Source organism: Clostridioides sp. ZZV15-6388, from assembly GCF_020657755.1.
Lineage (GTDB): Bacteria > Bacillota > Clostridia > Peptostreptococcales > Peptostreptococcaceae > Clostridioides.
Window position 1 is genome coordinate 57,672 of record NZ_JAGWCU010000004.1, and the last position, 57,671, is coordinate 115,342.

The 57,671-nt window shown below is 28.3% G+C and carries 43 protein-coding genes, 1 pseudogene and 1 other annotated feature; of the genes and pseudogenes, 33 read left to right on the forward strand and 11 right to left on the reverse strand.

Annotation, left to right across the window (positions count from 1 at the left end; all coding sequences use genetic code 11):
* Positions 1-274: 274 nt before the first annotated feature.
* The 15 genes from KGF48_RS03975 (at position 275) to KGF48_RS04045 (ending at position 18,577) form a co-directional block, all read left to right on the forward strand.
* A complete protein-coding gene (locus KGF48_RS03975; protein ID WP_227432491.1) occupies positions 275-625 on the forward strand; it encodes an Asp23/Gls24 family envelope stress response protein in 351 nt (116 codons plus the stop codon).
* Positions 626-643: 18 nt separating this feature from the next.
* Positions 644-2,287 (forward strand): DAK2 domain-containing protein, encoded by a 1,644-nt coding sequence (locus KGF48_RS03980; RefSeq protein ID WP_227839423.1) that lies wholly within the window; start codon positions 644-646, stop codon positions 2,285-2,287.
* Positions 2,288-2,367: 80 nt separating this feature from the next.
* Complete coding sequence (recG, locus tag KGF48_RS03985) at positions 2,368-4,425, forward strand: ATP-dependent DNA helicase RecG (RefSeq protein WP_227839422.1); 2,058 nt, start codon at positions 2,368-2,370, stop codon at positions 4,423-4,425.
* Between the two features lie 58 nt (positions 4,426-4,483).
* Positions 4,484-5,038: a 16S rRNA (guanine(966)-N(2))-methyltransferase RsmD gene (rsmD, locus tag KGF48_RS03990; RefSeq protein ID WP_227839421.1), complete on the forward strand. Its 555-nt coding sequence runs from the start codon at positions 4,484-4,486 to the stop codon at positions 5,036-5,038.
* A gap of 1 nt (position 5,039) precedes the next feature.
* The gene (gene coaD / locus KGF48_RS03995) at positions 5,040-5,537 is read left to right on the forward strand and encodes a pantetheine-phosphate adenylyltransferase (RefSeq protein ID WP_227432495.1); all 498 of its coding nucleotides are present in this window, start codon (positions 5,040-5,042) and stop codon (positions 5,535-5,537) included.
* A gap of 3 nt (positions 5,538-5,540) precedes the next feature.
* Positions 5,541-6,065, forward strand: a complete 525-nt coding sequence (locus KGF48_RS04000) for a hypothetical protein (RefSeq protein WP_227828134.1) — start codon at positions 5,541-5,543, stop codon at positions 6,063-6,065.
* A 264-nt stretch (positions 6,066-6,329) separates the two neighbouring features.
* On the forward strand, positions 6,330-7,646 hold the full coding sequence (locus KGF48_RS04005; protein WP_413894782.1) for an ABC transporter substrate-binding protein: 1,317 nt from the start codon (positions 6,330-6,332) through the stop codon (positions 7,644-7,646).
* 98 nt (positions 7,647-7,744) lie between these two features.
* Positions 7,745-8,662 (forward strand): carbohydrate ABC transporter permease, encoded by a 918-nt coding sequence (locus tag KGF48_RS04010; protein WP_227839420.1) that lies wholly within the window; start codon positions 7,745-7,747, stop codon positions 8,660-8,662.
* Between the two features lie 15 nt (positions 8,663-8,677).
* Positions 8,678-9,487: a carbohydrate ABC transporter permease gene (locus tag KGF48_RS04015; protein WP_227828137.1), complete on the forward strand. Its 810-nt coding sequence runs from the start codon at positions 8,678-8,680 to the stop codon at positions 9,485-9,487.
* Positions 9,488-9,542: 55 nt separating this feature from the next.
* Positions 9,543-11,291, forward strand: coding sequence for a DUF4091 domain-containing protein (locus tag KGF48_RS04020; protein WP_227839419.1), 1,749 nt, complete (start codon positions 9,543-9,545; stop codon positions 11,289-11,291).
* A 260-nt stretch (positions 11,292-11,551) separates the two neighbouring features.
* Positions 11,552-12,523 carry a glycoside hydrolase family 5 protein gene (locus tag KGF48_RS04025; protein ID WP_227839418.1) on the forward strand — a complete coding sequence of 324 codons (972 nt, stop codon included), beginning with the start codon at positions 11,552-11,554 and terminating at the stop codon, positions 12,521-12,523.
* Between the two features lie 4 nt (positions 12,524-12,527).
* A complete protein-coding gene (locus KGF48_RS04030; protein WP_227839417.1) occupies positions 12,528-14,831 on the forward strand; it encodes a glycosyltransferase in 2,304 nt (767 codons plus the stop codon).
* Between the two features lie 10 nt (positions 14,832-14,841).
* Positions 14,842-15,918 carry a hypothetical protein gene (locus tag KGF48_RS04035; protein ID WP_227839416.1) on the forward strand — a complete coding sequence of 359 codons (1,077 nt, stop codon included), beginning with the start codon at positions 14,842-14,844 and terminating at the stop codon, positions 15,916-15,918.
* Between the two features lie 16 nt (positions 15,919-15,934).
* Positions 15,935-17,353, forward strand: coding sequence for an MBOAT family O-acyltransferase (locus KGF48_RS04040; RefSeq protein WP_227864711.1), 1,419 nt, complete (start codon positions 15,935-15,937; stop codon positions 17,351-17,353).
* Between the two features lie 15 nt (positions 17,354-17,368).
* On the forward strand, positions 17,369-18,577 hold the full coding sequence (locus KGF48_RS04045; RefSeq protein ID WP_227839414.1) for an alginate O-acetyltransferase AlgX-related protein: 1,209 nt from the start codon (positions 17,369-17,371) through the stop codon (positions 18,575-18,577).
* A 59-nt stretch (positions 18,578-18,636) separates the two neighbouring features.
* Here KGF48_RS04045 and KGF48_RS04050 read toward each other — a convergent pair whose 3' ends face one another.
* Entirely contained in the window at positions 18,637-20,025 is a 1,389-nt protein-coding gene (locus KGF48_RS04050; protein ID WP_227839413.1) for a cation:dicarboxylate symporter family transporter, read from the reverse strand.
* A 339-nt stretch (positions 20,026-20,364) separates the two neighbouring features.
* Here KGF48_RS04050 and KGF48_RS04055 point away from each other — a divergent pair, with 339 nt between their 5' ends.
* Entirely contained in the window at positions 20,365-21,699 is a 1,335-nt protein-coding gene (locus tag KGF48_RS04055) for a CoA-disulfide reductase (protein WP_227839412.1), read from the forward strand.
* Between the two features lie 159 nt (positions 21,700-21,858).
* Here the strand turns inward: KGF48_RS04055 and KGF48_RS04060 are convergent, their stop codons facing one another.
* The gene (locus KGF48_RS04060; RefSeq protein ID WP_227839411.1) at positions 21,859-22,776 is read right to left on the reverse strand and encodes a ribonuclease Z; all 918 of its coding nucleotides are present in this window, start codon (positions 22,774-22,776) and stop codon (positions 21,859-21,861) included.
* 206 nt (positions 22,777-22,982) lie between these two features.
* On the opposite strand from KGF48_RS04060, the gene KGF48_RS04065 reads away from it, so the two are divergent.
* From KGF48_RS04065 to KGF48_RS04100, 8 genes are all read left to right on the forward strand, one after another.
* Complete coding sequence (locus tag KGF48_RS04065; protein WP_227867759.1) at positions 22,983-23,867, forward strand: DUF4846 domain-containing protein; 885 nt, start codon at positions 22,983-22,985, stop codon at positions 23,865-23,867.
* Between the two features lie 209 nt (positions 23,868-24,076).
* A complete protein-coding gene (locus KGF48_RS04070) occupies positions 24,077-25,921 on the forward strand; it encodes a 5'-nucleotidase C-terminal domain-containing protein (RefSeq protein ID WP_227867760.1) in 1,845 nt (614 codons plus the stop codon).
* A gap of 327 nt (positions 25,922-26,248) precedes the next feature.
* On the forward strand, positions 26,249-26,956 hold the full coding sequence (locus KGF48_RS04075; protein WP_227828149.1) for a response regulator transcription factor: 708 nt from the start codon (positions 26,249-26,251) through the stop codon (positions 26,954-26,956).
* Positions 26,950-28,260 carry a sensor histidine kinase gene (locus KGF48_RS04080; protein WP_227867761.1) on the forward strand — a complete coding sequence of 437 codons (1,311 nt, stop codon included), beginning with the start codon at positions 26,950-26,952 and terminating at the stop codon, positions 28,258-28,260. The genes KGF48_RS04075 and KGF48_RS04080 overlap by 7 nt, the downstream gene beginning before the upstream one ends.
* 115 nt (positions 28,261-28,375) lie before the next feature.
* Positions 28,376-29,059, forward strand: a complete 684-nt coding sequence (locus tag KGF48_RS04085) for an ABC transporter ATP-binding protein (protein WP_227828151.1) — start codon at positions 28,376-28,378, stop codon at positions 29,057-29,059.
* Positions 29,052-31,436, forward strand: coding sequence for an FtsX-like permease family protein (locus KGF48_RS04090; protein ID WP_227867762.1), 2,385 nt, complete (start codon positions 29,052-29,054; stop codon positions 31,434-31,436). The genes KGF48_RS04085 and KGF48_RS04090 overlap by 8 nt, the downstream gene beginning before the upstream one ends.
* Before the next feature lie 386 nt (positions 31,437-31,822).
* Entirely contained in the window at positions 31,823-32,965 is a 1,143-nt protein-coding gene (locus KGF48_RS04095) for a pyridoxal-phosphate-dependent aminotransferase family protein (protein WP_227839405.1), read from the forward strand.
* 25 nt (positions 32,966-32,990) lie between these two features.
* Positions 32,991-33,515, forward strand: a complete 525-nt coding sequence (locus KGF48_RS04100; protein ID WP_227839404.1) for an ECF transporter S component — start codon at positions 32,991-32,993, stop codon at positions 33,513-33,515.
* A 299-nt stretch (positions 33,516-33,814) separates the two neighbouring features.
* Here the strand turns inward: KGF48_RS04100 and KGF48_RS04105 are convergent, their stop codons facing one another.
* The 4 genes and pseudogenes from KGF48_RS04105 to KGF48_RS04120 all read right to left on the reverse strand — a co-directional run bounded on the left by KGF48_RS04105 (position 33,815) and on the right by KGF48_RS04120 (position 38,565).
* Positions 33,815-35,818 (reverse strand): alpha-amylase family glycosyl hydrolase, encoded by a 2,004-nt coding sequence (locus KGF48_RS04105; RefSeq protein ID WP_227839403.1) that lies wholly within the window; start codon positions 35,816-35,818, stop codon positions 33,815-33,817.
* Between the two features lie 162 nt (positions 35,819-35,980).
* Positions 35,981-36,619, reverse strand: a complete 639-nt coding sequence (gene recX / locus KGF48_RS04110; protein WP_227432519.1) for a recombination regulator RecX — start codon at positions 36,617-36,619, stop codon at positions 35,981-35,983.
* Positions 36,620-36,801: 182 nt separating this feature from the next.
* Positions 36,802-37,965, reverse strand: a complete 1,164-nt coding sequence (locus tag KGF48_RS04115) for a transposase (RefSeq protein WP_227867775.1) — start codon at positions 37,963-37,965, stop codon at positions 36,802-36,804.
* Positions 37,937-38,565: pseudogene (locus KGF48_RS04120) on the reverse strand (IS607 family transposase). Before KGF48_RS04120 ends, KGF48_RS04115 begins: the two are co-directional and overlap by 29 nt.
* Positions 38,566-38,906: 341 nt before the next feature.
* Between KGF48_RS04120 and nadD the strand changes: the two are divergent.
* The 4 genes from nadD (at position 38,907) to leuS (ending at position 43,407) form a co-directional block, all read left to right on the forward strand.
* On the forward strand, positions 38,907-39,596 hold the full coding sequence (gene nadD / locus KGF48_RS04125; protein ID WP_227841083.1) for a nicotinate-nucleotide adenylyltransferase: 690 nt from the start codon (positions 38,907-38,909) through the stop codon (positions 39,594-39,596).
* Complete coding sequence (gene yqeK / locus KGF48_RS04130) at positions 39,597-40,169, forward strand: bis(5'-nucleosyl)-tetraphosphatase (symmetrical) YqeK (RefSeq protein ID WP_227841082.1); 573 nt, start codon at positions 39,597-39,599, stop codon at positions 40,167-40,169.
* 116 nt (positions 40,170-40,285) lie between these two features.
* Positions 40,286-40,636 (forward strand): ribosome silencing factor, encoded by a 351-nt coding sequence (rsfS, locus tag KGF48_RS04135; protein WP_227432522.1) that lies wholly within the window; start codon positions 40,286-40,288, stop codon positions 40,634-40,636.
* A gap of 350 nt (positions 40,637-40,986) precedes the next feature.
* Positions 40,987-43,407, forward strand: coding sequence for a leucine--tRNA ligase (gene leuS / locus KGF48_RS04140; RefSeq protein WP_227828160.1), 2,421 nt, complete (start codon positions 40,987-40,989; stop codon positions 43,405-43,407).
* 146 nt (positions 43,408-43,553) lie between these two features.
* On the opposite strand, the gene KGF48_RS04145 is transcribed toward leuS, so the two are convergent.
* Positions 43,554-44,549 (reverse strand): asparaginase, encoded by a 996-nt coding sequence (locus KGF48_RS04145; RefSeq protein ID WP_227828161.1) that lies wholly within the window; start codon positions 44,547-44,549, stop codon positions 43,554-43,556.
* 120 nt (positions 44,550-44,669) lie between these two features.
* Complete coding sequence (gene aspD / locus KGF48_RS04150) at positions 44,670-46,298, reverse strand: aspartate 4-decarboxylase (RefSeq protein WP_227841080.1); 1,629 nt, start codon at positions 46,296-46,298, stop codon at positions 44,670-44,672.
* 656 nt (positions 46,299-46,954) lie between these two features.
* Here aspD and ilvA point away from each other — a divergent pair.
* Both ilvA and KGF48_RS04160 read left to right on the forward strand, forming a co-directional pair.
* A complete protein-coding gene (gene ilvA / locus KGF48_RS04155; RefSeq protein ID WP_227867763.1) occupies positions 46,955-48,172 on the forward strand; it encodes a threonine ammonia-lyase in 1,218 nt (405 codons plus the stop codon).
* 94 nt (positions 48,173-48,266) lie between these two features.
* The gene (locus KGF48_RS04160) at positions 48,267-48,647 is read left to right on the forward strand and encodes a RidA family protein (RefSeq protein ID WP_227432527.1); all 381 of its coding nucleotides are present in this window, start codon (positions 48,267-48,269) and stop codon (positions 48,645-48,647) included.
* Positions 48,648-48,804: 157 nt separating this feature from the next.
* Here the strand turns inward: KGF48_RS04160 and KGF48_RS04165 are convergent, their stop codons facing one another.
* Both KGF48_RS04165 and KGF48_RS04170 read right to left on the reverse strand, forming a co-directional pair.
* The gene (locus tag KGF48_RS04165; protein WP_227828164.1) at positions 48,805-50,214 is read right to left on the reverse strand and encodes an MDR family MFS transporter; all 1,410 of its coding nucleotides are present in this window, start codon (positions 50,212-50,214) and stop codon (positions 48,805-48,807) included.
* Between the two features lie 3 nt (positions 50,215-50,217).
* Positions 50,218-51,108: a TetR/AcrR family transcriptional regulator gene (locus KGF48_RS04170; RefSeq protein WP_227841078.1), complete on the reverse strand. Its 891-nt coding sequence runs from the start codon at positions 51,106-51,108 to the stop codon at positions 50,218-50,220.
* A gap of 279 nt (positions 51,109-51,387) precedes the next feature.
* On the opposite strand from KGF48_RS04170, the gene KGF48_RS04175 reads away from it, so the two are divergent.
* Positions 51,388-52,035: a M15 family metallopeptidase gene (locus KGF48_RS04175; protein ID WP_227856284.1), complete on the forward strand. Its 648-nt coding sequence runs from the start codon at positions 51,388-51,390 to the stop codon at positions 52,033-52,035.
* 325 nt (positions 52,036-52,360) lie between these two features.
* A complete protein-coding gene (locus KGF48_RS04180; RefSeq protein WP_227867764.1) occupies positions 52,361-55,000 on the forward strand; it encodes a cation-translocating P-type ATPase in 2,640 nt (879 codons plus the stop codon).
* Between the two features lie 65 nt (positions 55,001-55,065).
* Here the strand turns inward: KGF48_RS04180 and KGF48_RS04185 are convergent, their stop codons facing one another.
* Positions 55,066-56,169, reverse strand: coding sequence for a pyridoxal phosphate-dependent aminotransferase (locus KGF48_RS04185; RefSeq protein ID WP_227867765.1), 1,104 nt, complete (start codon positions 56,167-56,169; stop codon positions 55,066-55,068).
* A gap of 359 nt (positions 56,170-56,528) precedes the next feature.
* Between KGF48_RS04185 and KGF48_RS04190 the strand changes: the two genes are divergently transcribed.
* Positions 56,529-57,350 carry a Cof-type HAD-IIB family hydrolase gene (locus KGF48_RS04190; protein ID WP_227828169.1) on the forward strand — a complete coding sequence of 274 codons (822 nt, stop codon included), beginning with the start codon at positions 56,529-56,531 and terminating at the stop codon, positions 57,348-57,350.
* A 78-nt stretch (positions 57,351-57,428) separates the two neighbouring features.
* Positions 57,429-57,639 (forward strand) — a binding site (T-box leader).
* Positions 57,640-57,671: the final 32 nt, after the last annotated feature.

Consider the following 57,671-nt stretch of genomic DNA (forward strand, 5'->3'; position numbering starts at 1 on the left):
TATATATTTGCCTTACATATATTGAAGAATTTCTTATTATCATATAAAATTATATATATAATTTTATATAAAGTAAATATATTTGAAAAATAATTATTATTTTTCTTTAAATATATAGACAATACAAGAAATTTTATCCAAAAACTTTTCTAGGTTTAAATTATACCATATTTATAGTATGATATGATTATAATTTTATATAATAAATAAGTAAAAATAGTAAAAAATAAATTAAGAACCATTTTTAATAAAAATAAACTTAAGGGGGTCAACCATGAGTGCAAAGGTAATGAATCAATATGGAAGTATAGAAATAGATAATCAAGTAATAGCTCAAGTCACATATAGAGCTGCAATGGAAAGTTATGGTCTAGTAGGTTTAGCATCTAAATCTAAAGGAATAGTAGAATTATTAAAAGGTGAAAATGCTACTAAAGGTGTTAGAGTAGAAGAAGTAGAAGAAGATGCCATAGCAATAGAACTTTATGTTATAATACAATATGGTACAAATATATCTACAGTTGCAAATAACATAATAGATAGAGTTAAATATGTAGTTGAAAAGATGACTGGCGTAAGAGTCACTAAAATTGATATTAATGTACAAGGAATAAGAGTTAAGTAATTTTATAGGAGGAAAGAAATGATTCAGTATATAGATGGTAAAAGGTTAAGAGAGATGTTCATTTCAGGTGCAAACAATCTCCAAAACAATAAAGATTTAGTTGACAAATTAAATGTATTCCCTGTACCAGATGGAGATACAGGGACCAATATGTCCTTAACTATATCTTATGCCTTAAAAGAGTTAGCGAAAGTAGACAATGATAATATATCAGACATCGGAAAAGCATTATCTAAAGGCTCTTTAATGGGTGCGAGAGGAAACTCAGGAGTTATACTTTCACAAATAATTAGAGGTATAGCTAAGTCTATAGAGGGAAAAAGTAAATTATCGACAGATGATTTAGCAAAAGCTTTTAAAAATGGTGCTGATACAGCTTATAAAGCTGTAATAAAACCAATTGAAGGAACTATACTTACTGTAGTTAGAGAGAGCGGAGAGTTTGCAGTAAAAGCTGCTAAAAAAGAAAAAGATGTAGTAAAGTTTTTAAGTATGCTTGTAAAGGAGTCAAACGCTTCACTAGAAAGAACTCCAGACCTCCTAAAAAATCTAAAGGATGCTGGTGTAGTTGATTCTGGAGGAAAAGGGCTTGTACTTATATATGAAGGTATGTTAGCTTCTATAAAGGGTAACAATATAGAAATAAAAAGTGTTAGCCTAGACACTAATGTTGCAACAAATATAGACTTCCCAAAGAATAGCACTAGCACAGATGATATAAAATACTGTTATTGTACAGAATTTATACTAGAAAGTTCTAAAGTAGAAGATACGAAAATACGAGATATAATGATGGCTTATGGTGATAGTCTAGCAGTAGTTGGAGATGATGGAGTCATAAAGGTACATGTACACACTAATGACCCAGGAAACGTGCTTCAAGAAGCTCTAAAGTATGGTCAATTATTAACTATAAAAATAGAAAATATGAAGTTACAACATGAAAATACAATATTGGAAGTAGAAGAAAAAAAAGAAAATGATAGTGAGCCTTTAGAAGAAGAAAGAGAATTTGGATTCATAGCGACTTCTATGGGTGAAGGATTAGCAAATATATTTAAAGATTTTGGTGTTGACCATATAATAGAAGGTGGTCAAACTATGAATCCAAGTACTGAAGACTTTATGAATGCCATAAGGGATATAAATGCTAAAAATATATTTATTTTCCCAAATAACAGCAATATAATAATGGCTGCTAACCAAGCTAAAGAATTGAGTGATAAAAATATAATAGTTATACCTACAAAAAACACACCTCAAGGATTTGCTGCATTAGTAACATTTAATGGAGAATTAAGTGAAGATAAAAATGAAGAAGCTATGATGAATGCTTTAAATTCAGTTAAATCAGGTCAAGTAACTTTTGCTGTTAGGGATACAGTAATGAATGAAATTGATGTTAAAGAAGGTAATATAATTGGAATTGCAGAAGGTAAATTATTATCAGCAGGGGATTATGTAGATGAAGTAACATCAAATCTTATTGAAAAATTGGTTGATGAGGATACTGCTATAATAACTTTATTCTTTGGTGAAGATGTTACAGAATCTCAGGCAAATGAACTTCGTACTTCTTTAGAAGAAAAATTTGAAGATGTAGATGTGGAATTATATTATGGAGGACAACCTCTTTATTATTACTTAATTTCAGTTGAATAATGATTATAAGAACCTGTATGACCATGTAGCTTTTATAAAGTTGGTTGTACAGGATTTTTGTGTAGTAGGTGATATATTTGTTGGATTTATATAAAGATGTTCAATATGTTAAAGGAATAGGCCCTAAAAAAGCCTGTAAGCTAAATAAGCTGGGTATATTCACATTAAAGGACTTATTGTATTATTTTCCAAGGCAATTTGAAGATAGAAACAATCTTAAGAAAATAGCACAGTTGGAGAATGATGAAAAAGCTACAATAAAAGCAGTAATATCAAATATAAATACATTTAGTCCAAAAGAAGGAATGACTTTAACAAAGATTGATGTAAAAGATGAAACTGGTTCAGCTAAATTAGTATTTTTTAATAAAACTTATATAAAAAATACATTTAGACCTGGAGATTCAATATTAGTTTTTGGAAAAGTTAAGAAAAGATTTAATAACTTAGAACTTACATCATGTGAATTAGAATATCTTACTAATTCACCTAAAAATACATGTAGATTTATGCCTGTGTATCAACTTACATATGGTGTTACAAATAAAGAGATTATGAGTATAATTAAGACTGTACTTGAAGATAAGGAATTAATTATACAAGAATACATGCCACAAAGAATTATAGAAAAATATAGATTATGCAACATAGATTTTGCAGTTAGAAATATTCATTCACCAAGCAATAAGGAATCGTTAAAAATAGCTTTATATAGAATTGTATTTGAAGAATTACTTATATTACAGTTGGGACTGTTTGTATTTAAAAGTGGAAGAAATAAAGAAAATGGAATAAAATTTACAACAAGTGAAAGTTTAAAAAATATAATAAGTTCTTTACCATTTAAATTAACTAAAGCTCAGAATAGAGCATTAGATGAAATTATAAATGATATGAATTCTGACAAAATAATGAATAGATTGGTTCAAGGTGATGTAGGTAGTGGGAAAACAGTAGTTGCTCTCTTAGCACTTGCAAATTGTGTCTTAAATGGTTATCAAGGAGCTTTGATGGCACCTACAGAGATATTAGCAGGACAGCATTATATTTCACTTACTGAAACCTTAAAAGATTTTGACATAAATGTCGGCTTATTAATCGGTAGCCTTACAAAAAAACAAAAAGATATGGTATTAGAACAAATTAAAAGTAATGAAATTGATATATTGATAGGAACACATGCACTAATTGAAGATAAAGTTGAATTTAATAATATTGGTCTAGTTATAACAGATGAGCAGCATAGATTTGGAGTTATGCAAAGAAGTAGACTTTCATTAAAAGGAATAAATCCAGATATACTAGTAATGACAGCAACACCAATACCAAGAACATTAGCACTTATACTTTATGGAGATTTAGATATTTCTATTATAGATGAACTCCCACCAGGGAGACAGCCAATAGAAACACTTGCTATTGAAAAGAGCAAGAGAGATAGAGCTTATAATAACCTAGTAAGAAGAGAAGTTGAATCGGGAAGGCAAGTATATATTGTATGTCCATTAGTGGAAGAAAGTGAAGCAATAGAAGCTAAGTCAGCTGTTGAATTAGTAGAGGAATTAAGAGCTGAATACTTCTCAGATTTAAGACTTGGACTTCTTCATGGGAAAATGAAATCAAGTGAAAAAGATGAAGTAATGAGTAACTTTAAGAATAAAGAAATAGATATTCTGGTTTCAACAACAGTTATAGAAGTTGGTGTCAATGTGCCAAATGCAACTCTAATGATAATAGAGAATGCTGAAAGGTTTGGCCTTGCACAATTACATCAGCTTCGAGGTAGAGTTGGGAGAGGAAGCCATAAGTCATATTGTGTACTAATTTATGACTCTAAAACAGATGTATGCAGGCAGAGAATGTCTATAATGGAAGAAACAAATGATGGATTTAGAATTTCAGAAAAGGATTTAGAAATAAGAGGACCTGGAGAGTTTTTTGGGACTAGACAACATGGACTTCCAGAATTAAAGGTAGCAAATTTGTTTAAGCATATAAAAATATTAAAGTTAGCACAGCAGGAAGCACGATATATATTAGGTGAAGATAATAATCTACAATTGAAAGAGAATATTCCACTTAAAAATGAAATTATAGATAAATTTAAAGATACATTGGAAGAAATTTCATTAAATTAATTTTAATTTATGTTAAAATATTATTGATGTAAGAATGTGCTGAAGGGAGATTGTCATATTGAGAGTAATTTCAGGAAAAGCAAGAGGATTAAAATTAAATACTCCAAAAAATGAAGATGTAAGGCCAACAACAGACAGAGTAAAAGAATCTTTATTTAATATAATAAATTCATATATAATGGAAAGTGAAGTTCTAGATTTGTTTGCTGGAACTGGTTCTTTAGGGATAGAATGTTTGTCCAGAGGTGCAAAAGCATGTACTTTTGTAGATATTAGTAAAGAAAGCATAGAAATTGTTAAATCTAATATAAAAAAAGCAAGGGTTGAAAATGAGAGTTTTATTTTAAACCTTGATTTTAAAACTGCTATAGATAAGCTTAAGTTACAAAATAGTAAATTTGACATAATTTTTATGGACCCTCCATATTATAAAAATATGTTTATAGAAGCTATTGAAAAAATTGATAATTCCAATTTATTGAATGGAGATGGAATAATAGTTGTAGAGCATGATACTAATGATTTATTTCCAGATAAAATATGTAAGTTACAAAAAACTAAAGATAAAAAATATGGAAATACTACATTAACTTTTTATAAGGTGGAGGCATAAAATGGAAAACAAACCTAGAAAAGCTATATTTGCAGGAAGCTTTGACCCAATTACTAATGGACATTTAGATATTATTTGCAGGGCTTCGAAGTTATTTGACGAATTACAAATAGGAGTCCTAAATAATCCTAATAAAAAAGGTCTATTTAGCTTTGATGAAAGAGTAGAACTTATAAAAAAAAGTACAAGCCATCTAGAGAATATAAAAGTTGTAACTTTTGATGGGCTATTAATAAGTTACTGTCAAGAAAATGGAATTGGAGCATTAGTTAGAGGTGTAAGAAGTGGTGCTGATGTTGATTATGAGCTTCAAATGGCTCATATGAATAGAGAGCTTAATCCAGATATAGAGACTATAATTTTACCAAGTTGTACAAAATATTCATTTATAAGTTCATCTTTAATAAAAGAGGTTTTGCTCTTTGATGCTGATATAAAAAATTTGGTTCCAAAAATTGTTTTGGAAGAATTAAAGAAAAAAACTACTGGGGGTAATTGATATATGAAGATAGATTTAGAAATGATTGAACTATTTGATCAATTAGAGGAGATAATTAGAAGTGCTTCTACAATTCCTTTTTCACATAAATGTACTGTAGATAAGGATGAAGTTTTAGCAATAGTTAATGATATAAGAACTTTAATACCAGAAGAAGTAACACAGGCAGTTTGGATAAATAAAGAAAGAAATAAAATAATAAGCCAAGCTAAACAAGATGCTACAAACATAGTTGAACAAGCACAAAAAGAAGCTGAAAGAATACAACAAGAATATCAGGAAAATATAGAAGAATTAAAGAAAAATTCTGAAGATGTAGTAAAAGCATATGTAGAGTCAAGCGAACCTGTTGTTCAAGCAGACCAAAGAGCTAAGGATATAGTTGACAGAGCTGAAAGAATAGCCAATGAGATAAGAATTGGTTCAATTGAATATGCAGAAGATGTACTTTCTAGTGTTGAGTATAATTTAAAAGAAATATTAGAAGAAATAAAAAGAGATAAAGCTGAACTTAGACCTAAAAAATAAATTTTTTTAAGTAGATAAAAACAGACCATATAATTATATGGTCTGTTTTTTATGGAGCAATTTAATAAAAGAGATTTTAAAATCAAAAATTTCACTAAAAAATTCTAGTTTATCTTAACTATATTGATTACTATAAAAAATAAAAATAGCAACGTTGCTATAGAAAAAAACTATAATAAAAAAAAACATATAGAAAAAACTGATTAGACAAGAAATACATGCTTTGATAATATTTTAAATGGAGTAAAATTATGTAGAATTACAATGAAAAAAGAAAAACCAAACAAGATGGAGGGAATGAAAGTGAGTATGTTGAAAAAATTGTGTTCACTAGCTATGGTGGCAATTATAACTACAACACTTATAACAGGGTGTTCAAGTGGTAGTGGAAAAGATGCAAAAAAGGATGGAGAAAAAGAAAAGCTAGTTCTTTGGATGCCACCAGTAGAAGATAATATGAAGGAAGTTTGGGACCCTATTTTAGATAAATTTGAGGAAAAAAATAACTGTGAAGTAGATTTACAGATAATTCCTTGGGAAAATTATTCAGAAAAATTTGCAACAGCCATAAGTGCTGATGAAGGCCCTGATGTTGGGTATATGTATGCAGAAATGTATCCTCAGTTTATACAAAGTGGAGCAGTAGAAGATTTAACTAACTATGCAACTAAAGAAGATAAAGAACAATCTATTTACATAAAAACATCTGAAATGATGGGTGGAATGTATGGAATGCCATTCCAAGCAGCAAATCCAGGTGTATTATACTATAACAAAGATATTCTAGATAAGATAGGAGAAAAACCTCCTAAAACATGGGAAGACTTTAAAAGAATCTGCCAAAAAGCAACAAAGGATACTGATGGCGATGGAAAAGTAGACCAATGGGGATTAGCTCAAGGATGGGGAGCTAAAACTTTTGGTAACATGAACTGGAACTGGTATCCATATTTATGGCAAGCTGGTGGAGACATATTTAATGACGATTTAAAATCAGTTAAATTTAATGATAAGAGTGGTTTAGACGCGGCTAATTTCTTAAAAGAATTACAAGCATATGTACCTGAAGATTCTTTATCTAAAGATAGTAATGAAATGATAGAAAGTGTATTTGGACCAGGAAAAGCAGCATTTACTATAATGTTGTCTTCTGCTGCAACAAGTGTATTTGATAAGTCATTCCCAGATTTAAATTGGGGATTTGTAACTGGTTTAGAAGATAAGAAAGTTGCAACTTTTGGAGCAGTAGACCATTTATCTTTAATGTCATCAGCAAAAGATAAAAAACTTGCATATAAATTAATACAACATATGTTAAGTGTTGAATCAATGACAGAATTCCATAAAGCAATACCAAGAGCACCAATAACAAAAGGTGAACCATATCAAGGTGATGAAAGATTTAAAGAAATGGTTGAAAATGATAAGGATGTATATAGACCATTAGTAGTAGGACCACATGGTGTTGAAATATATGAATATTTATGGAAAGAACTTCAAACTATGATTTCAGGAGATAAAACTCCAAAACAAGCATTAGATGATGCTGCAAAATATTCAAATGATTTATTAGCACAATAAAAGTTTAAGGCTGTAAGATGTTATAAAATACTTTACAGATTAAAATTAGCATTGTATTTATAAGTACAATGCTAATATTTATATTGGAGAGGATAAAAATGAATAACTTAGTTAGAGAGTTTGAAGAAAATTCAACAAGAAAAAAATTAAAACTAAATATTAAACCATATATATACATATTACCATTGGGCATAATTTTAGTGGCATTTTATGTATTACCAATAATAATGTCAATATACTTTAGTTTTACAAAGTACAATATTATTAGTCCAGCAACATTTATAGGTTTAGAAAATTATAAAAAATTATTCACAGATGAAACATTAAAAGTATCTATTATAAATACAATTAAATTTGCTGTTGTAGTAGTACCTTGCCAGACTATTTTATCATTGATTTTGGCAGTTTGGATTACAGGAAAAGGAAATAGTAAAATAGCTTCATTTGCTAAAGGAGCTATATTTATACCTGTATTATCATCTATGGTTTTGATTGGTATGGTATGGAGAGCTTTATTAAATGGAGAAGGTTCAATTATATATCAATTATTAGGTGCTTTTGGAATAGAATCATCTAAACTTTTGGGTGATAGTAAGACAGCTCTTCCTACACTTATGTTTATATCTATGTGGAAAAACATAGGATATTTTATGGTAATTTATATTTCAGCTATAATGAATTTACCAAAACATTGTTATGAGGTGGCAAAGGTTGATGGAGCTACAAAACTTCAAGAATTTATGAAAATAACAGTTCCCTTACTAAAGCCAACTACAATAATGGTTGTGTTTTTAGGAACAATATGGTCGTTACAAGTGTTTGACTTGGTTTATACTGTGACAGGTGGAGGTCCAGGTATATCTACTATGAGTATAGTTATGCACGCATTTAACTTAAACTTTAAAAATTTCAATTCTGGATATGCAATGACTGTAGCAAATGTATTATTTTTGTTGATAGCAGTAGTTTCAATTTTACAAAATAAGCTTGTAAAACGAGACAGTTCAGATTTTTAGAAAGGTAGGTATAATATGAAAACAACAAAGAGATTATTGAGTGATGGGTTGCTGTTATTTATAGCATGTGCAAGCTTAGTACCATTTATATATATGTTGATAATATCATTAAAGGTAACATATAATTCGTACAATTTGGATATATCTTTTTCAACAGTAACACTTCAAAACTATATAGATATATTTACTAAAAAAGGATTTATGCAATATTTTTTAAACACAACTATAGTATCTTTTTCAGGAGTACTGTTAAACTTAGTATTTAGTACATTAGCAGGGTATTCTTTTGCGAAGATGGATTTTAAAGGTAGTGATAAGTTATTTTTATTTATGATAATGACTTTAATTATACCATCTCAAGTTACAATGATACCACTTTATATAATAATGAAACACTTAGGATGGATAAATAGCTATTTGGCTCTTATTATGCCAATACCAACTGCATTTGGTGTATTTATAATGAGACAAGCTATTTTAGGAGTACCAAAAGAACTCTTAGAATCAGCAAAAATAGATGGTTGTTCAGACCTTAGAATTTTAGTACAAATAGTGTTACCTCTAATCAAACCAGCATTAATTACACTAGCTATATTTACTTTTATGGGAGCATGGAATGAGTTTATGTGGCCTCTTATAGCAACAACTAAAGATGCAATGAGGACATTAACAGTAGGGCTATCCACTCTTAAGACATTCCAGATAACGAATTATGGACAAATGATGGCAGGAGCAACAATAACATTTTTACCTCCATTTATTTTCTATTTAATTTTACAAAGTAAATTTGTTGAAGGTGTATCTTTATCTGGTATAAAAGGTTAAATAGTCTATTTTAAAAATACAAAATAAAACTTATAGATGCGGAGGAAATTAAAACATGGAAATTTCATATGTATTGAAAGATTGCACATTTAAACACAATAAATACTCAGTTATAGAAGCTGAAACTTGGGAACATAAGGATTTAAATATTGTAGTAGCTAGAGGTGAAAAATTTGCCTTTCAAATTATGTTGAAAGCTACAGAAGAATTTAATTGCACAATTGATGGTAGTAGTGCTATATCATGGAAAGGCTTGGGAAATAGAGTAAGATTAGGACTAAATGTGTCTGATGGATTAGAAAACAATTTTAGTATAAATATATTAGGGTATGTTCAAGATGATACAAAAGCATTTGTAAATGATGCTATTTTGAGAGATAAAGATGTGCTAGTAGAACAATATTTGCCTCAAACGTTTTGGATTGAAGGGCAAGTACCTGAGGCTTTTTTAGGAAATAACTTTAATATAAGTATTGATATATTTAAAAGCTTTGGATATGAAGATGAAGAAAAAATTTGTACAGTTGATGTGCCAATAGAAGTAAAAAATGTTGTGTTAAAGCCTTTAGACGAAAGTAAATTCTTTTTAGATTTATGGCAACATCCAAGTTGTCTAGCTAGAATGTATAAAGTTGAATTGTGGTCTGATATACATTTTGAGATAATAGATAATTATCTCAAAGAACTAGCATCTTTAGGAGAAAAAGTTGCAACAATTATAGTTTCAGATTATCCATGGGCAGGTCAAAGTTGTTATAAAGTTTATAAAAATCCATCAAACTTATACGAATACAATATGGTGGGTGTATCAAAAGATTTAGATGGAAATATCAAGTGTAATTTTGAAAGCATGGACAAATATATAAGTATAGCTAGTAAGTACAAAATGGCTCAGGAGATAGATTTATTTGGTCTGTTGGGTAATTGGTGTGCTGGAGAGTTTGGAAACCCGATAGAGGGCTACAAAGACCCTATAAGAGTAAGATACTTTGATGAAAAAGACAAAGTGTTTAAATTTATAAATAATACAGATGATTTAAAAGCGTATATAGGATTAGTATTAAATCATTTAATAGAATGTGGTCTATGGGATAGCGTCAGAATTATAGCTGATGAACCAAATAATCCAGAGGTCGTAAAAGAGTGTATCGAATTTATAAACTCTACTGTAAGTACTCATCAAGTTAAATATAAATCAGCAACTCATGACCAAAACTTTTTAGATAGAGCTAAAGATGAAGTTGATGATATGTCAATAAATTTAAAACTTACTATTCAAAATTATAAAGATATAGAAAATCTAAAGAAAAAAATGCATGATAAAGGCGGAATATTGACTTGGTTTGTTTGTTGTTTCCCAGAAAAACCAAATAGTTTTATAAGTTCTCCTTTTGTAGAAAATAGAATAATAGGGTGGTATACTTATTATTTTGGTCTTGATGGATTTTTAAGATGGGATTATAATTTATGGACAGAAGACCCTTGGAAAGACGCAAGTTATAAATTCCCTATTTGGAAAGCTGGAGATATGTTCTTTGTTTATCCTGGAAAAGACTTAAAGCCTGTTAGAAGTGTTAGAATGGAAAACTTAAGATTTGGCATACAAGATTTTGAGTTATTCACCATGTTAGAAAAAGAAAAGGGAAGAGAATATATAGAAGTTGAGCTTATGCAAACTTTGTTAAATAAAAAAGAAAATGCTGAAATTAAAGGTTTTGGAAATATAGAGCTTGGATATTCACTAGATAATTGTGGATATGATAAGATAAAAAAACAAGTTTTAGATTTGTTAGATAAATTATAAAAAATATAAGGCATTATATCAAGAAATAATCAAAATTATTTTAAGATATACTGCCTTATATTTTTTTTAAGTATATTTAAAATAAAATTTATAAAGAAGTATAATTAAAGATAACATGATATAATTTAATTTGTTATAATAGGGTACTAATGATATTAAAGCTTCTATAGATAGACTAAACTTAGTAAAGTAATATTATACAAAAAATAAGTTAGGGGGAGAGGAACATAAAAAGAATAGGTATTAGTATAGCAGCCTTTTTGAGTATAGTTTTTGTTGGCGTTTGTTTTGTAATAAGGGGAAATAGTGATACAGTTACAATGCAACGAGGAATAAATATAGGAAATTCATTGGAATCACCAAAAGATTTTCCTTGGGATGTTAAAATGTCAAATAAATATTTTGATGATATAAAAAAGGCAGGTTTTGATACAGTTCGTATACCAGTAAGATTTTCTGATTACACCTCAGATTCTAATGATTATAAAATTGATGAAGAATTCTTCAAAAAGATTGATGGGCATATAAAGTATGCATTGGATAAAGATTTAGTAGTTGTGCTAGATTTACATCACTTTGAAGAAATTATGCAAGAACCACAAACTAATAAAGAAAAATTTTTAAAAATATGGCAGCAAATAGCTAGTAGGTATAAAAACTATGATAAAAACTTGGTATTTGAATTATTAAATGAACCTAAAGAAAGTTTGTCTTCACAGTTACTAAATGAATACTTTGAAGAAGCTATAAATATAATTAGAAAAACTAACCCTAAAAGGACAATTATAGTAGGTCCATATAATTACTATCAAATTGACTATTTAAAGGATTTGAATATTCCTAAAAATTCTAATATAGTAGTTTCATTTCACTATTATGAACCAAATGATTTTGCATTCCAAGGAAATATTTATCATAAAGGGTTTGAGCACTTAAGTAATATTACTTGGGAAGGAACAAATGAACAACTTGAGTATCTAAAGAAAAGATTTGATACAGTAGAGAAGTGGGCTAATAAAAATAATGTAAAAGTTTTCTTGGGAGAGTTTGGAATAACAAAAGAGGCACCAGAAGCTTCAAGAGTAGCTTGGATAAAAGCAGTAAGAGAAGAGGCTGAAAAACGAAATTTTTCATGGGCTTATTGGGAACTTGCTTCTGGATTTGGAATATATAATCAAGTTGAAGGTACTTGGGATGAAGATATATTGAATGCACTAATAGGAAAGAGGTGATTTGGTGAAGAAAAATTCAAAAAAGGTACTTATAACCTTAACTATTATTACTAATATTATATATATATTGTGGAGAATTTTTTATACAATACCCAAAGAAGAAGGGGCGTTTGCATTAATTTGTGCGATAATACTACTTTCAGTGGAGCTAATAGGAATGATGGAAATGTTTGTACATTATTATGGAATGTCTAATATTGAGTATCCTGAAAAGCCAATTATAAGTGAAGAACTTTATCCGCATATAGATGTATTTATTGCAACATATAATGAGTCTGTTGATTTGGTGAGAAAAACAATAAATGGATGTCTTCATATGCAATATCCTGATAAGAAAAAGGTGCATATATACATATGTGATGATGGTAATCGTGAGGAAATGCGTCTTCTGTCAGAAAAAATGGGTGTCAATTATATAACTCGAACAGAAAGAGAAGGAGCTAAAGCTGGAAACCTAAATAATGCAATGCAACAGACAAACTCTCCTTTAATTGCTACGTTTGACGCAGATATGATACCTATGCATGATTTTTTAATTGATACAGTACCATACTTTTTAAAAAATGAGCAAGCTAAAAAAGATGGAGAAAAAGAACAATACGAAAAGATTGGTTTTGTGCAAACACCACAAAGTTTCTATAATCCAGATTTATTTCAATTTAATTTACACTCTGAAGGTAGAATACCAAATGAACAAGATTATTTTTATAGAGATATTCAGTTAGCTAGAAATAAAACCAATTCTGTAATTTATGGTGGTAGTAATACAGTTATTTCAAGAGAAGCTTTAAACGAAGTTGGAGGATTTTATACTTTTTCTATCACAGAAGATTTTGCAACAGGGATTTTAATCCAAAGTAAAGGATATAGATGCTATGCTATTCCAGAGGTACATGCATCAGGATTGTCTCCAACAGATTTAAAAAGTCTTATTAAACAACGTGAAAGATGGGCACGTGGATGTATACAGACGGGCAGACGATTAAATATTTTGTTTAGAAAAGGTTTAGGATTTTGGCAGAAAATAAGTTATATTTCTTCAATTACTTATTGGTATGCAAGTATAAAGCGCTTTACTTATATAATGGCTCCCATTTTATTTTCAGTCTTTAATGTAATTGTTGTAAAATGCACATTACTTCAAGTATTGATATTTTGGTTGCCTATGTATATTTTAAGTAGTCTATCTCTTAAAATATTTTCTCAAAATATAAGAAATACAAGATGGACTAACATATATGAAACTATAATGTTTCAGTCTTTAATGCCAGCAGTAATACTTGAAACATTTGCAATATCTAAGAATAAGTTTTCAGTGACTAATAAAAATAAAGCAGAAGAAAAAAGAATATATAAGGTCTTGCAGGGAGTACCATATTTTATCTACATAGTGTTATCTATAATAGGAATCTTAAAGATGTTTATATCAATATTTAAAATGAATTCAATGACATACTCAGTTGTACTGTTTTGGTTAATTGGAAATCTTTTTAACCTTATTATGGCAATGTTGTTTATATCAGGAAGACAGCAATTGAGAAAATCTGAGCGTTATGTTGCTGAAATTGATTTTAAACTAAAGCAAAATTCGTACATTCTTTCTTCAAAAACGATTGATATATCAGAAAATGGATTTGCATTTTTGTTGGAAAATCCAGAGTATATTTCTCCAGAAGAATTTGAGATAGAGTTTAGAGAAAAATCAGGAAATGAAATATATATAGCTAGTATGAAGGCAAAAATAGTTAATGTTGTGGAAATAAACTCGAAATGGAAGTATGCATGTTACATTACACACATTGAAGATAATCAATTTGATAATTGGATGTGTATTGTTCATGATAGGATACCTACTTTGCCAATGACAATATCTAATCAATTAGGTTTTTTTGATGACTTGCAAATTAATGTAAAAAAACGTATTGAAAAATCCAAAACTTTATCGCGAAGAAGTCCAAGAATTAATACAGATTTTGAACGCACTATAGAAAATATAGGTAAGGTAAAACTGGTAAATTTTAATTATCAGTATGTATTACTAAGTTTTGAAAATAAAAATATTTATCCTCAAAAAATAGAAATAGAACTTAATGAAGATATTATACTTGAATGTGATTTATGTGAAGGTAAAGCTGATGTGAGAGGTGTTCTATACAAGGTAAATAATATTGATAGTATAATGCAAAATTTATTTTTAAGAGAGGAAATGATGGAGTGGATATTACAACATAAAACAATTATAATTTCAAAACCTAATGAAAAGAAAGACGAATGCACAGATGAGTTTGAGCCCATGAAATATATTTAGGAGAGATAAAATGAAAATTTTAAAAGTGTTTTTGTGTTATTTAAAATATTTTATTTTAGTGTTTATTTTTTTTATAAACAGTATTTTTATAAGTTCAGCAATAAGTAATAAAAATTTAGATTTATCTTTTAAAAAGGTGGAAAGTAATTTAAGTGCTAACATTATACATGAAAATATGAGCATAAAAATAGAGACAGAGAGTTCTAAAAATAATAAAGAACGTTATCTATATATTTATAAAAATATAAAAGAGGACTGGAATGGATTCCATAATTTTTATATTGAGATTCAAAATAAAAATAAAAGTTCTCAGCGAATTAATTTAAATATACAAAGTAAGGATATGCTTGACTTTAAGTTAAAAGAAGGTAGCGAAATATTTATTGAAAATCAAAATATAATATATTCAGATAAAATAAAAGATGGATGCATAGATATACCAGGTGAGTTTGAGGGAAAAATTTATGTAAATTTTAGCAGTTTTATAAATGATAAAAATAATGTCGTGTTAGATTCAAATGTGCTATCAGATATTAATGGGTGGGGAATTACATTTATTCCATCTAATGAAGAACATAATGTTATTACAATAAGAAAAGTATCTTTACTTTTAGAGGAGCAACTTGAATCCTTGCATAATATTAAAATAATTGGTGATGAAGAAGTACAAATACCTGTATTGGGTCAAAGTATAAGTCAATATAAAGTGTCAGGACTAGAAAATAGTTCAAAAATTAAGTACTCATTTGTAGAAAAACAAAACAATGTAAATATATCTCAAGAAGGTAAATTAACATTAAATAATGAAGTACAACCTGGAGAAATTATTTTACAAGTTAATGTTGATGACAAATTTAAAGTTGGAAAGAAGATAGCATTGACTCAGTCTTGGAGTATTAATCAAAAAGATAAAGATGGTGTTCCATATACTTTAGTAGCTCCTAAACAATCACCAACAGTACAAAATATGAAAACAGTAAATTTTATAAATAACAGTTTAAATTTTATTCGCATTTTATTTATATCCTTAGTAGTAATATGTTTAGGTATATACTTATATTGGAAAAAATACTCAAAAACTGAGTAAAGAGAGGAGGTATAGCATGTTATTTTCAAGTTTGATTTTTTTATTTTATTTTTTGCCAACAACTCTGGTATTATATTATTTATTTAGATTTAATCGGACAATCCAAAATATGATATTACTTATTGTTAGTTTATTTTTTTATGCATGGGGAGAACCGAAATTTGTTGTTATTATGATAGCTTCGATAATAATGAACTATATATTTGGTTTACTAGTAGATAGATACAGAAAAAGTAAAGGAAAAGTAAGGCTTATTTTGATTTTGATGTGTATATATAATATAGGTGTTCTATTTATATTTAAATATCTAGCTTTTGCACTAAGAAATATTAGTTCACTTATTAATACAGAACTTGCCATTCCAAGTATTGTTTTACCTATAGGTATTTCATTTTTTACCTTCCAAGGAATGTCTTATGTTATAGATGTTTATCGTAGACATGGAGAAGTTCAAAAGAACCCTTTTTATGTAGGATTATATATAGCTTTTTTCCCACAATTAATAGCAGGACCTATAGTTAGATATGAAAGTGTTGCAGAACAAATTCATAACAGAAAAGAAACATGGAATAAATTTTCTATTGGAACCTGTAGGTTTATAACTGGTTTAGGTAAAAAAGTATTAATTTCTAATAATATGGCAATAGTAGCAGATTATATTTACACTATGAATAGTCAAGGTTCAATAGCTGCATCGTTGGCTTGGCTTGGTTCAATAGCTTATACTTTACAAATATTTTTTGACTTTTCTGCGTATTCGGATATGGCCATAGGTTTAGGTCTTATGTTTGGTTTTAAATTTGAAGAAAACTTTAATTATCCATATATTTCAAAATCAATTTCCGAGTTTTGGAGAAGATGGCATATTTCTTTAGGAATGTGGTTTAAGAGTTATATATACTTTCCACTTGGTGGTTCTAGAGTTTTAAATAAAGACATTATGATTAGAAATATGTTTATAGTATGGTTATTTACTGGAATATGGCATGGTGCAGAATGGACATTTGTGATTTGGGGGATTTTGAATTTTGTTTTTTTAATTATAGAGAGATTTATAATGTTTGAAAAGATTGAAAATCATAATCTCATAAAACATATCTATACTTTACTAGTAGTAAACTTTGGATGGGTACTGTTCAGAGCTCCAAATTTAAATGAAGCATATAACTATTTTAAAGCTATGTTTGGTGCAAGTGGAGTTATATGGAGTGACTATACATATATGTTCTTGAAAGAATACTTGATTTTCTTTATATTTGCATTTATTTTTAGTGTACCTATTGCAAAGAAAGTTAATAAATTTGTTGTTGAACATGCTAAATACAGTACATTATTTAATTTATTTTATCCAATTTGTTCTATTTTATTGTTCTTTATTTCTGTGACATATTTAGTAACTGGAAGTTATAATCCATTTATTTACTTTAATTTTTAGCTGAGGAGGAAAAGTATGAATAGATTTTTTAAAGTAAGGCTAATAACTACAATTATATTCTTAGTTGTTTTATTCACCTTCTCTATCTCTAATATCTGTTATTCTGGAAAAGATATGATACAAGAAATAAAAAATTCAATTAATGATAAGAATAGTTTAAAGGATACTATATCGTCTATTGATAATACAGTAAATGACAAAGTGATATATAAAAATACTTTTATTGAAACTTATGGATATTTACAAAAACTAATGGGTAAAAATGAATTTTCAAAGTTTAATGTTGTGAAAGATACTTCTGGAAAAATGCATTACACATATTTTGCTAAATCTCCAAATCAAGTTGATGTATTGGTAGATAGAGTAAGTAAGTTCTCTAAGGAAATGGATAAACAAAATACTAAATTGGTTTATTTAATGACTCCAGATAAATATATAAAAGGAGTGACACAGTTTCCTAAAGGCATACCTTATTCCTATAGTAATGAGACAGCAGATAATTTTTTAAATGAGATAAAAAAGGATAATGTTGACTATATAGATTTTAGAGAAAATATTTTAAAAAGTGGTATTTCAAAAGATGATTTATTCTTTAAAACAGACCACCATTGGAAAGTAGAGACTTCGTTTTGGGCATTTGGAGAATTAATTGAACAGCTTAATAAAAAATATAATATGAAATTAGATGAAAATTATTATTATAGAGATAAAGAAAACTATAATTCGATTGTATATCCTAGGTCATTTCTTGGTTCTATGGGAAGAAAGACAGGAGTTTTATATGGTGGGATAGATGATTTTACACTAATTTATCCTAAATTTAAGACGAATTATACATACTATACAGATTCTAAATCTCAAAAATTTGAATTAAAAGGAAGATTTGAAGAGAGTTTGATATTATCATACCCTTTTAATGCTGACCTTAATTTAATGGATGGACAATCAGATAAATATTTTACATATTTATTGGGGAATCGTCCACTAGTTAAAATTAAAAATATAGAAAATCCAGAAGGATTAAAAGTGTTATTTGTTAAGGACTCATTAATTGTACCAACAGCAGCATTCTTTTCTTCTGTTTGTTCAACTATGGATATGATAGACCCTAGATATTATGATGGAGATATATTAGAATATGCAAAGTCTCAAGATTATGACTTTGTTTTTATATCTGTATATCCTCAAAACCTTACAAAAGAATTTTTTCCATTTTGTAAATAAAATAAAAAATAAATGGCTAACTTTGTACTATGTCAGCCATTTATTTTTTATGATTCTTTTTAAGAAATATTTTTCTTATTGAATACTTCTTTATCAACTTTTCCAAGTGATTTACCTACAGTAATTGAAGATACCATAGCTCCATTGACATTTATCATTGTACGTCCCATATCTAGTATAGGGTCTATTGCAAGTATTCCACCAACTAGTGGGAAATAAGAACCAAGACCTACTCCAGAAATAACAACCGAAACAGCTATTGTAGCAGTTCCTGGAAGTCCTGCTATCCCAAGTGAACTAATTGTTATAACAATTAACAGCATAACATAAAAACTGATATCCATATTTACTCCAGCCATATTAGCAAGAGTAACAGCCATTAAAGCAGGATATATGCCAGCACAACCATTCATACCCATATTTGCACCTAAACTTGCTGTAAAGCTTGATACACCCTCATCAACTCCGTGATTTTGTACTAAACTTTCTATCGTAACAGGCAATGTTCCCAAACTAGAACGTGAAGTAAATGCTAGAAGTAGAGCTTCAGTTGAATTTTTTATATAAGTAATAGGATTTAGACCATTTAAAGTTATAAAAATTAAATGTATAACAAATAATATTGCCACTGATATATAAAGAGCTAATATAAAATATAAAACAGAAATTATTGAACTAATACCTTGTGAAGTTATTGTATTTGCAAGTAGTGCAACTACAGCATAAGGCATAAATTTGATAACAGTCATAGATACACTAACAATTATTTTGTAAGATGCTTCTGTAAAATCTATAAATGGCTTTATAGTTTCAAAATGTTTTTTACTTAATCTCTTTATTGAGGTACCTATAAATGTAGCAAATATTATTGTAGCTACAATATTTCCATTTGCCATAGCCATTACAGGGTTTGATGGCAATAATCCTCTTAAAGTATCTACAAGAGAGTTTATTTCCTTAAGCTCTTGATTTCCACCTAAACTAGATAAGTCAGCTCCTACTCCTAATTTCATTGTGTTTGCAACAACAATTCCAACAATTGCTGCTATAGCTGTAGTAATAAGGAGCATTCCTAGAGATTTAAATGTTAAAGTTCCAAGATTATTATCTTTCATGTTAATAATTACTTTTATAATTGATAAGAAAACCAAAGGTATTACTAACATTTTTAATAAGTCCATAAATCCAGAACCAAATAAACTATACCATTTGCTTACTTCTTGCAACCAAGTGATTTGAGTTGTATCAGTAGGAAAACCAGCAAAAGCTTGAATAATAATTCCTAATATAAGACCAATTATTGTAGCATATATTGTTCTCAATGAAAATTTGATTTTTTTCTTTTCAAATTGTCTAACAATAAAAAATATACCTATAAGTAATACTATGAAAAAAATCGTTTTAAAATCTGTAATCATAAGAAATTGTGATAAGAATGAGCTTTCCAATATTTTTTCTCCTTTGTCTAAAAATAAATTTTTCTAAGTTTAAATGATATCAATATATTAAAAAAATGTCAATATTATATCACAATTTACCGAGATAGAATAAAATGATTTAATTTATCAAAATGTGATTAAATAGATGGAAATGGGGTATAATATATGTTTAAAGACTTTGGATTAGGGTAATAGATGTAAGAATAACTTTTATAAAATTTGATTTCAAATAAAAAAATGTTAAAAAAATAACTAAAAATTATCATGAAAATATATACATAGAATAGATATCAAATGAAAAGTTTAAAATAAGTAGAGAAATTAATTAGACGTCTAAGGAGAGATAAAATGAGAGTAATAATAATTGGTGGTGTTGCAGCTGGTATGAGTGCTGCAGCGAAATTAAAAAGAATTAAACCTGAATATGAGGTTGTAGTTTATGAAAAAACTGAAATAGTGTCTTTTGGAGCTTGTGGATTGCCATATTTTGTAGGTGGTTTTTTTGATGATGCTAATGATTTATTGGCAAGAACACCTGAAAAACTTAGAGAATCTGGTATTGATTTAAATATATTTAGAGAAGTTATTGCAGTTGATACTGAGTCTAAGAAAATAAAAATAAAAAATGTAAAAACAGATGAGATATACGAAGATTACTATGATAAATTGATGATAGCAACTGGAGCAAGAAGCATAATGCCTCCTATAAAAAATATAAATTTAAAAAATGTTTCTACACTAAAAAGCTTATATGATGGAGAATATCTAAAAAAATTATTAAGTGGAAAAGAAATAAAAAAAGTAACTATAATAGGTGCTGGATTTATAGGATTAGAAGCAGTTGAAGCATGCAAGAAATTGGGTAAAGATGTACAAGTAGTTCAATTGGAAGAGAGAATATTACCACAAGTATTTGATAAGGAAATTACAGATGTCTTAGAGGATGAAATAAGGAATCACGATGTCAAATTGCATTTGAATGAGATAGTTGTAGAATTGTCTGGAAAAGATAGAGTGGAAAAAGTAATAACAAATAAAGGTGAAATAGATACAGATGTTGTGATAATTGCTACTGGTGTAAAACCGAACACGGAATTTTTACAAAACACAAATATAAAAACATTAAAAAATGGAGCTATAGTAGTTGATGAATATGGAAGAACTTCTGTTGAAGATATATATTCTGCTGGCGATTGTGCGACTATAAAGAATATAGTAAGCAATGAAAACGCATATATACCTTTAGCAACTGGAGCAAATAAATTAGGTAGGATAGTAGGAGAAAATCTAGCAGGTAAAGAAGTCTCTTATCAAGGTTCTCTATCTTCAAGTTGTATAAAGGTTATGGATATGGAGGCTGCCTCAACTGGAATTACAGAGAAACAAGCTAATGCTTTGGGATTAAACTTCAAATCCAAATTTATTTCTGATTATAATCAAACTCATTATTATCCTGGAAGAAATAAAATATATGTAAAACTTATTTATGATGCAGATACAAAAGTTATTTTAGGTGGGCAAGTAGCTGGTTTTAAAGATGCTGTTCAAAGAACTAATGTGTTAGCAGCTGCTATCTTTGGAAAAATGACTACAAGTCAACTTGGTATGTTAGATTTATGTTATGCTCCTCCATTTGCAAGAACATGGGATGTATTAAATGTAGCTGGAAATGTATCTAAATAATTTTATCTAAGCAATTATTAATAATTACGTAATTATTAATAAATTAAATAATAGTAATAAATACTAAAGGAATGAGTTTACCCTAAAATAATTTTATCTAAGGTAAGCTCATTCCTAAATTTTTATTACGGATAATTTTTACTAAAGCTATAAAATTAATTATTCATCAAAATTTAAGTGTAAACTAAGTCTATCTTCACCAATAATCGTATTTTCAAAAACGTTAGTAGCATTTTCTAAGTACATATTAGGCATATCTAATGATGGGCTAAAGTGTGTCAATAAAAGTTGCTTAACATTTCCTAGTTTTGCAAGATTTGCAGCTTCTCTAAAAGTCATATGCTTGTTTTTGACAGCTTTTGAAATATCTAAATCATCACCATACATAGCTTCACATATAAATAAATCACTATCTTTTATAAAGTTAGGTATTGAGTCTATAGGTCTTGTGTCTGTTGTAAGACTTATTTTAACTCCTTTTCTTGATTCTCCTAAAACCATGTCTGGAGTGTATTTTTTTGAATCTAAAACAATACTTTGACCATTTTGAAGCTTTTTCCATATTGTTTTAGGAACTTTATTTTGAGTTGCTTTATTTATATCAAATTTAGGATTTCTTTTAAAATTAAAACTATATCCTATACACTCTATAGAATGTTCTAAAGGGATTGTTGAAATCTCTATGTTTTTTAAATACTCATTATCTAAAGAAAAACTACCTTGAGGATTTTCTATAATTTTTAAAGTATAGGGTATATATTCTACTAAATTTCTCATAGAACGAATACAATCAATTATTCCAATAGGGCCAACTATAGTTAAATCACTTGTACGACCGCTATTTCCAATCGTTGATAGAAGCCCTAAAAGTCCAAATATATGGTCACCATGTAAATGTGTTATACAAATCAAGTCTATATCTTTAAAGCCACATTTTTTCAACTTCATAGATACTTGAGTGCCTTCACCACAGTCAATTAGTATTTTTCTACCTTTATAATTCATAAATACAGAAGATAGAAATCTATGTGGCATGGGTACATTTCCACCACATCCAAGTAAAGTTAAATCTATCATTTTTTCCCCTTTCTAAAATTAACACAAATCTGTTGTTTGTTTTTATTATGATATCCTATTATAATTATTTTAACATTAAATACAACAATAAATGTGTATTTGAGTCAAGAAATATTAGTAAATAGAAACTTTGTATAATAATATACAAAAACTCTATAAGTATAACTTTAAATTTATTTTTGAAAAATTTATAGGAGGTAAGTCTAATGAAACTGTCAAAAAGAATTACTATTTTATCATTGATAATATTGACTTTAGTTGGATGTAGTAATGGGGAAAGTAAAAAAACAGTTGAAGGTTCTAACAAAATTCAAGGTTCTAAAAAAGAAGATCAAGCTATTGTAGTACATAAAGATGAAAATATATTAAAAGATAGGTATGAACCACCAAAAGGATTTAAAAGGGTTGAGGTAGAAAAAGGTAGTTTTGAAAGTTTTTTGAGGAATACTAAGTTGAAAAATTATGGTGAGAAAGTCAAGTATTACGATGGTAGGAATAAGGAATCAAAAGGAATCTATGATAGTGTATTCGATGTCGATATTGGCGATAGAGATTTGCATCAATGTGCAGATGCAATTATGCTTATGAGAGCAGAATACCTGTATAAGAATAAGAGATATGATGAAATAAGTTTTGACTTTGTGGATGGTTTTAAGGCTAAGTATTCAAAATGGGCAGAAGGTTATAGGATTTCAGTAAAAGATAGTGGTTCAAGTTGGTATAAAGCAAGTGAATATTCAACATCATATGAGAGTTTTAGAAAATTTATGGATATAGTATTTGCTTATTCAGGTACTTTATCGCTTGAAAAAGAATTAAAACCTGTACAGCTTGATGATATGAAAATAGGGGATGTTTTTATAGTTGGAGGCAGTCCAGGACATGCAAGTATAATTATGGATATGGCAGAAAATAAAAAAACTGGAGAAAAGGTCTTTATGATAGCTCAAAGTTATATGCCTGCTCAACAAACTCAGCTTCTTATTAATCGTAAACAACCAAATTTAAGTCCTTGGTATAACTTGAATTTTGAGGGGGATTTAACAATTCCTCAATGGACTTTTAAAAGAGACCAGCTAAAAAGGTTCTAAAAAATACATATAAAATAAATGAAAAATATAAGTGTGAAAAAATGTAATTAGATTAAAACTTGTTGGATATGGACAAAATTAAATTGATAGATAAATATTAAAAATCGAAATGATTAACTTTGTATATTTTAATATTTATCTAAAAAGCTTTATCTTAAAATAAGAGTCTTATTTTAAAGCTGAAACTAATTTTAGGAGGATAACTTATATTGAAAATTAGAAGATATTTAATTTTAGTAATTATAATTCTAATTACAACAAGTCAGAGTTTTATTTCTTATGGGCTAGAGAGCTTTAAAGAAATAACAATTTTTCACACTAATGACATACATGGAAGATATGCTGAGGGCGATGAGTATATACAGATAGGTAATCTAGCTACGTTAAAAAAGGAAACTCCAAATTCAATTTTAGTAGATGCAGGAGATTGCTTACATGGATTACCAATAGTAAATATGAATAAAGGTGAAGACGCAATTGAATTAATTAAAAGTGTTGGATATGACTATATCACTCCAGGAAATCATGACTTTAATTATGGAAAAGATAGATTGTTAGAGCTATCTCAAATTGCTAATTCAGGAGATAAAGCTTTAAAATTTTTGGCATCAAATATATTTGAAGATGGTAAGAACGTATTTGATAGTAATGATATAAAAGAAATAGATGGCATAAAAATAGGATTTTTTGGGCTTACAACCCAAGAAACAAAAAGTAAGACAGGCTCTAAAAATGTAGAAGGATTAGAGTTTAGAAATCCTATAGAAAGTGCAACAGAGCAAGTAAATGAATTAAAAAGAAAAGGCGCCGATGTAATAGTTGCAATATCTCATATTGGAACTAATAGTTTAAGTAAGCCAAACAGTATAGATATAGCAAATAAAGTTCATGGTATTGATTTAATTATTGATGGTCACAGTCATACTAAGTTTGAAAATGGCAAACAGGTTGGCAATACGCTGATTGTAAGTACAGGACAATACCTAGAACATATTGGTGAAGTAAAGTTAACATTGGATACTAATGATACAGAACATATAAAAATAGAAAATAAATCAGCAAGACTAATTGAAAAAGAAGAAGTATTAGAGTATAAGCTTGATTCTAGTGTAAGTGAAAAGGTTGGTGAAATAAAGAAACAACAGGAAAAAGTTTTAGATAAAGTTATAGGAGTAACAAAAAATACTCTAGATGGTTCATACGAAAATGTAAGGACAAAAGAAACTAATTTAGGCAATTTAATAAGTGATATCTTATTAGATAAAACTAAAGCAGATATTTCTCTATTTAATGGTGGGAATATAAGGGATACAATTGAAAAAGGGGATATAACAAGAAGAAGTGTTGCAGATGTATTTCCTTTTAGCAACACTATAGTTACTAAAAAACTTACAGGAGAACAAATTAAAAGTGTTTTAGAACATGGAGTAAAACTTTATCCAGAAAAAAATTCGGCTTTTTTACAAGTGGGTGGAATCTCATACTATTTTGACCCAAAGCAGAGAGAAGGTGAAAAAATAACTGGTATTATGAAAGATGGAAAATCACTAGATATGAATAAAGAGTATACAGTTGCAACTAATGATTATATAGCATTAGGTGGAGATGAATTTCCTTGTTTGTCAAAAGAGCCAATGTTAAAAGATTTTGGAAGTTTAGAAAGCGCAGTAATTGAGTATATAGAGTATAAAAAAGAAATCTGTAAGAGTGTAGATGGAAGAATTAGTATTAAAACCAAGGAAGAATTGATAATTAACAGTAATGAGAGTAACTTAGTACTAAATCATAATGAAGATAATTTAAATGATGGCGAAGATATCATAAATAATGAGGATGCAAAAAACTCGAATGAGAATAAACGTAAAAATTTAGATAAAATGAAAGTTAGAGAAAGTTCTAATGTAAAAGCATCCAAAGCAGAAATTAAAGAGAAATCTCCTAAAACAGGCGATTTAGGTATAAAAGATAGTATGTTTATATTTGCAGCTTCAAGTGTTTTAATTTACTTATTTAACACTAACCAGATAAATTTAAAAAAGAAAAAATTAAAATGAAATAAATAATAAAATAGACTCAATATCTATTTATTAATAAATAGATATTGAGTCTTAGATAAAATATAAACTTAAGCAAAGGTAATTGGATGTTTGAATACTGGATTACCTTTGTTTTTTTATATTTAGTATAGTAATATCCAATCAATAATTGTACTCTTGATTAAAAATAAATATATTATTAACTTATTATTGGTATGTTTATTTTATTATCTAAGTGTGTAAAATCTTCTTGGTGATTAAAAAATATTTATAAATTGTCAAATAAAATGGCTTAGTTAGTATGATATAATTTAGCTAGTATACATAATAATGGAGGGGAAAAGCATGAATAATATATTACTTTTAGAAGATGATAAATCTTTAAATAGAGGGATTAGCTTTAAATTAAAAAAAGAAGGATACAATGTTTTTAATACATTTAGTATAGAAGAGGCAAGAGGTATTTTTTTTAAGGAGGATATAAATTTAATTATTTCTGATATAGGTCTACCAGATGGAAGTGGGTTTGATTTTTGTGAGGAGATTAGAAAGAAAAGTGATGTTTACATAATAATGCTTACAGCGCTTGATGAAGAAGTGGATATTGTTACAGGTTATGATTTAGGAGCAGATGATTATATTACAAAGCCATTTAGTTTGATGGTGTTAATCTCAAAAGTAAATGCATTTATGAAAAGGGTAAACACAGTAAAGAATTATACTTTATTGGTTTGTGATGATTTGTTTTTTTATTATATAGAAAATAAATTGGTTATAAAAAATGATGACAAAGAAGAAGAAATAATTTTAAGTAAAACAGAAACTAAACTATTAAGATATTTGATGGAAAATTCAATGCAAGCTTTGACTAAAGAACAACTATTAGAATCTTTATGGGATAGTAGTGGTAATTTTGTAGATGATAATACAGTCGCAGTAAATATAAGAAGACTTAGACAAAAAGTAGAAAAAAATCCTTCTGAACCTAAGTATATAAAAACAGTAAGAGGAGTGGGATATATATGGGGAGAAAGGAGTATAAAAAAATGTTAAAAGATATAAATATCAAAGATAATTTGAGCATTAAAGAAGATTATATAATGAAAAAGGTTGTTATATATTCTATTTTATCTATGCTTGTAGTAACACTTGTATTTATATTTTTTGAATACAATAGACTATATGACTTATATGAATATCAAATAAAAAATACTCAAAGTATTGCAGGTATGTTGATTGAAAAATATCCAGATGATGAGGTAGATATAATAAAGTCTATTTATAATTTTGACTATAGCAAGGCAGAGGTTGGAGAAAAAGCACTTGAAAAATTCGGATATGGGCTAGAAAATAAAATGTCAAATGATAAAAACTTTGGCATATATTTAAAATCTTTTTTTAAAGAATCAATTTTTGTTTTTTTAATGATGTTTATAGCTGTTACAGGAATAATATATTATTTTATAAGATTTATAAACAAAAGATTAAGCAAGATTTATTTTATAGTGGAGCAAATGTCACAAGAAAATTATTTAAAAGAAGGTACCAAGTTAGATAGTTTTGGATATTTAGTAGAATACAATGAGTATTTTAAAGAGGGTACATTTAGTAAGATTAACAACTGTCTGTATGAGTTAAATAGGAGCTTAAAGATAAAGTTTATTAAATTAGAAAAAGAGAAAGAAAGTGTAAAATCATTGGTAACAGATATTTCCCACCAATTAAAAACTCCTTTAGCATCATTAAAATTATACAATACATTACTTATAGAAGAAGATTTAGACGAAGATGAAGCACAGGAATTTTTATTGACTAATAAAAATTCTATAAATAAATTGGAAAATTTAATAAATTCTTTAGTCAACATATCAAGGTTAGAGATTAGTATGATAAGCATAAAAAAAGAAGATAATGACATAAAAAGTACTATTTTAAATGCTATAGAAAGTGTAACACCTAAAGCAAAAAGTAAAAATATAACATTAAAATTAAATGAATTTAATAGTAGAATTATACCTCATGATAAAAAATGGACTGAGGAAAGTATTTTTAATGTATTAGATAATGCTGTTAAGTATACAGAAAGAAATGGACAAGTAAATATATCTATAGAAGAGACTGTAAACTATTTTAAAATCATAATAGAGGATAATGGTAGAGGAATTGCCAAAAACGAATTTAATAATATATTTAAACGTTTTTATAGAGGAATAGATGAAGAAATTGAATCTATAGAAGGTAGTGGTGTAGGATTGTATTTAAGTAGAAAAATTTTAGAAGAACAAGGTGGTAATATTATGGTATCTTCTAACCTAGGAAAAGGAAGTAAATTTTCTTTGTTTCTTACAACTATGTAATGTTTCCTGAAAGGAGAATGTAATCCTCTACATATATTATATAAGTATAAACAGCTCCACAAATTAAAAGTAAATGATTAAGGAGCAACATAACTTAGAGTGAGGGGATAATTTTATGAAAATATTATATACTGAAAGTTTATCAAAACATTATGGAAAAGGAGAAAGCCTAGTAAAAGCTTTAGATGATGTAAATTTAGAAATAAATGAAGGTGAATTTGTAGCTATAATAGGTAAATCTGGTTCTGGAAAAAGTACATTATTACATATGATAGGTGGTCTTGATATACCTACATCTGGCAAGGTATACATTGATAATAAAAACATATTTACATTGAAAGAAGAAGAACTTGCCGTATTTAGAAGAAGAAAAATAGGCTTTATATTTCAAAGTTACAATTTGATTCCATCTCTTAATGTGTGGGAAAATGTAGTATTACCAATAGGTCTAGATGGAAGAGCTGTGGATGAAAACTTTATAAGAGACCTTTTAAAATCTTTGGGACTTGAAAATAAACATGATGTTTTACCAAATACATTATCAGGAGGTCAACAACAAAGAGTAGCAATAGCAAGAGCTTTGGCAACAAGACCAGCTATAATACTTGCTGATGAACCGACTGGAAACTTAGATTCTAAAACATCAGATGAAGTTATGAGTATACTAAAGTCCATGTCTAAGAAATATAGTCAAACTTTAGTTATGATAACTCATGATGATAGTATAGCTCAAATGGCTGATAGAGTTATATTTATAGAGGATGGCAAGGTATCAAAGGTTGGTGACAAAAATGATTAATACTACTAAAATAGCAAAAAATAATGTAAAACAAAATAAATCAAAAAGTATATTAATAATAATCACTATAATACTTTCAACATTGATGCTTTCATCTATAGGTATTTATATTGTCGATACAAGAGAATATCAAAAGGAAAATACAATAAAGTATGCAGGAAATTATCAAGGAGTATTAGCAAATGTAAATGAAAAACAAGCTGACATATTAAGTAATCACACAGATATTGAGCTAACTGGAAAAATGAATGGAGTAGGTGTTGAGAAACTAGAAGATGATACAACTATTTCATTATCATATATGAATGAAGAGGGCTTAAAATTAAATAATTTTGAATTTATAAAAGGAAAATTACCAACAAAAGAAAATGAAATAGTACTAGATAGTGGAGCTTTAAAAGCATTAGGTCATGGTCAAAAATTAGGTGAAAAAATAAAAGTAGCTTATGATGATTATAAAAGCGACAAAAGAATGGAAAAAGAATTTATAATAACTGGAATCTTAGAAACTAGTGAAATATATGAAGCAGGAAAGTATTATTCTGCTATTATATCAGAAACATATATGAAAAATACTAGAGATATGTCACAAGAAGATTTCAATATATATGTTAGATTAAAAGATAAGAGCGATTTATCTATAGAACAGGCAAAAGAAAAATTAAATAAGATTGCTAATGATATAGGATTAGATACTAATAATGTACTTGTAAATGAAAATTATATAAATGCTTTAAAACCAGATATGGAAACAATTATGGGTGGAGTTTTTATAGGCTTAGTAATTGTATTATCTAGTATTTTGGTAATATATAATATATTTTACATCTCAATAGTTACCAAAGTTCAAGAATTTGGAAAACTTAGAGCAATTGGTGCAACTAAAAAACAAGTAAAAACGATAGTGTTTAAGGAAGGCTTTATATTAGCTGGGATAGCAATACCAGTAGGAATAATTTTAGGCTATGCACTTGCAAATATTATAATAAAATCATTTATGGATGTAGATGTAAAATCATCACAATTACCAGTGTTATTATTAGTTGTGGTAATAAGTTTTATATCTGTTGTTTTATCACTTTTGAAACCAATGAAAGTAGCTTCAAAAGTATCTATAGTTGATGCAGTAAGATATACTGGAAATGAAATAAGTGGTAAAAAGAATAGAAAAGGGCATAAAAATATAAATTTAAAGAACTTATCAAAAGCGAATTTAGAAAGAAATAAAAAGCGTACTTATATGACATTGACATCTCTTATATTAAGTGGAACTATATTTATAACAGTATCGACTGCTTTAGAAAGTTTTAACGCTGAGAAGATGGCTAGAGAGCATTTCCCTTATGATATAGAAGTTAGATTTACTGGATATGAAATGAATAGCGACAAGAATCCTGAAAATAATTTGAATATTCTACAAATGAATAATCCATTAGGTAAAGATTTTTTAAATCAAATAAAGAGTATAGAGGGAGTCAAAAAAACTGAATTAGGAAACTCTGTAAAAATTGGAATGGAAGATTATAATGTTGAATTTGAACATGACCTTTTACAGAGCATAAACGAAAATGATGTGAATTCATTAAATAAAAATCTAATAGATGGAAAAATAAATTTTGAAAGGTTACAAACAGGAGATGAAATAGTCATTACTCACCTTGATACAGCAAAAGAAATGGGTGTAAAGGCTGGAGATAAAATAAATTTAACTCTATATGATGGAGATAAAGAGATAAAAAAAGAATTTAAAGTTCAAGCAATAGCTATGGGAACTCCAAGTTTTGGGATAGGAAAAGATTTTATAGATAGAACTTTGAAATATGATACAACAAGTACCATTGGAATATATACTGAAGAAGGAAAGTATCAAGAAGTTAAAGACACTATAAAGAAAATTGCTAAATCTAACGGATATTTAGAAACGGACTTTATAGATAGTAGAATCGAATCAAATAAGGCTACAATCTCATTTATAAAAATAATGGGCTATACTTTAACTGGTATAATAGGTGTTATTGGATTTATGAATCTTGTAAATACAATGATAACTAGTATAGTTACTAGAAAAAAAGAACTTGGGATGCTTCAAGCAATTGGACTTACTAATAAACAATTAGTAAAAATGCTTAATTCAGAAGCTATATATTACACTTCTAGAATGATGATAGGAAGTATCGTCTTTGGAGGTACGTTAGGATACTTTGCAGTTGTATTTTTAAGAAAAACTGGATTATCATATGCAACATACGCTTTACCAATAGTACCAATTTTATTTATGGCTGTATTTATCCTTATAGCTCAATTTATAACAACTTACTTAATAGGAAGAAGTTTTAACAAAGAATCTCTTATTGATAGAGTAAGATATAGTGAATAAAAATGTATAGAAAGCTATATTTAATTTTTAAACAGAATTAGAGAAAATATAAAAATAGAATTAAATTAGGTTGATAATATATACAAATACAGGGCAAGTGGCTTAAATGTCCATATGTCCTGTTTTTTGTCGTTTTTATTGTTATAAAATTCTTATCAATATAACTTATCAATTTAAGTGGTAAGTGATAGTGTGTTTAATGTTCAGAAGATTGTTATCAGAAAAAATGTATAGATTTAAGTAGTAAATAAGAGTATGTTTAATATTCAGAAGATTGTTATTAGAAAAAATGTATCGGTACAATTTTAAAAAAACTTAAAATTGTACCATAAAAAATGAAAATTTTGTATAATAATCGTATAGAAAATAAAAAGGAGCTGATATATATGAATAATAAAATCAATTATGCACCAGGACCAACAGAAACTAGAGAAAATGTAAGATTAATAAGAGCAGAGAAAACAACTAACCCAGATATAGATGTTGATTTTGTTGAATTTTATAAGAAGACATGTGAAAAATTTGGAAATATAGTTGGTACAAAGAACGATATTTACATATTAAGTGGTGAAGGAATATTGGGACTTGAAGCAGCTTGTGCATCACTGACTGAGAAGGATGATAGGGTTCTTGTAATTGACAATGGTATATATGGAGAGGGATTTAAAGACTTTGTAAATATGTATGGTGGGGAGTATGTGCTTTTTTCAAGTGAATATACAAAAAGTATAGATGTTGATGAGCTAAGAAAGTTTTTAGAAAAGGATAATGATTTTAAATATGCAACAGTGGTTCATTGTGATACTCCAACAGGTGTATTAAATGATGTAAGTAAGATATGTCCACTATTGAAGGAATATGGAATCTTAACTGTAGTTGATTCTGTAGCAGGTATGGTGGGAGAAAGGTTAAATGTAGATGAATCTAAAATAGATGTAATATTAGGAGGTTCTCAAAAAGCTATTTCTGCACCTGCGGGTCTTACTATAGTTGGTATAAGTCAAGATGCAAAGAATTGTATAAAAAATAGAAAAACAGACATAGTAGGTTTTTATTGTAATTTAAGTATATGGGAAGGATATTATGAAAAAAAATATTTCCCCTATACAATGCCAATAAGTGACATAATGGGTCTTGATAGAGCATTAGACAATATACTAGAAGAGGGTGTAGAAAAGGTATTAAGTAGACATGAGAAAATAGCTTCTAGTGTAAGACAAGCTGTTGAAGAATATGGTTTAGAATTATTTTTAGAAGAAGGATATTCTAATACAGTGACAGCAATAAAAATACCTGAAAGTATAGGAGCATTAAAACTTACTGATTATATGCTTGAAAATTACAATACACTTGTTGCAACATCGTTAAATCAATATATGGATACTATTTTGAGAATAGGTCATATGGGGGAAAATGCTAATCTTGATAAAATAGTTCACATATTAAATGTATTAGATAAAAGTTTAAAAGAACTAGAATTTAATGCAAATGGAAGTTTAATAGATTTATTTAATAAATATTATTTTTAGTCACAATATAAAAGGGGGATACGGTATGGAAGTTACAGCTAAACAGAAGTTTACAACAAAAGATTTGGTGGAAACTTCACTATTAATAGCGTTGGTATTTGTTGCAACTAAATTTATAAATATAAGATTGCCAATATCTATAAATGGAGGTCTTGTACATTTAGGAACAGCAATGTTATTTATATCAGCAATAGTATTTGGAAGTAAAAAAGGTGCTTTATCTGGTGCTATTGGGATGGCTCTCTTTGATTTGATATCTGGGTGGACTCTATGGGCTCCATTTACATTTATAGTCAGAGGTGTCATGGGGTATTTACTTGGAAAGATTGTATGGGCAAATGGCAAGAATGGAGAAAATTTTTTGATTAATGTAATAGGAGTAGTAGTTTCATCAATTTGGATGTTGTTTGGATATTATGTAACAGAGGTTATACTTTATGGTAATTTTATAACTCCACTTACTTCAATACCAGGCAATTTAATGCAGGTATTAATAGGTCTTATAATAGCACTTCCTATTTCTAAAGCATTAAAAAAATGTATAAGATAGATATTGAATAGATTAAGGTTTTTGATAGGGCAAATTATATTGTATAATATTAAGATAGAGTATATAATGATAAAAAAATTTAGGATAGAGGTTAATTACGATGTTATCAGTTACAAGGTATAAAGTTAGAAATGCTTTAAAGCCTCAGACTGTTAAGATGAATATAATGCCACAAATTAAAAGTTGGAAATTATAATGTCAACCATAAAAAATAATTAAGTAGCAAGAAAATAAATTAGCCAAATAGCATTTTGTATCAAAATCAAAATTGTTATTTGGCTTTTAGTAGTTATTTATATCTAGATAGTATTATTTAAAAGTACTATTGCTGTGCGAGATGCAATAGGTATTTTAGAAGATGGAGGAGTAGAAGTAAAATAGACATCGTAGTCTACTAAGTTTTCTAGGCTTGTTTTTCCTCCAAATTCTATCATATCAGTACTCAATACTGTCTTGTATTTTTTGTCTTGGAATTTTGATATATCTACTGATTGCATCAGATTAGGATGAAAATTAAATATAAATAAATATTTACCTTTACTGTATACTAAAAGTTTTTTATCATTATCTATATGTACAAGTTCATAACTATTCTGTGTAAAAATATCACTGTATTTTGTAAGTTCAAGCATAGATTTATCAAAGTTTAATAGTTGTTTATATTTTAAGTTATCATTTTCTGAAAGACTCCATTGTCTTCTAGCATATTTATAACTCCAATTGTTTCCTTCACGTGGAAAATCAATCCATTCAGGGTGTCCAAATTCATTTCCCATAAAATTTAGGTATCCTTCACCAGCTAGAGAAAATGTTGCTAATTTAATTAGTTTGTTTAGAGCAATAGCTCTATCAATAATATGATTATTTGAGTTTATTTCCATATTCCAGTACATTTCTTTATCTGCTAACCAAAATATAATTGTCTTGTCACCAACTAATGCTTGGTCATGAGATTCACAATATCCAATGTTTTTTTCACCAGGGCGTCTAGTAGTAAGCTCGTGCCACATTTTGCCTAAATCCCAATTTTCATCATAAGAATTTGAAATAGTTTTTATCCAAAAATCAGGTACTCCCATTGCTAATCTATAGTCAAAGCCAATTCCACCATCTCTTATAGGTATACACATTCCAGGCATTCCACTCATATCTTCTGCAATGCTTATTGAATTAGGTTTGATTTCTTTTATTAGTTCATTTGCAAATTGAAGGTATGTTATAGCTTCCATATCTGTATTTGTACTGAAATACTTTTTATAACTGTCAAATGAAACTCCAAGACCATGGTTATGATATAGCATTGAGGTTACACCATCAAATCTAAAACCATCAAAATGATACTCATTTAGCCAAAATTTTATATTTGAAAGTAAAAAATGAATTACCTCAGGTTTACCGTAGTTAAAGAGCTTTGTTCCCCAAGCAGGGTGATTACCTTTTGAACCTGAATGGAAAAATTGGTGCTCACTTCCATCAAATTCATTTATTCCCTCTAAAGTATTTTTTACAGCATGAGAGTGAACTAAATCTAACAAAACAGCAATTCCCATTGAATGAGCCGTATTTATAAGGTTTTTTAAGTCTTCAGGTGTACCGAACCTAGATGAAATTGAATAAAAGTTTGAAACTTGGTATCCAAAAGAAGCATAATATGGATGTTCCATGATAGCCATAAGTTGAATAGTATTGTATCCAGATTTCTTTATCCTAGGAAGTATGTTTTCAGTAAATTCATTATAAGTTCCAATAGATTCTTTTTCAGTAGCCATACCTATGTGACATTCGTAGATTAAAGGAGAAGTTATGTTTTTTAAGTCAAATTCATTATCAGTCCAACTAAATCGAGTTTTTGGTTGCCATATCTGCCCATTAAAGTTACCAGAATCCTTTTGTATTACCCTCTTTATGTATAATGGTATACGGTCAAATGTTTCACCATTTGCAGTGACCTGTACCTTCACCTCGGATTTATGAGGTAAGCTGTTTTTATCAGGTATGAAAATTTCCCAATTACCAGAATCTATTTTTTTTAGAGGATGGGATTTTCTATTCCAATTATTAAAGTCACCAATTAATGATAAACTATCTGCATTTGGAGCCCACTCTCTATAAAACCATCCATCATTTGTTTGATGGAATCCATAATAAAGATGAGCATTTGCAAAAGAACTAAAATTTTCACAGTTAGTTAATATTTTTGCTTTTACATCTTCATAGTGTTTCATTCTTTTTTTTATGTCAGATTCGAATGGTTGTAGGTAAATATCAACATCTAAAATTTTAAATCTTTTTTGACTTTTCATTTGATTTCCCCTCCATAATAAATATTATCTTTTAATAAAATAATACTTATCTCATACTATCTTCTCTATATAATTGATATATATTATATAATCCTAATAAAAAGCTTAAACCACCAATAATTAGTTTCATAATTTACCTCCTTAGTATATTTAAAAATATACTTATATATCAGATTCATCAAAATTTAAAAGTTTATTTAAAACTCTTTTAATAATATCATAATCAAAGCCTTTATAGGAAAGATGTTGAGAAATTTTTTGATATATTTTCTTTTTATCTTCTTTTTTTACCCTCTCATATCTTTTTTTTGCTAGATACATGGCATTTTCAAATTCAGTATCTTTGTCTAATTCTGATACTGCTTCATCAATTGCACTTCTCTCAATACCTTTATTGTATAAATTTTGTTTAATTCTGTTTTTACCACATTTGTTTAAATTAACGTTGGTATTAACTATTTTCTGAGCTAATATATTGTCATTTACCAGATTATAATTTTTAAGAAAATCTATAACTCTATCAATTGTATCTTCTTCAAAATCTGCTGATAGTTTTTCTTTCATTTTTTTTTCAGACTGGTCAGCACGAGACAAAATATTTAATGCTTTATTTTTAGCTTTTATATACATCTCATCATCTAAAATAGATTTTAATTCCTCTTCATTTACTTCATTTCCTTTTTTTAAATTAAATGTATAAACAAGTTCTTTAAATATAGCAATAAAAAATTTATCATCAACATAAATATTTACTCTATCATCATTTCTTTTTTGTTGTTCTATTTTTGTAATTATACTCATAATTCCTGCTACTCAAAATATGGTCAAATATATCCATATCGAGATTTTTCCTTCTTCACTGAACCTCGCCTTGCCTAAGCTACTACGATTTAGTATAGTTCTCCAAAGGCTTAAATTCCGAAGTTAGCCCTCCGTACATATATAAGTACTTTTAAGCCGCGTGTGGGCGAATCACTTTGATTTTAAGCTATCTTATATTTTTTAGCATTTTTAAGATTAAGACCTGCATTTAAATCTCTATCAATAGATAAACCACAACTACATTTGTACACTCTATCTTTAAGCTTTAAACCTTTATTAACCTCACCACATTGGCTACAAATCTTTGATGATGGATACCATCTATCAGCTACTCTAAGTTCTATATTATTTTGTTTACACTTAGCAGTTAGTTTAGTTCTAAATTCAAAGAACTTTTGACTTGATATAGCCTTTGATAAATGCTTATTCTTCATCATTCCACTAACATTTAAATCTTCAATAGTTATATAGCTTGGCTTTTGCTCTGTTACCTGAAATACTGTTTTATTAATATAATCAGTTCTTATATTAGCTAATCTTTGATGAATTTTTTGTACTTTGGCTATCTGTTTTTGGATATTTTGACGAGTAGCTACTCCTTCTTTTATATTTTTATTTCTTACTTTTAAACTCTCATATTTTCTTGAAAGTTTTCTTTGCTCTCTTTTTAATTTCTTTTCAACTTTTTTGATAGTTGAAGTCTTATTTATATTTTTAAATTTACTTCCATTTGAACATATTGCAAAATCTTTAATTCCTAAGTAAATACCTATTCCTTCATTAGTACATTTAGATACTTGAATATCATCTTCCTCAACTAATATAGATACATAGTATCTATTAGATTTTTGACTTACTGTACCACTTTTAACTATTGAATTTGTTGGTATATATCCAAATTCTTTTAGTCTTACCCAACCAAGAGTAGGTATTTTGACCCTATGCCTTTCAATAGTCCAATCAGTTTTGTTATTCTTTGGAAAATATGCTTTAACATCTTGATTTTTCTTTTTCTTGAATTTAGGAAAACTTTTAGTTTTTTTAAAGAAATCTTTAAAGGCTTTATCTCCATTCATAATAGCTTGTTTTGTAGCCTTAGAAGATACATCTTTAATCCATTTCATATCTTGATTATTAGGAATATATTCATTGTTTAACCATTTAGAAAAATCCATACCGCTTATAAATTTACCTTTACTCTCATAAACTTCTTTATTGTGAGCAATATAGAAGTTATATATAAATCTACTAACACCAATCGTTTGATGTATTTTAGATTTTTGTTCAGTAGTAGGATTAATTTCTATTTTGTATGCTCTTTTCAACTTCTTCATCCTCTCTAATCTTTTTCTTGTATTTTCTTAATCCATATATGCGACAACTAAAACTATGAAGTATTGATATTATATCTTGAACTAATTCTTCTTGTGGTGAAAGACTTTAATTATTTACAACTATAATATCTACATTGAATTTACCTAAAAATCTCTCAACCATTCATATCCAAATCGAATGAATCTATCTTTATGAGTTACAATAATCGTATTTACCTCATTAGTCATACAACTATCAATTAGTTTATTCCACTTTTTACGATTATAATTTAGTCCACTTCCACAATCTTCAATAACTTCATCTACTATTATTCCTTTAGCATTTGCATATTGTCTAAGAAACTCCACTTGATTTTTCAAATCATCTTTTTGATTAGAAGTTGAAGTTCTTGTATAAATAACAATTTTTCTATTTACCTGTTCTTTATGTATTCCTTTATATTCTAAATATTGTTCATAAGTATAGTATCTTCTATCTATTGGAGTTTTAAAAGCCTTTAACTTCCCTTCAACATCCCAACGTTGCAGAGTTCTGACTGAAATATTAATTAACTCTGCAAACTTTTTTGGTTTATAGTTATTGTTTTTCATATAATCACCTCTTGACTATGATTTACTATAAATAACTATATTTGTCTATGTTTTTATTAACTAAAGATAACCTCCTTTTTTATATGTAATTATATTAACAAAAGTAACTAATAAAATTTAATAAAAAACTTATAATTATACGTTATATTTAATCTAAATTAAGACAAAATAATAAAAAGTTATTTTTATTAAAAAGTTAAGTGAAACTATGTTAAATAATTATTTTTTAAAGTGTTTTTTACCATATAAATATGATTATATACCAAAAAAAATAATTTATAAGCTTTAAGAAATAAAAAATAATGGTACAATAGTATTATAACATTAAAAGGAGACAAAATATGAGAAGTAAAAATCTAGTTCAGAAGGCAGAATTGAAAAATACTGAAAAACTAGAGAAATTTAATCGCCATAAAGGCAAAATCAAAATAGGTATATTAGGAGGTACTTTTGACCCTATACACTATGCTCATTTAGCAACAGCAGAGTTTATTAGAGATAAGTATGAAATTGACAAAATTATCTTTATACCATCAGGAAATCCACCACATAAATTAGGTATCACTACAAATAAGTATGATAGATACAATATGACACTTCTAGCAACTGAAAGCAATGAAGATTTTTTAGTTTCAAAAATAGAAATCGAAAGAAATAAAAGGACTTATACAATCGATACATTAAAATATTTAAAGAAAAAATACAAAAATGCTGATATTTACTTTATAACAGGGGCAGATGCTATTTGTAGTGTTGAAGAGTGGAAAGATGTAAAGAAAAACTTTGAGTTAGCTACTTTTATAGCTGCGACTAGACCAGGTATTAGCTTATTAAGGTCACAAGAAACTATAGAGAAACTGACTAAAAAATATAATGCTGACATTATAACAGTTTACGTTCCATCATTGGATATATCATCCACATATATAAGGGAACAGCTAAATGAAGGCAAGTCTATACGTTACTTAGTACCCGAAAATGTAGAAAATTATTTGTATGAAAATAAACTATATCAATATGGAGATGATTAAATGAACTTAGAGAATATTAACCAAAGATTAAATCAAATGCTACCAGTAGGGAGGCTTAGTCACTCAAAAAATGTTGCAGAATGTGCTGTAAAATTGTGTGAAATTTATGGATGTGACAAAGAAAAAGCTTATATAGCGGGGATGATTCATGATTGTGCGAAATACTTAAGTGATAAAGAAGTAGAGGATTATGTTAATAAGTATGAAATATACTTAGACCCAATAGAAGATGGAAACCGCTCTCTATCTCATAGTGTGATAGGGTCATACATATGTGAATATGAGTTTGGTATAGAAGATGAAGATATTATAAATGCAATTAAATACCATACAACAGGAAGAGAAGATATGTCTCTTTTAGAAAAAATAATTTACATAGCAGATTTAATTGAAGAAGGAAGAAAATTTCCAGTTGTAGATACATTGAGAGAATTAGCCTATGAAGGTAGGCTTGACGAAGCACTTTTAACTTCATTTAATAATACTTTAATGTTTGTCATTAATAAAAAAGAAGAAATACATCCAAGAACTGTTATGGCAAGAAACTACCTAATTAAAGAAAAGTTATTATAAAAATCTTATATAAAGGCAAACATATTAATAAAATTAAAGTTGACTATGTTACAAAATCGTATTAATATGTTAGAATAACTAAGTGTATTTAAATTAGGAAAGTGAGGAAATTTTATATGACAGTGGAACAAATGACAAAAATAGCATATGATGCCATAGAAGATAAGCTGGGTCAAGATACAGTTATAATAAATATAGGAAAAGTTTCTAGTTTATGTGATTATTTTGTTATTACTACAGCATCTTCTCAAAGACAAGTAAAAGCTATAGCTGATAATGTTGAAGATGAATTAGCAAAACTAGGATTAGAGCCAAGAGGAAAAGAAGGACAAGGAACTCAAACTTGGGTACTTCTTGACTATGGGGATATAATGGTTCATGTATTTAATGAGGAAAATAGAGGATTTTATAATTTAGAAAAATTATGGAAAGATGCACCTTATATAGATATTGACACATTAGCATAAACATGATAATATATGTTATTATAGTTAGAAAATTTCAAAAATTGTATTGAATTGAATAGACTAGAGCAGTAAAAGATTATATTTTTTCAGAGAGTTAGTGTAAGGTGAGAACTAATATTATATAACTTTGAACTTACTAGATTAAAACCTATTCTCCATGGCTGGACTAAAAGCTATCTAAGAGAGTCTATAAAAGTAGGCTAATTAGGGTGGTACCGCGAAGATTTATCCTCGTCCCTAAACGTAAGTTTAGTGACGAGGATTTTTTATTTTCAAAGAATTATTTGGAAATTATAAGTAAATAATATTAAACAAAGTAGTTGAACACAACTAAAAATAGGAGGCAAAATATGAGCGTATATAATTTTAAACAAGTAGAATCGAAATGGCAAAAAATTTGGAAAGATAATAACCAATACAAAATGGATACAGCACAAACTGAAAAACCTAATTATTACACATTAGAAATGTTCCCTTATCCGTCTGGAAAGATACACATGGGACATGTTAGAAACTATTCTATAGGTGATGTTGTCGCAAGATTCAAAAAAATGGAAGGTTATAATGTACTTCATCCAATGGGATGGGATTCTTTTGGTTTGCCAGCTGAAAATGCAGCTATAAAACATGGAATACATCCACATAAATGGACAATGGAAAATATAGAAGAAATGAAAGAACAATTAAATTTATTAGGGCTTAGCTATGATTGGGATAAAGAAGTAGCAACTTCAACTCCAGAATACTATAGATTTACTCAAGAAATATTTTTGAAATTTTTAGAACATGGTCTTGCATATAAGAAAAAATCTTATGTTAACTGGTGTCCTTCTTGTGAGACTGTTCTTGCAAATGAACAAGTTGTTCAAGGAGCATGTGAAAGATGTAAATCAACAGTATTAAAGAAAGACTTAGAACAATGGTATTTTAAAACTACTGAATTTGCAGAAGAATTACTTAATGATTTAGATACATTAGATGGATGGCCAGAAAAAGTTAAAATAATGCAAAGAAACTGGATAGGAAAAAGTACAGGAGCAGATTTAGTATTTGATATAGATGGAACTGACAAATCTATGACAGTATTTACAACTAGACCAGATACAACTTATGGAGTTACTTATATGGTACTTGCTCCAGAACATGAACTAGTTAAAGAATTGGTTGCTGGTACTGAGTATGAAGCAGATGTTGAAGCTTTTGTTCAAAAAATGCATACTATGACAGAAATAGAGAGGACAGCAGCTGATGTAGAAAAAGAAGGTATGTTTATAGGTAGATATGTTATAAATCCTTTAAATGGAAAAAAAGTTCCTCTATGGATAGCAAACTATGTATTAGTTGAATATGGAACAGGTGCTATAATGGCAGTTCCTGCACATGATGAAAGAGATAGAGATTTTGCTGAAAAATATAATCTAGATATAATAGATGTAATAACAGAAGATAATAAAATGATAAATTCAGAAGAATTTGATGGATTAGATGCTTCAGAAGGATTTGAAGGAATAATAAATAAATTAGAAAAAGAAGGTAGAGGAAAGAGAACAATTAATTATAGATTAAGAGACTGGTTAGTTTCAAGACAAAGATATTGGGGTTGTCCTATACCTGTAGTTTATTGTGATGAATGTGGAATAGTTCCAGTTAAGAAAGAAGATTTACCAGTTCTTTTACCAACAGATGTTGAATTTACTGGAAAAGGAGAGTCTCCACTTACTACTTCAAAACAGTTTATGTCAGCAACTTGTCCTCACTGTGGAAAACCAGCTAGAAGAGAGGTTGACACTATGGATACATTTGTTGATTCCTCTTGGTATTTCTTAAGATATGTAGACAATAAAAATGAAGATGAACCATTTAGTAAAGACTTAGTTAACAGATGGCATCCGGTAGACCAATATATAGGTGGAGTAGAACATGCTATAATGCATTTACTTTATGCTAGATGGTTTGTAAAAGCATTTAAGAGTATGGGCATGGTAGACTTTGATGAACCATTTAAAAACTTACTTACTCAAGGTATGGTTCTTATGGACGGTTCTAAGATGAGTAAGTCTAAAGGCAATACAGTATCTCCTATGGATATAATTGATGAATATGGAGCAGATACTGCAAGACTTTTCGTATTATTTGCAGCACCACCAGAAAGAGATTTAGACTGGTCAGAACAAGGTGTGGATGGATGCTTTAGATTCTTAAATAGAGTATATAGATTAGTTGATGAGTTAGCAGATGTCTTCAAAAAAGATGTTGAGTTTGGCGAGTTAAGTTCTCAAGATAAAGATATGAGATATACTATACATTCTACACTTAAAAAAGTTACTGTAGATTTAAGTGAGAAATTTGGATTTAACACTGCTATATCAGCTCTTATGGAATTAATAAATGATATGTACAAATATAAGGAGCTAGATAATATAAATGAAGCAGTTATAAAAGAAGGTGTACAAACAATAGTAACTATAATTTCACCATTTGCACCTCATTTAGGTGAAGAATTATGGACTATGATAGGTCAAGAAGGAAGTGTCTTTGATATAGATTGGCCTAAATATGATGAAACAGCACTAGTAAAAGATGAAATAGAAGTTGTTGTACAAGTTAATGGAAAGGTCAGAGGAAAGTTAACTGTTAGCTCAAATATATCTAAAGAAGATATGGAAAAAGTGGCTTTAGAAGATGAAAAAATTAAAGCTCTAGTTGAAGATAAAACTATAGTTAAAGTTGTTGCAGTTCCTAAGAAATTAGTTAATATAGTTGTGAAATAAATAAAAAAATTGTGAAATAAATAAAAAAATAAAGCTATAAAATAAAATCCCCTTATTGCAATATAATTAAAAAATTGCAGTAGGGGGAAATTTTATTTTAAACTCTATGATATAATTTATTTTAAATTCTAAACGCAATAATATAATTAACAATAGATTCCTTTTTCAAAGAAGTCTTTGATTTCATCAATATTATTAGTCTTTCCAAGAGCTAAAATAAGTTTTATTCTAGCTTTTTGCCCTGGAAGGTCTCCACCAAATATACATCCTATATTTTTTAAATCTCTACCAGAACCAAAGTAACCATAACTATCAAATACTCTACCTGAATGGCATCTAGAAACTATAACAACAGGAAGCCCTTTTTCCCTTGCATATTCAACACCAGAAAGCATCTGAGGAGGAATATTACCTCTACCCATAGCCTCAATAACTATACCTTTATATCCACTATCAACAGCAAATCTTATAAAATCTGCATTTTCTCCAACATATGCTTTAAATAGTGCAACTTTAGATTCTACCTTATCAGTATCTATAATTGTTCTATTTACAATATCTCTTGTAAGGACAAGTTCGTTACAGTCGATTATTCCCAATGGACCACTAGTTAAAGATTTAAATGTATTTAAAGAAAGTGTATTTGTTTTAGTAGCTTCAGAAGCCAATAGTACTTCATTATTTAAAACTACAAGAACTCCTTTACCCATAGCATCTTTAGATACAGCAGTACAAACTGATGCAGATAAGTTGCTTGAACCATCATAACCAAGTTCAGAGCTACTTCTCATAGCACCTGTAACTATTACAGGCTTAATGTTGTCAATTGTAAGGTCTAGAAAATAAGCAGTTTCCTCTAAACTATCAGTACCATGTGTTATTACAACTCCTGTGATATCTTTTCTTGCTAATAAATCATTTACATAATTTTTTAATTCCATCATTCTATAAGGTGTTATGTGAGGTCCTGGAATTTCATCAAAATTAAAAACTTCAACATCTGCAACTTTATCAATGTTAGTGACCATGGATAATATTTGTTCCCCAGATAAAGTTGGTATAGCAGCACCTACTTTATCATCTACTGTCATAGATATAGTTCCACCAGTAAAAACTATGGCAACTTTTTTCTTAATACTCATAATATTCTCTGCCTTTCACAAATAAAATTTATAATTCCGATAGGATTATATCAAAAAAATTTATTCAGGTCTATATAAATTCTTTTATTCGCATAATTTAGATATTTCAGTGTACTAGAATTATTTCTTTGTTTTTTCCCATTCAGCAATATAACTATTCAATATCTCTCTTATGGCTTTCCCTATTTTAGTGTAGGCTTCATCATATAGATTTGCTAGAGATATTCTAATTGACCATTCAGGTCCGTAGAATCCATTTCCACTAAGTAAGACTACTGAATAATCATTAGCCAATCTATAAAGTATATCTACTGGAGATGCATTCTTACTTATAAATCTGAATAAATCTTCTCCATAGTTTATTTTAGCCCATTCTTCAATATCAAACTGAGTATAATATGCAGCATTATTTTTATTTTTATTAACTGGAAGCTCTAAAGCTTCAAACAATAGTTTTTGGCGTCTATGGCATATACTCATATTAAGTTTTTTGTAGGCATCAACTTTATCAATTAATGCAAATGCAGAGAAAAATGACATTTGAACTTGTTGTGGAGTTGAAAGACCAGCAGTATGATTGAGAGCAACAAGTCTACTATCAGCAACAACTCTTTCCATAAATGAAAGGCTAGAAGGGTTAAGACTCATATCACTGTAACGCTTATCTACTGATTTCTTTAATTCTCCAGTTAAATCATTTATTTTTTTATCAAAAACATTCTTTTTATGAAGAGCGAATGTACCAAGTCTCCATCCTGTAACTCCAAAATATTTTGAATAAGAGTAAACTCCAACAGTGTTATAAGGAAGTTTTGACATTAATGATGAAAAATCTTCTACAAAAGTCCCATATACATCATCTGATATTATCATTAAATCCTTATTATAATTTTCAATTACATCTATTAGATTATTACAAGATGTATCATCCATAGCTATAGATGCAGGGTTGTTAGGATTAACAACAAATAAAGCTTTAATAGAATTGTCACGAAGCTTTTCTAATTCTTTCTTAGTATACTGCCATGTATGAGCACCTTTTTCATCAACTGCATTGGCGTTTATGTTTACAACTTTAAAATCATATCGAGGAAGATTAGGTATCTCAAGATAAGGTGTAAATATAGGAGTCATTAAAGCTATTGTATCGCCCTTTTTTAGAAGTTCATTTGCCATTAATGAATCAAATATATAACACATAGCAGCTGTAGCACCTTCAACAGCGAATATTTCTACATCACCATATTTACCTGATATATCATATTTCATTTCTTGAACTAGATAATCATGTACTATTTTTTCCATATGAGGTAACATTCTATCTGGAAGTGGATAATTATCACCAATAATCCCATCGGCTAGTTCATGAACAAATTCATCACCATCAAATCCAAGTTCATTTATACCAAAATTTATAATATCTCTAGCTAAGTACGCTCCAGGCATATCTATATTTTCATTTATATATTTAAAGAATCTTTCCTTAATGCCCTTTTTTTGAGGCATACCAGCTAAATGACCTAAATCCCAATTAGAACGAGTTTCAGTAATCGCAAAATGACCAAAAGTGAAAAAAGCTTCTCTAGCAGTTGAACAAGTCCAATTTGGATTTCCACGACCTGCATCAAGCAATTCTCTATGATTTTCATTTGCAGTATGTTTCGCAATATCTATTAATTTGTCCTTAAATTCAAAAGGACTTATTTTTCCATATATGTTTTTGATTTCTTTATAAGTATTATTTTTCATGTTTAATTCCTCCTTATGTAATAAGTTTCACATTTTTATAATAAAATAAACAAGTTCCTAAAATGATTATACTTTAATTATAATAGGTTTATAGAAAAAGTAAAGTATAAAATTAAAATAATAACTCTATTTAGCTTTATAAAATGTATGTTAAAAGATAAAATACCTTTTAATAAAAAATGATTACTATGTAAAATAAAACTCTAATTTAACTTGCATTTTATTTTTTTTGTTTTATTTGTTGTAAAAGGTATAGTTTTATTATTATGAAAATGTATAAAATAAAACTTTCTTTTTGTTTAAAGTTGTTTATAAAAATATTTTAGGTTAGATTGGTAATATTAATGTTATTAAAGAGAATTAAAAAAAACAATTTTTAATTAAACAAAATAATATAAATATAAATTTTAGTAAAAATAATAAAGAATAAACTGTTATTTTGATAAAAAGGTAAAAATTATTTTAATATTATCATTTAGTGTAATGTAACTCAATTGAATATATGTGTTTATTGTATTCAATTGTTGTATTTTTAGTTTTTTTGTGATTAATTAAAAAATTATAAAAATCGTTTACATGTTGATTTTTAAAAAAAAAAGATATAGAATTATATAGAAAGTAATAAATAAAAATTGGATTTACGGGAGTGGAATAAAATGATAAATGTTACCTTAACAGATGTGAAAGAAGCTAGAGAGACCATTAAAGACATAGTTAAAAAAACTGATTTACTTGAAAGCGTTAAACTTAGCGAAAAAACAGGCGCAAAGGTTTTTTATAAATGTGAAAACCTTCAAAAAACAGGGTCTTTTAAATTAAGAGGAGCTTGTAATAAAATAGCAAGTTTAACAGACGAAGAAAAAGCAAGTGGAGTAATAGCTTCAAGTGCAGGGAATCATGCACAAGGTGTAGCATTAGGCGCAAAAATGACTGGTATAAAATCTACAATAGTAATGCCAGCAACTGCACCATTAGCAAAAGTTAGTGCAACTAAAGGTTATGGAGCAGAAGTAGTTTTAAATGGTGCAGTTTATGATGATGCATATGCAAAAGCTGTTGAAATACAAAAAGAAACAGGAGCAACTTTCTTACATCCATTCAATGATAAATATGTTATAGCAGGGCAAGGAACTATATCTCTTGAAATTTTCGAACAATTAAACCATAAGGTTGATACTATACTATGCCCAGTTGGTGGTGGGGGAATAATATCTGGTGTTGCTGTTGCAGCAAAGGCATTAAATCCTAATGTAAAAATAGTTGGTGTTCAAACTGCAAATATACCTTCAATGAAAGAGTCAATTAAAAACGGCAAAGTAACAACAGCATTTAATGATAGTACAATAGCTGATGGTATAGCTGTTAAAACTCCTGGAGACTTAACTTTTGAAATAATAAATGAATTAGTTGATGAAATAGTAGTAGTTGAAGAAACAGAAATAGCTGAATCAATATTATTTATGATGGAAAGTCAAAAAATAGTTTCAGAAGGTGCAGGGGCTGTGTGTACAGCTGCAATATTAAGTGGTAAATATGTACCAGCAAAAGACGAAAATGTAGTGTGTATAATATCTGGTGGGAATATAGATATAAATACATTATATAGAATAATAGGTGTTGCTCTAGCTAAAGAAGGAAGAAGATATTCATTTAGCACAATTATGGAAGATAAGCCAGGAAACTTTGCTGAATTAACTAGAATAATAAGTGAGAATGGTGGAAATATTTTAAGTGCTAATCAAGGTAAATTATCAGCAGGTGAAGCTCTAGGAAAACAAAGTGCGGAATTTATATTAGAAACAATAGATTATGACCATATAGCGAAAATAAAGAAAGCAATAGAAGAAAAAGGTTTTAAAATTATAGAATTATAATAAAAAGTGTATATAATATACAAGAAAAATAGTATAATAGTGTATGAAGATACATTTTATGTATAGTAGATTAACCAATTAGGAGGATTTTAATATGAAACATGAAGTATTGCATACTAATGATGCACCAGCAGCTTTAGGACCATATTCTCAAGCTATAAAAGCTGGAAACTTATTATTTGTATCTGGACAAGTTCCACTTGTACCAGAAACTATGGAAGTAGTTGAAGGAGATGTACAAGCTCAAACTGCTCAATCTCTAAAAAATCTTAAAGCAATATTAGCTGAAAGTGGAGCTGATTTTTCAAATGTAGTTAAAACTACAGTATTTATAAAAGATATGAATGAATTTGGTGCTATAAACGAAGTTTATGCTGAGTATTTTGGAGAAAATAAACCAGCAAGAGCTTGTGTAGAAGTTGCTAGATTACCAAAAGACGTTAAAGTTGAAATAGAAGTAATAGCTGTATTATAAGATTACAATATTTTTCAAACTGAAAAAAAGGGGCTGTCTCAAAATAGAGATAAGCCTTTTTTTCATTGTTGAAATGATGAAAATACATTTGATTTCATACAAAAAAGAGTGCCTCATAAACTAAAAAGTTCATTTTGAGACACCTCCTTTTTTTATATTAACTTCTAATAGTTTGTCGTTCTTTTATAAAACATATTGATATAACTAATCCAATAAATGCAAGTGTGGCCGCTATTGAAAATGCCACATCTATTCCATGAATATTAGACAGGATAGCTGAACTCATGTGAGCTTTTTTAGTAGCAGTTGTCATTATAGTAATAAGTATAGCAGAGCCTATAGCACCAGATATTTGACGAAGTGTACTATTAATTGCTGTAGCATGAGATATAAGTTCTCTATCTAGTGTTTTAATTCCCCATGTAGTTAATGGCATTAGAACCATTGAAATACCAATCATACGAATACAATACATTAGTGATACATGAATTAAAGATGTATCCTTGCCTAAAAACGCAAAAGATAAAGTTCCTAAAAATAAACATCCAGTTCCTAATATTGATAGAGCGTGAGGACCATATTTATCTAGATGACGTCCTGCGACTGGATTTAATGCAACCATTAGTATAGCACCAGGCATCATTAAAGAACCTGAAGCAAGTGCAGAGAATCCCCTTACAGATTGAATATATAGAGGTATCATTAATGTAGCAGACATCATTGAAGCATATACAATCATAATTAATAATGTAGAAATAAGAAATGGTTTATTTTTAAAAACTCTTAATTCTAAGAATGGTTCTTTAGATTTTAATTGACGCCATGTAAATAAAATTAATGATACAATTCCTAATATTATTGGTAAATATGTGGCACTATTAGTCCACCCATAATTACCTTGATTAGTAAACCCAATCAATAAACCACCAAAACCTAAAGAAGATAGTATTATTGAAGGTATATCCAGTTTTAGTTTTTGGGCTTCTCCAACATTCTTTAATAATATAAATGAAAGTATAACATCTAGTATAGCTATAGGTGAAAGAAGCAAAAATAAACTATGCCAACCAAATGAATCTACTAACCATCCAGATAAAGTTGGTCCTATTGCTGGAGCAAATCCCACTGTAATACCGACTAGACTCATAGCTGTACCACGTTTTTCTATAGGGCATAAATATAATATAATAACTTGTAAAAGTGGCATTAAAGAGCCAGAACCTACTGCTTGTAATACACGAGCAATCAACATAGTTGAAAAATCACGAGAGAAAAGCGCAATAATGCATCCTAAAGAAAAGATAGTCATTGATGTAATAAATAATTTTCGAGTACTAAATCTATTTATCAAGTAAGCTGTTGTAGGAATAATGATACCTGCAATAAGTAGATAAATTGTAGTTAACCACTGACCAACATCAGCAGTAATTTTAAAATCTGACATTATATTGGGAAGTGCAGTTGCCAGTAATGTTTGACTAAGAGAGCTTATAAAAGCGCCAGTCATTACGATTGCTATTATCAAATTTCCTTTTTTATTGTTTTTGCTATTACTTTGTATTTCCATAGTTTATAACGTCTCCTTTTTTAACTGATTTTTAATACTATTCAATAAAAGTACTTTTGGTCTCAAAATGTCTTCTTTTTCTAGATATGTAATCATTGCATCCATAATTAAAGAATCGTATAGTTGATTTTTTCCTTCTTCATATAATTTTTTTGATGCTTCTAGTAACTTAGGGTTTTCAATAAGAGAAGTGTTTGTTTTGATTAGCTCTTCTATATCCTGTATTGTTTTAAAAAATAATGATTTACTATAAAGAGAAGAGTAAGCTTCATCTTCTTGTTCATATAAAAACATTGATTTTTCAATTAAAGGATTTAGGTTATCAGCATTTTCTACAACTAAATCGAGTATTTGGATAGTAAATTCAGCAATAAAGTATACATTTATTTCTCTTTTTTGTATATGAATAATATATGTAAACTGGTGAATTAGAGCATCTAGTAAGAAAACTAAATCAAATAGAATGTTTTCTATTTTGTTGCCATAATTATCAAATAAACTCAACTTATATTCATTTAATAAATTAGCACGAGATTTTTTTTGTAACTTACTTGTCGTTTTACGTTGCACTTCAGAGAAATTTTCCCTCACATAAGTATTTATAGTAGTTCTAGAAAAAATATTTCCCCATACAGCTATTATTTTTCTTTTTAATTTTTCAGATGGATGGATATCTTTATTTTCATTAATAGAATGTATAATTTCTAAAAATTTTTCATCATAATAATTAATTATTTCACAGATAAAACTTTCTTTAGTTTCAAAATGTTTATAAAAAGTAGCTTTAGACATTTTACATTCTTTTACAATATCTAGTATTGAAGTATTTTGAAAACCTTTTTGGTCAAAGATTCTTTGAGCAATAGTTATAATAAGTTTTTGCTTGTCAGTCAATTGGCTATCTCCTTTCATATAAAAACGATAAGTACTAAGTAGTACTTTAAAGTTTCCATAAATACATTATACATCATTTGGAAAAAAAATCAATATCTGGACCTGTGATATAAAAAAATTGAAAAAAATATTGTTAGTTTTAGTAATATAAAGGAGAATTTAAGAGTTTCTTAAGAATTGTTTAAAGAATTTGCAATAAATTAATGATATGATTATACTATGAAGTAAAATGTCTTTAAATTTTTTAGGTATTAAATCTAAATTATGGGGGTGTAGTATATGAAAAAGAAAAGAGGTTTGATTATAGCTTTTGCATTTTTTCTAGTTTTCGCAAAAATGTTTATTAATATCTCTAGTGGAGAAAATAAAATTATGGCATATGAAATAAGTAAGTATAGAAAAGGTGTGAACGTTCTATCAATAAATAATATTGTAGTAGCAAACAAAAAGTATAGTTTACCTGAAGACTATTCTCCACAAGAAAGTAATGAAGCAAAAGATGCTTTTTATAAAATGAATAAAGATGCTCAAAAAGCAGGATTAAATCTAAAAGCCTTCAGTACATATAGAAGTTACAAATATCAAGAAAAATTATTTAACTCATATGCAGAAAAACATGGTGAGAAGGAAGCAAACAGATTTTCAGCTAAGCCAGGAGAAAGTGAACATCAAACTGGACTTGCATTTGATATTGGAGGAGACGACCAATCTTGTTGGGCAAATAAAAAATTTAATAATACAAAAGAAGCTAAGTGGCTGTATGAAAATGCATATAAGTATGGATTTATACTTAGATATCCAGAGGGAAAAGAAAATATAACAGGATACATGTATGAATCATGGCACTATAGATATGTTGGAACTGAACACAGTAAAAACTTTGCAATGAACAATCTAACACTAGAAGAATATTTGCATATAGATTAAGCCATAATTTGTTAAATTTAGGTTAAAATAAAAAATAAGCTAGACTATTAATTGTGTAAAGTGTTATAATGTAGATACAATTAAAGATAACTACTCGAAGGGGAGTAGCTTACACGAAAGTGGTAATTAATCGTCAGGACAGTAGAAATACTCGGTTAATTAGCAAGGAATTCCTTGATAGCAAGACCTTCAAAATAAGCATTAAGTATGTTTGTTTTGGGGGCTTTTTTTATTCAAGGAATTTTTTATTTGAAAAATTTCAAATTTCAAGTATACATAAGAGTCCCCAAACATAAAATAAATTTATTAAAGAGGAGGGCAACAAATGTCTTACAAAAGTACTTATCAAGAAATAATTAAAAATTTAGACTCAAGCTTAAATGGTTTGAGCAAAGAAAGAGCAGAAGAGCTATTAGAAAAAAATGGAACTAACGAATTAAAGGAAGCAGATAAGGTTCCTACGTATAAGCTTTTCTTAGAAAGTTTTAAAGACCCACTGGTAATAATTCTATTGATAGCTGCTTTAGTACAAATATTTTTAGGTGAAACTGTAGAGTCCATAATAATTTTTGCAGTTATTATTATCAACTCTGTTTTAGGTGTTGTACAAACAAAAAAAGCAGAAAGTTCATTAGAAAGTTTAAAAAATTTATCTGCACCAAATGCAAAGGTAATAAGAGACAATAAGAAAATGACAATTCCAGCAAAAAATTTAGTAGTTGGAGATATCGTATTTTTAGAAGCTGGTGATTACATACCAGCAGACGGAAGACTTATAGAAGCACAATCATTAAAGGTTGTAGAAGGGATGTTAACTGGTGAATCAGAACCAGTTCTAAAACATACAGAAAAAATAAACGAAGATGTAAGTCTAGGTGACCAAAAAAACATGGTATTTAGTGGTGCTGTAGTAGTTTATGGTAGAGGTTCATTTGTAGTAACTGGAACAGGTATGGAGACTGAAATGGGTAAAATAGCTGGTCTTTTAGAAACTGCCGAAAATAAGTTGACACCATTACAACAAAAAATAGAAGCTTTCAGTAAAAAGCTTGGTGTAGGTATTGTAGTACTTGCACTCTTAATATTTATAATTCAGGTAGCAAGAAATTACATGATGGCTGGGAATGGAGAAATGACACAAATTATTCTCGATTCATTCATGTTTTCTGTAGCTGTAGCAGTAGCAGCAATACCAGAAGCTTTATCATCAATAGTTACTATAGTACTGGCTGTTGGAACAAATAGTATGGCAAAGAAACAAGCTATAATAAGGAAATTACCAGCTGTCGAGACTTTAGGTTCAACAAGTGTTATATGTACTGATAAAACAGGTACTCTTACACAAAATAAAATGACAGTTGTGGACTGTTATATGTATGGAACTAACAATGATGAGCTTAATAAAGAAAATATAAATTATTCTTATCATGCTAAATTGTTGACTATGGTTTCTACATTATGTAATGATTCTCATATAACTAGTGATGGAAAAGAAGTTGGTGACCCAACAGAAGTTGCATTAATAAATTATTCAAGCAAAAACGATTTAGATTATGATAAATTAAGAAGTAAATATATTAGAATAAATGAAATACCATTTGATTCAGATAGAAAGCTTATGTCTACAGTAAATAGTATATATGGAGATTATATAATGTTTACAAAAGGTGCTCCAGATATTGTATTTAGTAGATGTAAATATGCTTTAAAAAATGGTTCAAAAGTAGACATAACAGATGAGATAATAGAAGAATACAAGAAGAAAAATGAAGAGTTTTCAAATAGAGCCCTTAGAGTATTAGCATTTGCAATAAAAGATGTCCCAGAAGAAGGTTTTACACCTTCAATTGATGATGAACATGATATGATATTGGTTGGTATAATGGCAATGATAGACCCACCAAGAGAAGAAGTAATGGATGCAGTAAAAGAAGCGAAGAGTGCTGGTATAAAAACCGTTATGATAACTGGAGACCACAAAACAACAGCAGCAGCAATTGCAAAAGAAATAGGTATAATGGAAGATGGAGATTTAGCACTTACAGGGAAAGAGTTAGATGCATTAAGTGAAGAAGAATTAAATAAAAAATTAGAAGATATAAGTGTATATGCCAGAGTTTCTCCAGAAAACAAAATTCGTATAGTAAAAGCATGGCAACATAAGAATAACATAACTGCTATGACTGGTGATGGTGTCAATGATGCACCAGCTTTAAAACAAGCAGATATAGGTATAGGTATGGGAAGTGGTACTGATGTAGCAAAAGATGCTTCTGCTATGGTATTAGTTGATGATAACTTTGCAAGTATAGTAAATGCTGTTGAAGTTGGTAGAACAGTATATAGCAATATAATAAAAGCAATAACTTATTTATTTGCAGGAAACTTGGGTGCCATAGTGGCTATCTTATTTGCAGTATTTGCAGGATGGTCAAATCCATTTACAGCTTTACAACTTTTATTTATAAACCTAGTAAATGACTCTTTACCAGCAATAGCATTAGGGTTTGAAAAATCAGAAAAAAATATAATGAATAAACCTCCTAGACATCCAGATGAAAGTATATTGGCAGGAGGAACATTAAAAGCAGTGGCTATAAGAGGGTGTATAATTGGTATAGTTACAATAATTGCACAATATATAGGGCTACAAGTATCACCAGAACTTGGTGTAGCGATGGCATTTTCAACTTTAATATTAGCGAGAATAATGCAAACATTGCCTGCACGTTCTAATAATCAGACAATAGTAAAACTAGGCTTTTTTAGTAATAAATATGTTATAGGAGCAGTTTTAATATGTTTTGGACTTTACTCTTTAACATTAATGCCAGTTTTGAGAGGAATATTCTCTATTCCAACAGTATTTGGTTTATATGAATTAGGAATTTGTTTAGGTTTAGCATTACTTTCATCAATATTGATGGAACTTAATAAATTAATGAATAGAAATACTGTAAAATAATTAAAAATACTAAAACTAAAGGGACATATTGATAAAATCAATATGTCCCTTATATATAGTTAGATTTATTCTAAGTTATCGATTATTTGGAATGCTTTTATAACTTCAGGAAGTTCTTTTTCTTCAGGCATTCTAAATCTTATAAAGTTTTTATCAAGTCCAGTAAAATCGCTACCAGATATAACTCTTATTTTTAATTTTGCAAATTCTTGTTGTAAATCTATATCTTTGTTTTTATGTTCAACTGTCATTATAGATACAGTATCACTAGTCTCAGCTATGTTAAGGTTTTTCCATGGAATCAATAGTTGATTTTTTATAGCTTTTGTTTTTTCTTTTAATTCTTCTATAAATTGAACATCGTCTAATAAATTAGCTGCAATACTACGAGAGATTTCAGATATTTCGTAAGGAGTAGAAATCTTTTTAATAGGATTAACAAGTTGTTCAGGAAGGACTGCATATCCTGCTCTTAGTCCTGCTAAACCAAAACCTTTTGAGAATGTTTTTAAAACAATTACATTGTCATAATCATTTAAAAGTTTTACAGCTGAATTTTCTTTTGGCATATATTCACCATAAGCCTCATCTACCATAACAGCTATATCATATTTTTCTGCCTCTTTTACTATATTTTCAATTGATGATAGAGGTATAATTTGTCCAGTAGGATTATTTGGATTATCTATGTAAATTACTTTATATTCTGAATTTATTTTTTCAATAAATTCTTTTTCATTAAATTTGAAGTTATTTTCTTTCTTTAAAAGAACATAGTCATAAGTAGCACCATGCATTTTTATGTCTGTTTCGTATTCTGAAAATTGAGGTGAACATCCTAAAACTTTATCTCCTTTTTCAATAAATAATCTATTTAAAAGATAAATAACATGTATAGAACCATCAGCTAGACAAATTCTATCAGTAGTTAGTGTTGTAAAGTCTTTCCAATAATCAACTATATTGTCTTTTAGACTAATTGAATGCGGGTATCCTCTTATCATATCAAATTCTAAAGCATTAAAAGCTTCCACAGCTTTATTTGAGAAAGATACTGTGTTTATACCTTCGCCACAATCTATCTCGAATACATTTTCGCAATGACCAGATTCTATGGCATAACTTTTTTTCAACTGCATTTCAATAGCTTTGTTAATTTTTAATTTCATAGTTTATCACTCCTTATTTAGTCAATAATAAATGTTAAAAAAGTTGCTAGATTTAAAATATTGTGAAAATACATAATAGTAAAAACGAATATAAATATTATAATAGCTCACTTTATTTAATATGATTATATATCATATATTGTAAAATTTCTAGCATTATAAGACTATAAATTGAAAATATTCAGAAAAATACTACAAGAAACGATTTATTTTGCTTTGATATGGAGGTATAGGAATGTTATTAATTTTATAAATTGGAATAGTTTAAGTGTAAAGTTATGATATAATTTAATAAGGGTAATTCTTTAAATTAGATTAAGGAAATATAAGTATACAATAAAATGTTATGGAGTTGGATGATGGGATATAAATTGATTGTAACAGATATGGATGGAACTTTATTGGGGAATAACCATAAAGTTACTGATGAAAATAAAACTGCACTACAAAAAGTTATTAAAAGTGGTATTAATGTAACTTTAGCAACAGGAAGAGCTTTCGATTCAGCTAAATGCAATGTAGATTTTCTTAAAGAAGATATGCCAATAATAGCTTGTAATGGTTCATTGATAAGGGAACAAAATGGAAATATAATATATTCAAATAAAATTGATACAAAAACATGTCTAGATATTTTAGATGTGCTAGACAAATACAATATTTACTATCAATGTAATAGTATAGATTCTATGCTTTCAAAAAAAATAGAAGGACGTGAAGATAGAATAAGTGTGTTTTTGGGTTCTGAAACAGAAGTCATTGTAAGAGATGATTTAAGAGAAGAGATTTCTAAAAATGACATATTAAAGTTTGTAATAATAGAAGAAAAAAATCCAGCTATTTTAGACGAAATAAGAAAAGAATTAAAAAAAGTTCAAGGCATAAAAATAACTTCTTCTTGGCCAAATAATATTGAAGTTATGAATATTGGTGTTGATAAAGGCAATGCGGTTAAAATTTTAGCTGAAAAAATGAACATAGATAGAGAAGATATAATTGCATTTGGAGATAATTACAATGATATAGAAATGATAAAATTTGCTGGTCTTGGTGTAGCTATGGGAAATGCAGAAGAATTGATTAAACAAGAGGCCGATTATGTGACAGACAGCAACCAAGAGAGTGGAGTTGCAAAAGCAATTTATAAGTTTTTTGAGTTAGAAGAGTCACTTAGTTCTTAAAAAGGGCATTTAAAGGAAAAAATAGGTTGACTATTTTATAGATAGTAATTATAATACAAATAGGTAAAATATAAAAATTTAGATTCAGTGAAGAAGAGAGTAGATATAAAGCAAGTCTCAGCGAGTTAGGGATGGTGTAAGCCTAATGATAATACTTTATATTGAAGAGAGCTTTGGAGAATATTACTTGAAATTCAGTATGGTAATAGGTAATCTCGCCTTAAGAGAATAGAGTGGGTAAACATTGTTTATCAACTAGAGTGGTAACACGGAATATTTCGTCTCTTGGTCTTTTTGACCAAGAGATTTTTTATTTTTAGC

Excerpts from the sequence above, each read along its gene's own strand:
- KGF48_RS04175 (WP_227856284.1), top strand. The coding sequence starts at position 51,388 with ATGAAAAAGAAAAGAGGTTTGATTATAGCTTTTGCATTTTTTCTAGTT.
- KGF48_RS03975 (WP_227432491.1), top strand. The coding sequence starts at position 275 with ATGAGTGCAAAGGTAATGAATCAATATGGAAGTATAGAAATAGATAAT.
- KGF48_RS04000 (WP_227828134.1), top strand. The coding sequence starts at position 5,541 with ATGAAGATAGATTTAGAAATGATTGAACTATTTGATCAATTAGAGGAG.
- KGF48_RS04055 (WP_227839412.1), top strand. The coding sequence starts at position 20,365 with ATGAGAGTAATAATAATTGGTGGTGTTGCAGCTGGTATGAGTGCTGCA.
- KGF48_RS04165 (WP_227828164.1), bottom strand. The coding sequence starts at position 50,214 with ATGGAAATACAAAGTAATAGCAAAAACAATAAAAAAGGAAATTTGATA.
- ilvA (WP_227867763.1), top strand. The coding sequence starts at position 46,955 with ATGATAAATGTTACCTTAACAGATGTGAAAGAAGCTAGAGAGACCATT.
- KGF48_RS04040 (WP_227864711.1), top strand. The coding sequence starts at position 15,935 with ATGTTATTTTCAAGTTTGATTTTTTTATTTTATTTTTTGCCAACAACT.
- aspD (WP_227841080.1), bottom strand. The coding sequence starts at position 46,298 with ATGAAAAATAATACTTATAAAGAAATCAAAAACATATATGGAAAAATA.
- nadD (WP_227841083.1), top strand. The coding sequence starts at position 38,907 with ATGAGAAGTAAAAATCTAGTTCAGAAGGCAGAATTGAAAAATACTGAA.
- KGF48_RS04105 (WP_227839403.1), bottom strand. The coding sequence starts at position 35,818 with ATGAAAAGTCAAAAAAGATTTAAAATTTTAGATGTTGATATTTACCTA.
- KGF48_RS04100 (WP_227839404.1), top strand. The coding sequence starts at position 32,991 with ATGGAAGTTACAGCTAAACAGAAGTTTACAACAAAAGATTTGGTGGAA.
- KGF48_RS04035 (WP_227839416.1), top strand. The coding sequence starts at position 14,842 with ATGAAAATTTTAAAAGTGTTTTTGTGTTATTTAAAATATTTTATTTTA.
- leuS (WP_227828160.1), top strand. The coding sequence starts at position 40,987 with ATGAGCGTATATAATTTTAAACAAGTAGAATCGAAATGGCAAAAAATT.
- KGF48_RS04085 (WP_227828151.1), top strand. The coding sequence starts at position 28,376 with ATGAAAATATTATATACTGAAAGTTTATCAAAACATTATGGAAAAGGA.
- KGF48_RS04065 (WP_227867759.1), top strand. The coding sequence starts at position 22,983 with ATGAAACTGTCAAAAAGAATTACTATTTTATCATTGATAATATTGACT.
- KGF48_RS04145 (WP_227828161.1), bottom strand. The coding sequence starts at position 44,549 with ATGAGTATTAAGAAAAAAGTTGCCATAGTTTTTACTGGTGGAACTATA.
- KGF48_RS04190 (WP_227828169.1), top strand. The coding sequence starts at position 56,529 with ATGGGATATAAATTGATTGTAACAGATATGGATGGAACTTTATTGGGG.
- KGF48_RS04090 (WP_227867762.1), top strand. The coding sequence starts at position 29,052 with ATGATTAATACTACTAAAATAGCAAAAAATAATGTAAAACAAAATAAA.
- recX (WP_227432519.1), bottom strand. The coding sequence starts at position 36,619 with ATGAGTATAATTACAAAAATAGAACAACAAAAAAGAAATGATGATAGA.
- KGF48_RS04045 (WP_227839414.1), top strand. The coding sequence starts at position 17,369 with ATGAATAGATTTTTTAAAGTAAGGCTAATAACTACAATTATATTCTTA.
- KGF48_RS04015 (WP_227828137.1), top strand. The coding sequence starts at position 8,678 with ATGAAAACAACAAAGAGATTATTGAGTGATGGGTTGCTGTTATTTATA.
- KGF48_RS04095 (WP_227839405.1), top strand. The coding sequence starts at position 31,823 with ATGAATAATAAAATCAATTATGCACCAGGACCAACAGAAACTAGAGAA.
- KGF48_RS04185 (WP_227867765.1), bottom strand. The coding sequence starts at position 56,169 with ATGAAATTAAAAATTAACAAAGCTATTGAAATGCAGTTGAAAAAAAGT.
- KGF48_RS04020 (WP_227839419.1), top strand. The coding sequence starts at position 9,543 with ATGGAAATTTCATATGTATTGAAAGATTGCACATTTAAACACAATAAA.
- KGF48_RS04075 (WP_227828149.1), top strand. The coding sequence starts at position 26,249 with ATGAATAATATATTACTTTTAGAAGATGATAAATCTTTAAATAGAGGG.
- yqeK (WP_227841082.1), top strand. The coding sequence starts at position 39,597 with ATGAACTTAGAGAATATTAACCAAAGATTAAATCAAATGCTACCAGTA.
- KGF48_RS04180 (WP_227867764.1), top strand. The coding sequence starts at position 52,361 with ATGTCTTACAAAAGTACTTATCAAGAAATAATTAAAAATTTAGACTCA.
- KGF48_RS04080 (WP_227867761.1), top strand. The coding sequence starts at position 26,950 with ATGTTAAAAGATATAAATATCAAAGATAATTTGAGCATTAAAGAAGAT.
- coaD (WP_227432495.1), top strand. The coding sequence starts at position 5,040 with ATGGAAAACAAACCTAGAAAAGCTATATTTGCAGGAAGCTTTGACCCA.
- KGF48_RS03980 (WP_227839423.1), top strand. The coding sequence starts at position 644 with ATGATTCAGTATATAGATGGTAAAAGGTTAAGAGAGATGTTCATTTCA.
- KGF48_RS04060 (WP_227839411.1), bottom strand. The coding sequence starts at position 22,776 with ATGATAGATTTAACTTTACTTGGATGTGGTGGAAATGTACCCATGCCA.
- rsfS (WP_227432522.1), top strand. The coding sequence starts at position 40,286 with ATGACAGTGGAACAAATGACAAAAATAGCATATGATGCCATAGAAGAT.
- KGF48_RS04160 (WP_227432527.1), top strand. The coding sequence starts at position 48,267 with ATGAAACATGAAGTATTGCATACTAATGATGCACCAGCAGCTTTAGGA.
- KGF48_RS04010 (WP_227839420.1), top strand. The coding sequence starts at position 7,745 with ATGAATAACTTAGTTAGAGAGTTTGAAGAAAATTCAACAAGAAAAAAA.
- KGF48_RS04005 (WP_413894782.1), top strand. The coding sequence starts at position 6,330 with ATGAAAAAAGAAAAACCAAACAAGATGGAGGGAATGAAAGTGAGTATG.